Source organism: Streptomyces sp. NPDC049627 (assembly GCF_044465645.1).
GTDB lineage: Bacteria > Actinomycetota > Actinomycetes > Streptomycetales > Streptomycetaceae > Streptomyces.
In genome coordinates this window covers 1-56927 of the sequence record NZ_JBITLW010000026.1, presented here as the reverse complement: position 1 = coordinate 56927, position 56927 = coordinate 1, and the positions used below count along the sequence as shown (strand labels likewise).

The following is a 56927-nucleotide window of genomic DNA, read 5'->3' as shown; positions in this document are numbered from 1 at the left end:
GCCTTGGCACAGGCGTCGGTGGTCGGACCGATCACCGCGCGGACCCGGTCGTCGGCCGACAGCCGCCGGGCGATCTGCTGTGCCCGGGTGGTGCTGCCCGCGTCGTCGTGCACCTGGAGGGCGAGGTCGAAGCCGCGGTCGGCACGGGAGTTGAGGTGGTCGACGGCGAGCCGGACACCGTTCTCCTGCGCCAGGCCGGCCGTCTTCTGGTCCCCCGTCAGATCGGCGTGCAGGGCGACCACCTGCTGCGGAAGCCGTGTGCCGCTCCCTTGCGTCGGCGCACGGCGGGGGCGACCCACGGTCCACCAGGTGGCTGTGGCGCCCGCCGCCACGACCCCGGCGGACGAGCCCAGGATCAGCAGGCGGCGCCGCGTGGCGCCCTTCTGCCGTACCTGCGAATCCGGCACCGTGTCGGCACCTGCCGGTGCGCCGGACACCTCGGTCGCCTCGACCGCGGGCAGCGCGAGGACGGCGGCCGAACGGCGTGCGATCAGCCGGGTGAGCGACTCCGGCAACCAGCCCCCGGCCTCGCCCGCCCCACCGTGCCCGAGGTCCAGAGCCGCCAGGACCTCGGGCACGGTGGGGCGGGCTGTGGGTTCCTTCGCCAGACAGTCCCGCAGCAGCGGCAGCAACGGCGCCGGTACGGCGTCCAGGTCCGCCTCGTCGTGGACCGTACGCACCAGCACCTCGGCCGCCAAGCCCCACCCGAAGGGGCGCTCGCCCGTCACCGCGTACGCCAGGAGACAGCCGAGTGAGAAGACGTCGCTGGCCGGCCCGATCTCCCGGCCCCGCCCCTGGGCCTGTTCGGGGGAGAGGAACCCGGGGGAGCCGACCACCATCCCGCTCGCGGTGAGCGCGGTGTCCTCCGGCGGCCGCGCGATCCCGAAGTCGATCATCCGCGGCCCGTCGACCGCGAGCAGCACATTGGCGGGCTTGACGTCCCGGTGCACCAGACCCGCTGCGTGCACCGCCTCCAGCGCCTCGGCCAGCCGCGCCCCCAGGACGTTGGCACTTCGGTACGGCAGAGGGCCGCATTCCTCCACGGCCTCCGCAAGGGAGGGCCCCGGCACGAACTCCGTGGCCAGCCACGGCGACTCCGCGTCCGGGTCCGCGTCGAGAAGAGGTACGACCCAGGGGCTCGCCACCCGGCTCCCCGTCTCCACCTCACGGCGGAAGCGGGCCCGAAAGCCCGGGTCGTCGGCGTGCGCGGCGCGGATGACCTTCACCGCGGCGAGCGAGCCCCCACCGGAGCGGGCCAGGTAGACCACGCCCATGCCGCCCGCGCCGAGGCGGCGCAGCAGCCGGTAGCCCGCGATCCTGGCCGGGTCGGCTCCGCGCAACGGCTCCATCAATGCCCCATCAGGTGGCCACCCGGTACGGCGCCGGGCCCTGGTACGCGAATCTGCCGCCCTCGACCTTCCACAGGTAGACCCCGCTGCCGTCGGCCACCAGCGCCCCGGTCTCCTTGGTGAACGCGAGGTTCCGGGCGATGCCCTTGTGCGACCCCGAGCGCAGTGCCGTCGTCAGCGTCTGCCGGGTGCGGCGCCCGACGCTCAGCGACCGCAGCGTCTTCACGGCGAACTGCGCCACGTCGTACGTCTCCACGGCGTACCGCTCCGGCTCCGCGCCGAAGAGCCCCCGGTGGGCGGCCCTGAACGCCTTCGCCTCAGGCGCCACGGTTGCGTCCATGGCCGGGGCGACGATCACCCAGCCGTCGGCCGCGTCCCCCGCGGCGGACAGGAACCGGGCGTCGAGCACCCCTTGGGCCGCGGCCCTGGCGCCCGGGAAGTCACGGCGGTGCAGTTCCCGGGCCAGCAGCGCGGCCCGGTCGTGGTAACCGGCGAAGACCACCGAGTCGGCGCCCCCGTCCAGCAGGGCGTCCAGGGTCGGCCCGAAGTCGGTGCGCAGTGCGCTGACCACCTTGGGCACGGCCGGCAGCGGCACCTTGCGCAGGACGGTGGCGAGGGTGCTGCTGATCTCCCAGGCGTAGGCGTCCGCCGCCCGGTCGTCGACGATCCCGACCGTGCGCGACTTCGCCGTACCGCGCAGATACACGTCCAGATAGAGGGGCAGCAGCGTGTCCGTCACCCGGGCGTGCAGGAAGGACCGGCTGCCCATCACCTGCAGCACGGTGGCGCCGGGCGTCACTGCGATCAGCGGCAGTGACGCGGCGTCGTACGTCGCCAGCGAGGCCAGGGCGGTGGCGTCCGTGGTGGGACCGATCACCGCCAGCACGGAACGGTCGGCGACGAGTTTCTTGGCCGCCTCGGGTGCCCGGGCCGGATCGCCTCCGTCGTCCACCGTCTTCACCGCGAGGGTGAAGGGCTTGCCCGCACGGGAGTTGAACTCGTGGACCGCGAGCCGCAGCCCTCGTTCCTGCGCCCGGCCGACCGCCTTCTGGTCACCCGTCAGGTCGGCGTGCAGGCCGAGGGTGTACACCGGGTCGGTGGAGTTCGGCGTGGCGTCGCCCTCCCCGCCGCCGTCACCGTCGAGCGCCGCCCACGCAGCCAGTCCACCCCCGGCCGCGACGACCACCGCGCCTGCGGTCAGGAGCAGGAACCGGCGTCTGCCGACGGCGCGGGCTCCCGGCTGCGCGGCCGTGGTGTCCGACGGCTTGGTGTCGGCGGACGCGGGGTCGACCTCGGTCTCGTCGACGGCGGGCAGGGCGAGCCCGGCCGCCGAGCGTTCCGCGATCAGTCGGACCAACGGCTCGGACAACCAGGCCTCGTCCGCGGGGAACCGCCCCCCGGCCGCCTGCTCGACCTCGCTTTCGGCGACCGCATCCGGCGCGTCGGTGTCCTGCGGGGGCGCGGGAGGCACCGCCCGCAATGCCTCCCGTGGGTCGGGCGGCGCTTCGGACGCGGCGACCGTGAGCGTCTCCGACAGCGCTTCCGCCGTAGGCCGCAGCTGCGGGTCCTTCTCCAGGCAGCCGCGCACCACCTCGGCGAGAGGTCGGGGTACGCCCTCCAGGTCCGGGGCGTCGTGCACCGTGCGGTACAGCAGGGCGTCCAGCGAGCCGGTGCCGAACGGAGGACGGCCGGTGGCCGCGAAGGCCAGCACGCAGCCGAGCGAGAAGATGTCGCCGGACGCGTCCAACTCCCGTATGCCCTGGGCCTGTTCGGGTGGCAGGAAGCCGGGGGTGCCGACCACCACACCGGTCGAGGTGAGCGCGGTGTCCTGCGGATCGCGGGCCACACCGAAATCGATCAGCCGGGGCCCGTCGAGCGCCAGCAGCACGTTGCCCGGCTTGACATCCCGGTGCACGAGGCCGACGCCGTGCAGGTCCCGCAACGCCTGGGCGAGCCGCGCCCCCAGGACGCGCAGGCTCCGCACGGGCAACGGCCCGTGGGCCGCGACGGCCTCACCGAGCGAGGGTCCCGGCACGAAGGCGGTGGCCAGCCAGGGCTGCGTCGCATCCGGGTCCGCGTCGACGAGGGACGCCACCCAGGGACTGGTCATCCGGCGGGCCGTCTCCACCTCCCTGCGGAAGCGTTCCCGGAAGCCGGCGTCCTCGGCGTACTCGGCCTGGATCACCTTCAGTGCGACCAGCGAACCGCCCGCCGAGCGGGCCAGGTAGACCACACCCATCCCGCCCGCGCCGAGCCGCCCGAGCAGCCGATGACCCGCCAGCCTGGACGGATCGGAGGTACGCAACGGCTCCATCACTTCCCCTTCAACCGCTGCTGGACGCGCACCAGCATCTGCCCCAGGGCGTCGGCGCCCAGTTGTTGGAGTTCCTGCTCGGTGTGCCCCTTCGCGCCCGTCACGGAGACGGCCACGACGACCGTGCCCAGCCGGGCGACCATCCACCGGTACGGCTGGGCGGCGCCACCCTTCTCGACGTACTGGCCGGCCTCCAGCACGGAGTCGTCGGCGTACTCCTGCTCGCGGGCGCCGAAGGGGGTGCCGAGCGAGTTCAGTCCCGTGATCCGGGCGTCGGCCCGGGGGCGCTGCTCCGGGCAGCGCAGGACTTCCTCCAGGGTGGTGCTCAGTTGTTCGTCGGCGCCCAGGGCGGAGGAGTGCGCGGTGGCCGCGGCGGTCACCTTGACGGCACCCTTGGAGCCGCCGGCGGGCAGCAGGCTGTAGCGGGACAGGCTGGCCAGCACTCCCCGAGGGGCCTTCTCCCGTTCCCAGCGGCAGCCGTCGTCCAGCACGGCCCAGGTGCCCGCCCGGCTCACGGCCGGATCCTGGGCCACAAAGCCCCGCCCCCAGTCACCCGGAGCGAACACCACCGACTCCACCAGCCCCTGTCCGTCCTTCGAGGTCCTCGGAACGAGGGACGCGTCGGGTGTGAAGACAGGGGCGGCGGTCGACCCGCCAGACGGGGACGCCGTGGCTTGCGGCGAGGCGGTGTGCGCGGACGACCCGGTCCGCCGCGAGGACCCACCGTCCGCCCCCTGGGCCGAACACCCGGCCAGCAGACTCCCCGTCACCAGGAGCGTCACCCAACTACCGCGTACACCACGGACGTTGCCTCTCACACAATCCCCTCTGCACCGCTCGAGTTGTCCGACTGGTCGAACATAGACGGCGGCTGGGGCAGCGACCTCAGTGGAAACACGTAAACGACTACGGGTTTCGCCATGTCGCAGGGCGTTCGGTGCGGAGCCGGCGTGGAGTACGTGGTTTCACGGATGCGCCAGTCCTCACGGCACTGCCACACTGCGGTTGCCGCACCGGGGCAGGGCGTGTTGTGGAGGGCGGTGCCGGTCCTGCTGATGGGGCTGTCGCCGACGGGGGCCCCGCAGCCGGCGCGGTGGGACGTACGGGCTCACGACCCGGCTCCCAGTCCGACGCGGGTCATGAGTCCGGCCAGGGCCGCGCGGGACGGCACCGACGCCTTGCGGTAGATCGAGGACAGGTGGGTCTCGACGGTGCGTCGGCTGAGGTGGAGCCGGGCGGCGATGTCGTGGTTGCTCAGCCCCTGCGCCACCAGCTCGGCCACCTCCAGCTCACGAGCGGTCAGTTCCGCGAGCTGCGCCGGGAGCGCCGGTGTCTGCGCCATCACCTGGGGGCGGATCAGTTCGGCGAGGTCCACCAGCAGGCGTGCGCCGCCGCCGACGGCGATGCGGTGGGCCCGGTGCCACATCGCGGCGGCGCGCGCTCCCTGCCCGGTGCGCTGCACCAAGGGCGCCGCCCGGAGCAAGGAGTACGCCTCCCACAGGGTCTGGCCGCAGCGGACGTATTCCTGTGCCGCCGCGTCGAGGAGCCGTACGGCCTTGCCCGTTTCGCCGTGGTGATCGGCCAGCGTGGCCTGGGCGCGCAGGGCGGCCGCGCGCTGGCCGTCGAGGCCGAGCCGTTCGGCCTCGCGTGTGGCCTGGGCGGCCCAGCGGCCGGCCGCCTCGACGTCCCCGGCGGTGAGGGCCGCGGCCGCGAGGGTGTCGAGCTGGCCCGGACGGATCGACGGCTGCAGCAGGGGCAGTTCGGGGCCGCCGCCTGCCGTCGTGATGGCTTCCTGGGCGCGATGAGGATCACCGCTGACGAAGGTCGCGTGCCCGAGCATGCACCAGGCCAGCGACGACCACCAGCCCCTGCTGCGGCCGGCCGCCGCAGTGGCCTCCTCACCGGTGGCCAGGGCGCTTCCGTCGCCCAGAGGTCGGGCCAGCAACAGCACCAGCGTCTTGATGGCCAGGGTGAAGCCCAGAAGCTCGTCGCTGCCCGCGGCCCGGGCGATGGACTCCGCCTCCTCGGCGGCCTCCAGCGCGGACGGCAGACGGCACGTGGTGAGGTGGACGAAGGCCCGGCTCGTCAACAGGTGGGGCAGGACGTGGAGTTGTCCGGTGCGACGGGCGATGCCCAGCCCCCGGGTGATGTGCCGCTCGGCGTCGGCGTAGCGCTCCAGCAGGGTTTCCGCCCAGGCCAGCCAGACCAGCGCCTCGCACAGACCGGCGAGGCCGGGATCGGTCAGCGCGTCCGCGAGTGACGCCGCGGAGTCGGCGAACCCGGCCGCCCGCTCCGTCTCTCCCTCGTACGCCTCGCCCAGGGCCGCAAGCGCGAGCGCCGCCGCCTCACCGGTGGGATCGTCGTCGGCGCGGGCGACGGCGACGGCCTGCGCGACGTCCGCGCGTGCCTGCGGATAGGACGCGGTCAGCAGGGCGGACATGCCGAGGGCCAGGCGCAGGGAGACCGCCTGGGCGGGGGACGGGCCGGGCTCGCGGGACAGCTCCCGGCGCAGCAGGGCGGTGGCCTCGGGGGAGTGGCCGAGGTGGCGCTCCATCACGGCGCACTGGGCGACGGCCCGCGTCCGCAGTTCGGGATGGTCCTTGCCGGCGGTCTCGATCAGGGTGTGCAGCAGGTCCCGGCTCTCACGGAGGTGACCGCTGACGCCGAGCGCGCGGGCGCGCGCCAGCACCAGTTCGCCGCGTCGCGTGAAGCGGTCCGGAGCGTCCGGCATATGGGTCAGGACGACATCCAGCAGATGGGCGGCGGTCGCCGGCGCGGTCGACGCGAACCGTGCGGCCGCCTCGATGAGCACCTCCGCCGCCTGGGCATCCCAGCCGGTCAATGACCGTGCGACGTGGCCTGCCCGCTCGGTGACGGGAGCGCCGCGGCGGGACAGTTCCCGCGCCGCGCGGCGGTGGAACTCGGCTCGCCGCCCTGGCGCGGTCCTCTCGTGGACCAGGGCCCGGACCAGGGGATGACGCAGCATCCACCGGCCGCCCGGTCCGGCCCGCAGCACATCGCGCGCCACCAGGGCTTCGGTCTCCTGCTCCACGTCCTGCACGGAACGCCCGCTCACCACGGCCAGCAGGGCGGACGAGGCGTGGTCGCCGAGCACCGCCACCGCCTCGACGAGCCGGCGCTGCGACCCGGTGAGCGTGCCCAACTCGTCGAGCAGCAGCGCGGCGAGCCCGCCGGGTACGCCGGCCGCGTACCCGGCGTCCGTGGCGTCGGCGTGGGTGTCCGGGGTGAGGCCCGGCAGCCACGGCCCGGTGCGGTGGGCGTGTCCCAGCGCCAGCAGATACAAGGGGTTGCCCTCGCTGGCGGCGTGCAGCCGCTTGGCCTCGTTCTCCGCGATGTCGGGCGCCAGCGCCAGGACGGACTCCTGCTCGGAGAACGGCTCCAGGGCGAGGCGGAGCACGGTCCCGCTGTCCACGCCACGCGTCAGCGCGGCGGTGAGGGATGTCGGCGTCTGCCGGATCCGCCGGGTCACCACCAGCAGGACGCGTCCGCGCGCGGGGTGCCGGATCAGATGGTCCACGAGCTCGCGTGACGCGGGATCAGCCCAGTGCACGTCGTCCAGAGCCAGCACCAGACCGCGCTCACCCAGCTGCGTCAGGAACGCTGCGATCGCACGATGCAGCCCGAACCGGGCGGCGGCGCTCTCGACGGAACCGTCGCCCGGGGCCTGCCGGATGCCCTGCAGCACCGAGTGCACCTCGGCGAAGGCGGGGTCGGCGAAGGCGGCCTGTGCGCCGGGATCGGAATCGGCGAACGCGTCCGTGAACAGCTGGAAGGGAACATGCTGTTCATACTCGGTGGCCCGTCCGCGCAGTACGGTGACCCCGGCCCGGCGGGCCCGCGCGCACACCTCGTCGAGCAACCTGCTTTTGCCGATGCCGGGTTCACCGACGACGTCGACGATCTCCGGCACTCCGGAACGGCCCAGGCCCGCGAGCACGGCATCCAGCCGCTCGAGCTCCGCCGATCTGCCTACCAGTCCGGTCATGTTCTCGCCCCCCATGGTGATCTCTCACCTGCGTTGATCTTTGCTTCCCCACAGGTCACCCTAAGAGGTCATCTCATTGAGACGTCCGCTTGGAGGTCCTGACAGAAGCTGTTGATCATGCGACTCTCCGCTCGGGGTGGTCGCTGGTCTGGCCGTGGGAACATGTCAGTCGCGGCCGTGGTACGTGTCGGATGAACTGTGGTCGCCAATCGAGCCGTTGCTACCCAAGCGGGCCCGAAGCTGGTCGAGGGGCGGCCCGGGTGCCCGGACCGGCAGGCGTTGTGCGGGATCTTGTTCGCCCTGCACACCGGCATCCCATGGGAGTACCTGCCCCAGAGACTGGGCTTCGGCTCGGGCATGACCTGCTGGCGGCGCCTGGCCGCCAGGAACGAGGCCGGCGTATGGGACCAACTGCATGTGCTGCGGTTGAAGAAGCTACGGTCGGCGAAGATCCTCACCAACGCCCAGGGCATCCCGCTCGCGGCATCGCTGACCGGCGGCAACCGCAACGACGTCACCCAACTCCTGCCCCAGCTCGACAAGATCCCGCCGTGACCGGGACCGTTGGCCGGCCACGGCACCGGCCGGACGCCCTGCTCGCCGACCGCGGCTACCACCACGACAAGTACCGGCGCCTGCTGTGGCAGCGCGGCATCCGCCCGGTCATCGCCGAGCATGGCCATCCCCACGGCTCCGGCCTGGGCATCTTCCGGTACGTCGTCGACAGAATGATCGCCTGGCTGCACGGCTTCCGCCGCCTGCGCATCCGCTGGGAACGACGCGACGACATCCACGAAGCCTTCCCCGGCCTCGCCCCCTGCCTCATCACCCGCAGACACGTCCGACGCCTCTGTCAGGACCTCTTGGCCTCCGGAGTGTGCCGTAGGCGTGACGCACTTCGTGTCTCAATCGCTGCAGGCATCAACGCCGCGATCCGGTCCCGAATCGCATCGCTGCACCACCAACCGGACGGCCACGTCCGATCAACTGCTCAGCCCAGCAAAGAGACGCGCCTCAGGAGCGCGACCGGGCGAGCCGGGTCTGCCAGGCGAGGAGAGCGGGCGGGAGGAGCAGTTCCACGCCGATGAACGCCGTGTGCAGCGGGTGCGGTGCTCCGACCGCGAGGAAGGAGACCAGCCGCGCCACCCCGCCGAGGAACACCGCGCCGAACACCACCCGCAGCGCGGCGCCGTTGCGCTCGACGTGTGGCACGAGCCGCAGGAGGACCAGACCGAGAGTCGTCCAGACGCCGGCGAAGAAGCGGTAGTTGCTGTCCACGGTCGTGCTCACCTCCGGATGACCCGGCAGCGCGGCCGGCCCGGCGACGATGTCGAGACCGCCGGTACCGAGCACGATGAGAGCGAGCAGGACAAGAACGGTCTGCAGAGTACGACGGAAGGGCACGGTGGCAGCCTTTCTCACGATCGGTGGCGGAATTGGGCAGTCGTGGCGCCCGGTTGCGGTCGTACGGCGTGCTGCTTCGTCCGGCTAGACGCGATCAGCGCCACCACGCCGATGACGGGCGGCCCCCAACTGGCGGTGGCCGGGAAGTAGATGACGCACAGCGGCACCCCGACCGCCATCAGAAACCAGCTGACCTGGGGGGCGGGCAGGCGTCCCGTGGCGCGGAGCGTGTGGCGTGTGGCGTGTGAGCGAGCCGAAAGCCAGCAGCACCACGCCTGCCGTCATGAACCACACGGTGGCCTCACGCGGGTAGTACTCCTCCGCATCCTGGTCCACGACGCTGGCGAGGAACCGTCCCGAGCGATAGCGGACCATTTGTTGGGTTGGGCGAACGCCCAGGCGCAGTGGAGCACCGCCGTGGCGATCACGAGCCGCGGCACCCAGCGGGCGAGGCCGTTCATTCGTTTCCCTTCCGGCCGTTTCGATGCCAAGGGGCAGGTTCAGACTGCGTCCGGACTGCGTCTGGACTGCGGACGGGAGTCGTTGCCCCTGATCTCCTGCAATTCAGTCTGGTTGCGCGGCACGGGGTCAGGGAAGATCAGATCAATGTGACGGCACGGGCGATTGATAACCTGCGCTGCATGGGGATGGGTGGGGCAGGTCAAGCGAAACCGCATGACCTGGGGATGCGTGGCCTTGCCTCCGATCCGAGCGTGCACCGGTTACGACTGCTGCTCGTGCTGGCCGAGGAACTGCATTTCGGGCGGGCGGCACGACGGATGTTCATCAGTCAGCCCGCGTTCAGCCGGCAGATCCGGGCCCTCGAGGAACACCTCGGCGTGTCTCTGGTCGAGCGGTCCACGCGACGGGTGGAACTGACGGCGGCCGGGGAGGCTCTGCTGCCCCGGGTGCGAGCGGTGGTGGAGGCCGCAGACAGCCTCCGCCACGCGGCTGAAGTGGAGGCCCACTCGCTCTCGGGCCGACTGGTGCTCGGCTCGTACATCACCGCGCTGCCCGTGATCCGGCTGGTCGTCGAGCGCATGCGCGAGCACCACCCGCGCCTGGAGATCGAGCTCCGGGAGATCGACTTCGTCGAACAGGCCGGTGTCCTCCTGGAGGGGCATGCCGACGCCGTCTTGTGCTACGAACCCATGCCCGCCGGAATCCAGACCCTCCCGCTGGCCGCCGAGCCACAGGTCGTCTGCCTCCCTGAGAGCCATCCACTCGCCGACCGCAACACGCTGACCCTGGCGGAACTCGCGGACGTGCCCGTCATCGGCCTTTCGGAGCGTGTGCCCCGGCAGTGGCGCGATTTCTGGGCGGCGGACCCGCGCCCCGGGGGAACTCCGGTGCGCTACACCGATCATGGGGCGGCCACGTTCGAGTCCAGTATTGCCGCCGTCAGCCTGGGGCACGGCATGCGCTTCGTCTCCGCCAGTTGCCGGGTGCTCTTCCCCCGTCCCGGCATCCGCTACGTCGACGTCGTCGACCTGCCTCCCTGTTCGGCCGTGCTCGCCTGGTCGGCCACGCACCGCGACTCCCCGGCGGTCGCCGCACTCCGGCGCGTCGTCCACAGGTTGGCGAGCGCCGCCGGTGCACAGGGTGCCCAAGCAGCGCACGCGTGCTGGTGGGATGTTCGCAACGGATGATGACCGGCCCATGAGGGCCGTCCAACCCACCTGACGGGTGTCGGGAGTCGGTCAGTGCGCGCTGCGTCAGGCGGCGTTCGCTTGCCACTCGCGGCCGATGGAGCGCATCAACGCGGGGTAGACCCCGATGTAGCGGAAGGGCTTGATGGCGGCCATGTACAGAGTGCCGAACAGCCCGTTCGGCTTCACCAGGACGGCCATCTGGCCGCGGTAGCCGCCGGAGCCGTCTTGGACCCAGCCGATATGCATGACCGCGTGCACGGTCTTGTTGCCCATCTCGGCGGCCCACTCGTCGTCCGTCTGATAGAGGGAGGTGAACGGCGACGAGCCGAGGTCGGGACCTTGAGGACCCTCGCGAAGGTCCGCCGGAAGCCGGTCATGCAGGGACGGCAGCCGGGTGCCGACGCCGGTATCGGGCTGGTCCCAGCCGAGCAGCGCTCCGAGCTTCCAGCGGATGGCGAAGAGCATGCGGGAGACGGTGCCTTCGCCGTTCACCCCGCTGCTGATCCCATCGGCGATCTGGCGCACAAGCCATACAAGGTCGCTGGGTCCGCCGGGGGTGGGCAGTGCCCAAACGTCCTCGACCGCGAAGTCGTCGGCGATTTCGTGGATCCGCCAGGGACGGTCGGTGTGGGCGGTTCGGGGAAGGCGCATGAGCGGGCCCCTATCTATACGGCAGCGTATATATCGAGCGTAGGCCCGTCTATACGCCCCCGTATACTCGGCAGGGACGTGAGGAGGAACACGCCATGGGCGCGACCCGCACGCCACGCGGCAAGTGGATCGAGGAAGGCTTGAGGGCACTGGTCGACGGCGGCCCCGAAGCCGTCCGGATCGAGGCACTGGCGCAGGCACTCGGTGTCAGCAAGGGCGGCTTCTACGGGTACTTCCGCAACCGCGGCGCGCTGCTCGCCGAAATGCTCGACACCTGGGAGTACGAAGTCACCGAGAGCGTGATCGAGCAGGTGGAAACCGGTGGGGGAGACGCCAGGGCCAAACTGGAGCGGCTGTTCGCCATCGTCGCCGCCGCCACCGACGGCCCCGTGCGGGGTACCACCGCCGACATAGCGATCCGCGACTGGGCCCGACGGGACCCGGCCGTCGCCGAGCGCCTGCGCCGTGTCGACAACCGCCGTATGGACTACCTGCGTTCCCTGTTCTCCTCCTTCTGCCCCGACGAGGACGAGGTCGAGGTGCGCTGCCTGCTCGCCGTCTCGGTGCGCATCGGCAACCACTTCAACGCGGCCGACAACGGCAAGCGCAGCCGCGCGGAAGTGATGGAGCTGATCAGGCAGCGGCTGCTGGAGTAGCCGTCCCCGCGCGCCCGTCCCGAAGTGCGGCAGCAGAGCCGGGTCGGACACAGGGGCGGCGAGTGTCGGTCCCGGCAGCGCCCGCGTCACAGCCCCATGCCTTCCACCCGGCCCGCCCGTCGGCAAAGAGCGGACGCCCCCGACCATCGGCCCGACCAGGGCAGGTCAGCGCACTACAACCCCTCGCCGGGGTCTGTGTGTTGATCTCCTGGCGCACGTCCAGGTAGCAGTGCAGCCGGACACCGGGCTGTCCCAGATCCCTGGCGTAGGGTCTGATGTCGCGGTCGCCCTCCGTCCGCAACGGATCTCACCGAACCCGGCGGTGCCGCCGGTAACGGCCGGAAGATCTGAACCAATCCCGGGAATCAGGCCGCGACGAGCTCCTGCTCGCGGGCCGGCGTTTTGATCTCGGACTTCTTGTTCGGCAGCGAGAGCCGGAAGACCTTGCGCCACGCGGAGAACACCTGCTTGGGCAGCGGCCCGGTGACGTACTCCAGCTCGTACTTTTCGAACAACGCGCGCACCTTCACCGCGACCTCGGCGTACCGGTTGCTCGGCAGGTCCGGGAACAGGTGGTGCTCGATCTGGTGCGACAGGTTGCCGGTCATGAAGTGCATGGCCTTGCTGCCGCTGATGTTCGCCGAGCCCATCATCTGGCGCAGGTACCACTGGCCGCGCGTCTCGCCCTCGATCGACCGGCGCTCGAAGACCTGTACACCCTCGGGGAAGTGCCCGCACATGATGACCGAGTGGGACCAGATGTTGCGGACCAGGTTCGCGGTGAACGTGGCGGCGAGCGTGGGGAGGAACGACGGGCCCGACAGCAGCGGGTGGACCACGTAGTCCTTGAGCACCTGCTTGCGGATCTTGCGGCCCACGGCCCTGGCCCGTGCGCGGAACTCCGGGTTCTTGCGGCGGCGCTTGTGCAGGTTCTTGCCGAGCTCCAGGTCGTACGCTGCGATGCCGTACTCGAAGAAGCAGGCGTTGATGAAGTTCCACAGCGGCTGACCGAGGTGGAACGGGTGCCACTTCTGGTCCTCGTCGACGCGCATGATGCCGTATCCGAGGTCGTTGTCCTTGCCGATGACGTTGGTGTACGTGTGGTGCAGCTCGTTGTGCGAGTGCTTCCACTGGTCGGCCGGCGAGACGTGATCCCATTCCCAGGTGGTGGAGTGGATCTTCGGGTCCCGCATCCAGTCCCACTGGCCGTGCAGGATGTTGTGGCCGATCTCCATGTTGTCCATGATCTTCGCCACGGACAGACCGACGGTACCGATCAGCCACGCGGGCGGGAAGATCGAGAACAGCAGTACGCCCCTGCTGACCAGCTCGAGCTTGCGCTGCGCCGAGATGACCTTGCGGATGTAGGCGGCGTCCTTCTCGCCGCGGCCGGCGATCACCTCGTCGCGGATCGCGTCCAGCTCGCGGCCGAGCTCCTCGATCTGCTCCGCGGTCAGGTGGGCGGTGGGGTCGATGGCGGTCAAGGTGCTCCTACCGGTCGATGTCGCAGGGGCCCGCCGCGGCGGACACGCAGGTCTGGATGAGGACGCCCGGCTCGGCCTCGGTGATCTCGCCGGTGCGCAGGTCGCGGACGGCGCCCGCCTTGAGCGGCGTGACGCAGCCGAAGCAGATGCCCATGCGGCACCCGGAGGGCATGAGCACGCCGGCCTCCTCGCCGACGTCCAGCAACGCCGTGGCGCCGTCCGCGTCGACGGTCTTGCCGGTGGCGCTGAACGTGACCTCGCCGCCCTCACCGGCGACGACGATGCCGGGGCGGAAGCGTTCGGTGTGCAGGCGCTCTGGGACGCCGTGCTCGCTCCAGTGCTTTTCGGCGGCGTCGAGCAGGCCCGCGGGCCCGCAGGCCCAGGTCTCGCGCTCGGCCCAGTCGGGCACGAGTTCGTCGAGACGGGCGATGTCGAGCATGCCGTCAATGTCGGTGTGCACCTCGGTGAGCCGCAGCTTCTTGGCCGCGACCAGGTCGTGCAGTTCGTCACGGAAGATCACGTCTTGCGGCTGCGGCGCGCAGTGGACCATGACGACGTCGTCGAGCTCGGTGTCGCGCAGCATGCCCATCACCGGCGTGATGCCGCTGCCGGCCGTCAGATAGAGCACCTTGGCGGGCCTGGCCCTCGGCAGCACGAAGTCACCGGTCGCCTGGTCGAGCTGGATCAGCGTGCCCGGTTTCACCCTGCGGACCAGGTGGTTGCTGACCTTGCCGTCCGGGATCGCCTTCACGGTGATCGTGACCCGGCCGTCCTGACGGTCTGTCGGCGAGGTGACGGAGTAGGCACGCCACAGTCGTACCCCGTCGACGTCGACCCCGATCCGCACGTACTGACCGGCCGTGTGGCCGCGCCAGCCCCGTCCCGGCCTGATCACGATGGTCGCGGCGTCACGCGTCTCGGGGTGCACGGCCTCGATGCGCCCCCGCAGGTCAGCTCCCGCACGCAGTGGGCTGACCAGGTCGAGATAGTCCGACGGCAGCAGTGGCGTCGTGACCATCTCCAGCAGTTTCCACGCCCTGCTGCGGAGGGCTGTACTCGTCATGACTCCAGCTTGCTGTGTCTCAAGGCGTAAAGTCCTGACCGCAGGATGTGAATCTGGGCGGTTGAATTGTTCGCAGGGAATAAAAAGTGAGCCATGCACTCCGGAGGGCCAGCGAACTGGCCCTGGATGAGAGAACGGTCACCGCACTTCGGGCCGCGCTGAAGACCACCGCCGACGAGGTCGTTCAGGCGATCATCGACGAGGTCCCTCCCTACGCCAACGCCCTTTCGGGCCGGATGGGCGGCACCATCCGCCGAGCCGTCCGCACCGCCCTGGGGCACTACCTGGACCTCGCGAGCGGGAACGCCACAGGCGGCGACGCCGGTGACGCGGCCTACGAGCTGGGCCGCGGCGAGGTTCGTGACGGCCGTTCGATGGACGCCCTGCTCAGCGCCTACCGCGTGGGCGCCCGCGTGGCCTGGCGTTGCCTGGCGGCGGGCGCTGTACCCGCAGGTCTGCCCGCCGCCGAGGTTGCGAAGTTCGCCGAGCTGACCTTCGCCTACATCGACGAGCTCTCCGCCGCGAGCGCCGCGGGCCACGCCGACGAACTGGCCGCCCAGGGCCGGGCCCACGAGCGCCACCTGGAACACCTGGCCCGCGACCTCCTCGCCGGCGCGAGCCCGGAGGTGCTGCTGGCCTCTGCTCAACGGGCCGGGTGGCAGCCTCCGGTTTCACTGACCGCGGTCCTGCTGCCCGCCGCCCAGGCCCGGCCTGCCTACCGTGCGCTCGACCCGAGCACCCTCGTCCTCGACGATCTGCCGGACGCCACTGGCTTGCTGCTCGTCCCCGATGCCGACCGAGCACATCTCTTGCGGCAGCTGACCGACCGCACCGCTGTGGTCGGTCCGGCCCGGCCATGGACTCGTGCGTCCGCCTCGTACGCACGAGCCGTACGCGCGCGCTCCCTCTCCTCCGACATCCGCGACACCGAGGACCACCTGCCCGAGCTGGTGCTGAGCGCCGACGCGGACGCCTTCGCAGACCTGCGTGCCCGAGCCCTCGCACCGTTGCAGACCTTGCCTGTCGCAACCGCGCGGCGGCTGGAGGAGACGTTGCGGGCGTGGCTGCTGCACCAGGGCAGGCGGGATGAGGTGGCGGCGGCGTTGTTCGTCCATCCCCAAACCGTCCGGTACCGGATGTCGCAGCTGCGGGAGCTGTTTCCGGATCTCGCATCGCCGCACCGGGTCCTTGAATTGACGCTGGCGGTCGGTCTTCGGGTCAGCTGACGCGTTCTTCGACCGTCCAGGACCGCGTCCGCGAGCGGTCCAGGAATCGTGCCTCGCCCTCGGTGCCCCCACGCTGTTACTACCTTTAGGTGCCCTACACGGAGACGCTGCTCCGGCACGCACGGAACCGATGCCGAGTACCTGAAGCCCGTCACCGAGCATCACCCCCAAGGGCAATCGAGCCCTGCCGGGTGATGGACCTCGTTGTGGGTGGCATCGCCGACGAGCTTGGTTGCCAGGGTGTATTTCGTCCGGCGGGCGCCGACCACGGGGGTTTCGGCCGCCTGTCCGCTCATCGGCGGTTGGTGGCGCTCATGGCATCTGTTCTCCGTTGCTGGCAGTGGTGGCGCCGCGGGCGCGGCGGCCAAGGACTGGTGGTAGGGGGCTGGTGAGGGCAGCGGCCGGGTGTCGGGCGGGAGATGGGCCGGCCGCCGCGCGGTCAGGAAGGCGACGGTCGGTTCCCGCCGCCAAGACTCGGGCACGGGCCATGCCGTGTCGGCGTCGTCGGCGTCCTGGGCCTTGCGGGCATCCAGGGCGATGGCGTCCCGGTGAGCGCGCCCACCCGCAGGGTGGCGGCGAGCCCGGCGACCAGGTGCCCGTGCGGGATGCGCCGGGCCAGCAGGAGCACATCGATCAGGGCCCGGGTGCCGTCGCGGTCGCCGCGGGCTTTGCAGGCCGCAGCCCACCACGCGTCGTGGACCCGGGCGAACTTCCCTGCGGCTTCTGCCTGTTCGAGGGCGGTTGCCCCGGGCAGGGCGCCGGGCTTGCGCACCAGCGCTTCCACATAGTGGTCCAGGACCTCGCCCGGCACGAACACGGCGGCCGATGAAGCGGACCGGCACTGAGTAGCAGTTGGTGCGGACCGAGATTCGGCTGTGCCGGTCCTCCCACAGGGCGAAGGTGCGGCTGGTATCGAACGGTTCGTCCGGCAGCGGCTTCAGGAGGGGCTGTTCGACGGCGAAGTACTCGATGATGGTGCGGGGCCGCAGGCGGATGCGCGGGCGTCGTCGTGTTCGTCCCATTGATCGACGAGCAGGTTCAGCTCGGCTAAGGAGCCCACTTCGGGGACCGAAACCAGGTGGTTGGGGCGGAAGTAGCCGACGTCCCCTTCAACTCCGCCCCGGCCGAGCGGGCATCGCTTCGGTGACATCCCTAGGGTACGTCCGGGTTGTGGGGTACATCCCAGGTCCGCCGGCTGGGTACGCTCGTTGGCCGTTTCCGCGTGCCGAACACTCGGGCGGAGTCGAGAGCGGCCGAATCCCATGGGCGATTTGCCAGAGCTGACCGCCGCGGGCGCCTCAGCGAGTACGACGTCGCCGGAGCGGAGGATGGATTCGAGGTAGGCGACAGCGGTGGCGTTGTCGCCCACCAGCGCGACGTCCGAAAAGCCCTGCCGCGCCTGTGGCGAGGGCAAGTTGCTTGGCGAGGTCTCCGCCGACTGCCACGACCAGATCGACGCCGTTCTCGGCTCCAGGTGGGCGAACCGTCCCACTATGCACCTATCAGAGCCTCGAGCATGTCCTACCAGTGCGCGGGATCCATGCTGTGGCCTGCGGCCGCCGCTCGATCTCCTGTCTTCACACACCGAAGCAACAACGAGTCCGCAACGGGTGGGTGGCGCGGCTACGGCCCGAGGCCGCTCGCTCTCTACCATTCGGGGACAGGGGGTTCACGCGCGCCTCCGGGCAGGGGGCTGGACATGTGGTCGATCACCTCACGGTCGGTGTTCCGGCGCTACGTCGCCGCCCTAGCGGTCGGAGTTGCCCTAGCCGCAACCTCGGGATGCACCGTTCCCGTCGATGCCGTAACCGGCATCTCTGTAACCGGAGAGGGCCATCTGCTCGGCGTCATGATGGTCTGCGGCCACAGGATCGATGGTGCGACCCTCTACGTTGACAGTGACGACGTCGACAAGCAGGTGACGGTGGGTGAATGGACCGCCAACCGTCCCCTAAGTACCGGTCTCGCCACCTGGACTCTCGACGCGCCTACTGCCGGCTGGAAGGCGACCAGAGCTCTCACTCCGCTCAGCACCAGCACCGCCTACACCTTGTACGGCTGGACCAAGGACAACTCGTGGTCATCGAGCAGCGTCTCCTTCAACCTGGCCGACCGGGACCGGCTCACCCCGGGACAGGTCCGCTACCACCACACCTCGGACAATGGCGATGAATCCGTACTCACCGTCTCCATGGCGGAGTTCCAAGCCAAGGCCTGCCAGAACGTGTGACGTCACCACGCCTCCAGCCAGGCCGAGGCACTCCTGTTGTCGGGAGGCACGCACTCAACCTTCACCGTCACAAGACGCGAGATCACGAACGCATCTCCACGACATGGGCCAGGTCACTGCGGCTGTATCCGCGCCCCGTAGCGGCAGCATGCTCCTGGTGCCTGCTCTCAGTGAGAGCACGGCGTGGGAGCTGGCCGGTTCCGGAGTTCTGTTGACCCGGAAGTCCACCTCGTTCGGTTCCAAGCCGGTGGCCGGTCTGGCTATGCGCGTGCTTGGTGCGTGACCTGCGCCACCGGGTGGCGGCCTGAGTGGACGCGCTGCCGGACGATGCCGGGCGCGTGCTGGCCGTGGTCGACCAGGTAGTGGTCCGTGCTGCGGCGCCTTCCGTTCTGGCGGCGCCTGCGGAGCTCTTCTTACGCGTCGAAGTTCCTCCGCTGGCCGCGGTTGGCTAGTGCTGTGACCGCATAGCTTCGCCGGGTTGAACGATCACGGCCATGAGGACGAGCGGTTGGTCTTCCCGCCGGACGCCTTGCCGCTTTGGACCTTGACGCGTTGCGTCGCCGGCACGCCAGTAGGGTTAAACGGTGACCTCCTTACCGGAAGACTCGCCGCCGCAGATGAGCGAAGACGACCGCGATACGGCTGTGCAGCGCCTGCAGGAGGCGTACGCCGAAGGGCTCATCTCGCACGAGGAGTTTGACGAACGCCTCCACCAGGTGCTCACCGCCGAGGCGCGCAGCGAGCTCGTGTCGGCTCTGGCCTCACTCCCGGAGAAGCACCCGGGCACCACGTCAACTATCGGCGCCGCCGGCGGACGGATCCAGCGGCACGGCGTATGGCGGGTACCGCGGTTCCTCAAGGTCGAGTCCGCGTTCGGAAGGGTGCGCCTGGATCTGTCTCGGGCGATCATTGAGCATCCGGTTATCGACATCGAGCTGCAGCTCGGAACCGGCAGGGCCGAGATTACGGTGCCTCGCGACGCGGTCGTCGACGTCGAGGGTTTACGCACTGGGTGGAAGGACCTGCGCTACAACGCCCCGCGGCGTTCCGGCCCCGGCGAGCCGAAGATCCAAATCTCTGGGACCATGGGATTCGGACGATTGAAGATCCGCCACGCCCGGCGTTGAGGCCCATCGGAGCTAGTGCTGTGACCGGCATGGTTCGCCGGGCTGATGGGCGGGGAAGTGGCGGTGCTAATCGGGAGGCGTTTCGAGCAGCCGCTGCGTAGGGTCTGCCGGATGACGCTCTCTCATGATGTGGCCGGAGACGGCCCGGTGCTGGTGCTGTTGCATTCCGGGGTGTGTGACCGGCGGATGTGGGATGCCCAGTGGCCGGCCTTGATCAACGCCGGTTATCGGCTGGTGCGCTGTGATCTTCGGGGCTTTGGTGAGACTCCGGCGCCGGACCGGCCTCACAGCGACGCCGAGGATGTCCTGGCCCTCCTGAACAGTCTGGGCATCGCGCACGCGGCACTGGTGGGATCCTCGTACGGCGGGCAGGTCGCCTTGGAGATCGCCGCGCGCTGGCCGGATCGGGTGAGCGCCATTGGGTTGATCTGTTCCGCCCTGCCCGGTCATGAACCTTCTGCCGAGCTGAGTGCGCTTGGGGAGCGCGAGGAAGCGCTGATCGAGGCGGGGGACATCGTCGGCGCGACGGAACTGATGGTCGAAACCTGGCTCGGCCCGGACGCCGACGAGACCGCCCGCGAGGCGGTACGCCAGATGCAGCGGCACGCCTTCGAGCTGCAGCTGGCCGCCGCTGAGGAGTTCGAGCCAGTCGAGGCCGTGGTTGATCTGGCGGCAATTCAAGCGCCCTGCCTTGTCCTGTCGGGCGCGCATGATCTGGCGGACTTCCGACAGATCGCTGCCCGACTGCCGCATCTACTCGCGAACGCCGACCACGTCGAACTGCCATGGGCAGGTCACCTTCCCAGCCTGGAGCGGCCATCGGCCGTTACCGATCTGCTGATCGGCTTTCTCAGGGAGAGAGTCCCTGTCGGTTGAGCCTGCTCGCGGCCCGTCCTGTCATGCGGCGTTGAGGAGGGGGCGTCTGCCCCAGCGGATGCCTTTCTCGCTGCGGATGCGGGCACGCTCCTTGCGCTGGGCGGCCAGCACGTCGGGATGGCGGGTGTTGGCGTTGCGCCAGCGCAAGTAGGCGTGCAGTGCACGGGTCTGGACGGTGTGGTTCGGATGGTTGGAGTTGGCCAGGGTGAACTGCCGCAGCGGGCCGAAGTGCGCCTCGATCGGGTTGGCCCAGGAGGCGTTGGTCGGGGTGAAGCACAGCTCGACCTTGTTCTTCCGAGCCCATTGGCGGATCTTGCTGCCCTTGTGAGCGGAGAGGTTGTCCAGGATCACGTAGATCGGGGCGCCGTCCGGACGCGCGGTCCGGATCGTTTTCAGCGCAGCTAAGGACGGGGCCGCGCCCTTGTGGCGGCGGTTGACGCCCCACAGGGTGTCATCGCCGACCGAGTAGCAGCCGTGGAAGCAGGTGACTCCGTGGGTGCGATGGTAGGTCGCCGGATGACGGTTGGGCCTTCCCTGCTCGGCCCAGCAGGACCCGCCGGTCGGCCGGATACCCAGCGGTCCGAACTCGTCGAAGGCGAAGACCCGGTCGGGGAAATGGGCCAAGACGTGTTCGATCCGGTCGAGTTTGGTGTCGCGGTCGGGGTCGGTGGAATCCTTCCACGTCTTCGTGCGCTGAAAGGTGATCTTGCGGCGGGCCAGCAGACAGCGCAGGGCCTCGCGGCCGATCCGTATCGGGCAGGCGACGTTGCGCCGCAGGTGGTCGGCGAGTTTCCTGATCGAGCAGCGCGTGAAGGGCTTGCCGAACTTGGTGGGGCGGGTCGTGGCCGTCTGGATGACGAAGTCCTCGTCGTCATCGCTGAGCAGGCGGGGACGGCCTCCCGCCCACCGAGGGTCCAGGCAGTCGAGGCCGATCTCGTTGAATCGGTGGATCACGTCGCGAACGGTGTCCTCGTCCGCCTGGACGAGTTGGGCGATCACCGGCACTCGGTTCCCGCCAGCTGAGGCCAGGAGCATCATCGCCCGCCGGTAGCGCACCGTACTGGTACTGCCCCGCCTCACGATTCGCTGCAGCTGCTGCCCCTCCTGATCGGTCAGTCTGCGTACTCGGACGGGCTCTGCCACCGCGCCTCCATCTGCCAGGCCGGATGTGGCCTTACATCCAACCGGCTCAGCCAGCACTCCGGCGAACCTTCCCGGTCACAGCACCAGGGCGGCGTTCAGCGGACCCACCAGGGCGACTCCAACTGGCCCCAGCTCGCGGATGATTCGTGAAGATCAGACGTCGTGATGTGGCCCCGGAGGGCGGCTTGATCTGGGACCACCAGAGGTGACGGAGGGGCAGTCGGCCTTACTCAGGCTGTCGGCAGTTGTTAAGCCGGGGGTGCTGTGCGTCATCGTGTGATGTTCAGGATCTCCCGGATGCGCGTGGCGTAGGCCCGTGGATGAGTGGTATTTCCGTTGTGGCCGCCGGGCAGCTCCTGGACTTTGCGGTCGAGTTGCGCTGCGAGGGCGGTCGCGCACGTGTAGTCGAAGACAGTCCGGGGTGTGGCGCGTCCGGCGGCGGGGACGATGTATGTGCTGACGCCCTTCAGCGCGGTGATGTCGAGTGTGTCGTGGATGATCGCGGTGAAGTCGTGCCGGATGAAGTAGTCGAAGTTGGCGATGCGCAGGGCGTTCATCGGCTGGGGCGTCAGATCGGGTTCAAGATCCCTGGTGTTGGGGTCGATGCCGAGGGTTCTGGCGATCTCCGGGAGGGCTGCGCTGAGGCCCTTTCGCAGGTAGAGGTCCTGCAGGGCGGCGAGTTCGCGCTCGTGGCGGGCGCGCTCGGCGTCGGGCAGCAGGCGCGGAGCGACGGGCTCGTGGGCGATGAGGGTGCGGATCTGCCCGGGGTGCCGCGCGGCGGTGTGCATGCCGATGACGGCTCCGAGGCTGCAGCCGAGCATGTGAGCGGGGCTGTCCGTGAGCGAGGCCAGGAGGCGGTGGACATCATCGCCGTGCTCGGCGAGGGTTGCGCCCTGCTCGGGGGTGTCGAGTCGGCTGCGGGACAGACCGCGGCGGTCGTAGGTGACCACCGTGTAGGAATCGGTGAGCTGGGCGACGAGGTCGGTGGTGCGGTCGGCGTCGCCCTCTCCACTCTGCGAGATCAGTAGCAGCGGGCCGGTGCCCTGGAGTTGGTAGTGCAGGACGGCGCCGGGAACGGTGAGTGTGCCGGTGGTCTTGGGCATGGTGGTCCCCCTTGTGTGCGGCGGTCCGTCCGCCGCATCCCGCACGATAATCCATCGAACTAGATGCATCAATCTGGATGTATCCAATACGATGTATGTTGGTGGGGTGAACGGAGTCGAGCTGTTCCTGCTGGGACGCACCCTGATGAAGATCGGTGAGGAAGCCCTGCCCGAGCCCCCGGGCGGGGCGGCGCGGTATGCGGGCAGCGCCCGGCTGGTGCTGATCGTGGCCAGCGACATCGCCGCCCATCCCGACACCGCCGTCGGTGAGATCGCCGCCCGCACCGGCCTGCCACAGAGCCAGGTGTCCTCGGCCGTCGCCCGGCTGAAGGAGGCCGGATCGGTGCAGACGTCCCCGGATCCCGTCGACCGGCGCCGCGTGCTGGTGCGCCAGAGCCCCGAGGTGTCCGCGCGGGTGGCGCAGGTGCGCGCCGCCGGCATCGAGGGCGCCCTTGCCGTGGCGATGGGATCCGATGACCCTCAGCGGCTGACGGAGGTCGTGGAAGCGTTGGAGGTACTCGCCCGCAACCTTATGCCGCAGTCAGCGACGTGAGGACGGCGAACTCCGGGCTTCCGGCCGTCGGGGTGTCGGTTACTTCGTCCCGTTGTTCTTGTTCGCTTTGGTGCGGGCCAGTCGGTAGGACTCGGTGCCGGTCTCGATGAGGGTGGCGTTGAAGGTGAGCCGGTCCACGATCGCCGCACAGAGCCGGGGATCGGTGAAGGTCTTGCTCCAGCCGGTGAACGCTTCGTTGGAGGCGATCGCGATGCTGTTCTTCTCCTCCCGCTCGGTCAGGACCTGGAAGAGCATCTCGGCACCTCGGCGGTCGGGTTCGAGGTAGCCGAGTTCGTCGATTTCGAGGAGGTCGACGCGTCCGTAGCGGGCGATGGTCTTGCCGAGCTGCTTGTCGTCGGCGGCCTCGACGAGCTCGTTCACCAGGCTGGCGGCGGTGGTGTAGCGGACGCGGTAGCCGGCCACGGCGGCCTGAGTGCCCAGCGCGATCAGCAGATGGGATTTGCCGGTGCCGGAGTCCCCGATCAAGCACAGTGGGTAGCCCTTGGTGATCCAGTCGCAAGTGGCGAGGTTGTGGATGACGGCCGGGTCGACACTGGGTTGGCGGTGTAGTCGAAGTCGCGCAGGGACTTCTCGCGGGGGAAGCGGGCGGCCCGGATACGGCGTTCGGCCCGGCGCCGGTCGCGGTCCTCGCACTCGGCCATCAGGAGTTCGGCGAGGAATCCGGCGTAGGAGAGCCCTTCGCGTTCGGCGCGGGCGATGGTGTCGGCGGCCTGGGCCCGCATGGTGGGCAGCCGCAGCATGCGGCAGGCGGTGTCGATCGCGGCGTCAGATGCCTGTGCGGTGAGCGTGTGATGGGCAGCGGTCATGACCGGCGCCGGAAGTAGCCGACTTGGCCCTCCACTCCACCCTTCTCATGGGCGCCACGAAGTCCTGGCTCGCAGTAGAAGGGGGTGAACCCGTAGAACTCGTGCAGCGCGGTCCACTTCGGGTTCTCCTCCCGCAGTCGGCTGCGGAAGATGACCTTGCGGACGGCCGGGGTGAGGTTGTCGTAGCGCACCTGCCCGGCCGGCACTCCGCCCAGCACGGACAGGGCGTGCACGTGTCCTTCGAAGAACGCCTGCTGCCCGCAGGAACGGGAGATCCGGTGCACCGCCCGGCCTGAGTAGGCCAGCCGGAAGGCGAACAGATAGCACGTCACCCGCTCTCCGGCCAGGTCGACCCAGACCTCCCCGAAGTCGACCTCGGCGTCCGCGCCCGGCGCGTTATGGCGGATCAGGTAGCCCTCAGCTGGTACCCCGCCCTCCTCGGCGATCGCCCTACGGCGGGCCGTGACGAAGTCCCGCACCGTGGTGTAGGGGAGCGTGACCCCGAATTCCTCTTCCAGCCGCGTCCCGATCCGCTTGGCAGTGTGCCGCTGCTTGCGCGGCGCCTCCAGATCCGCCCGCAGCCACTCATCGACCGTCTTCTCGTACGGCTCCATCCGCGGCGAGGTCCGCACCGGCGGCTTGCGCGGCTTCGGCACCGGCGAGGCCAGCGCCTCCCGCACCAGACGCCGGTGCACGCCGTACTTCTTCGACAACGCCCGGATCGACAGCTGTTGTTGCCAGCTGTCCCTGCGGATCCGGTCGAACAACTCCTGCTTGGACAAGGACATCCGCAGCACCCACCCTCGGCGGACCACATCCACCGTGGCACCGCAAGGCCCGAGGTGGGGCCACTTCGCCTCGCCACCACACCTCAGTTCCCCCGAACGCCCTTCCGCTGGGGCCAGTTGGAGTCGCCCTGGTGGGTCCGGTAAACGCCGCTCTAGCCACGCGGTCGCGTTCACGGGCCGGGCGAGACGGTGAAATCTGCGGATGGGAAGCGCCGCGCAGGCGATTGGCTAGCGGCGGGCGGATTTGTAGGCGCACGACGTGCAAAGCCTCGTCATCGCACTCGCGGCTCTACTCCGGACTCTATGCGACCTGTCGCAGGCCGTGCGTCACGTGCTTGATCCGTGCAACCTGGCGGCGCAGGACGGGTGCGCTGTGCGGTGATGGCTGCTGTGGATCAGAGCTCGCTGCGAAAGTTCGTTGAAGGCCAGCTCATCCGCCTGGAGGGCAACGCCTTTCAGGGCTGCATGGATCGGCTCGGGCTGGGGCTGTACCCGGCGCCTACGAACCAGTGCCGGGGGGGGGGGGCCTCCAAGAGCACCGTGACGTGAAGGTATTGCGCTCCCTCACCAACGACACCCTGCCGGGCGAGGTCGAGCAGTTCATCGACAACGAGCTTCGCTCCTTGCACCCCGGCGTCACCATCGAGGTGTCAGGGCTCAAGGCGCTTGCCCTGGAGATCTGCAAGCTCAGGCGGGAGCAGGTCGACCGGATCATCGACGTCATCTCGGCAGACGAGCCGGAGTTTGAAGTCGTGCCGCTCAACTGCGTGAAGACGGGGCGCGACCTCTGGCCGATCCTCTCCGGGTGCCTTGCGTCTTCGTCGGCACCGCCACCGCGGCGGCCGTAGCCCTCTGGCTCCGAACATGAACTCCTACGCGACCCAGCAGTAGACGTTCTGGCTCTGGCGTCGGGCGTTGCTGACGAGAGCAGCGAGATCACCCACGATCGCTTCGGCGATCTCCGCGTCGATGACCTCGCCGTCCTCCGCACGCAGCTGAACCCACGAGGCAGCGACGTCACGCAACCTGGAGTGCTCGGCGTCCGCGAGTGCAGTGGACAGGCGCGGCGAGATCGCGAAGACGACGCACCCTTCATTGTCCTGGCCGGCGACGACACGAGGTTCACCGGCTTCGACGAGTTCCTCGAAGCTGCCGCCCGCCAGAAGGCATTCCCACTCGAGCACGGCCTCCTCGGGATCGAAGCTGCCGAAGGAGAGCGACTCGAATGTCCGTCCCGGCCCGGTCTGGAGAGTCAGAGCCGCTGACGTGTCGTCCGGCGCCACGAAAAACTTGACGATGATGCTCACCTGGGCATCATGCCTGACTGCCCATGACCATGATCGGCCGGACAAGTCCTAGTAGCCCTTGTCGCCATGGAGCTTGCTGAGCCGGCGTCGCCGTCGACCGCGCCGGAGATGCCGACGGACAGGGGCAGACCGGTTCGCTCAGTGATCAAGTGGGAGGAAAGCAACCGTTGTCAGCGAGTTATGGGGAAGCGGCACGAGGGCTACTGTCATGATCGTATCGTTGGCCGGTGAGCACCCCGTGGGACCGACATGTGGCCAATTACCAGCAGTTTCATGCCTTGGTCACGCTGCTTTTGCTGCGACTGCACCCCCGTGCCCGAGCGTCTTCGGGCGGCATCGGCGGGCCGGATGCGGGCGACGGCGATGTCGTGGAGGAGACAGAAGCCGGCGAACGCATTGTCTATGAGATCAAGGCTTTCGCCGGGCCCATGACGTCGAGCCGCCGTCGCCAAGTCCGCCAGACTCTGGAAAAGGCGGCAAGGAACCCTCCGGACCAGTGGTACCTGGTCTGCGCCGCAGACCCCACGCCAGGTGATCTGCGATGGTTTGACGAGCTGCGGGAACGTTTCCCGTTTGTCAGCGGCTGGTTCGGTGCGAGCTGGCTCGACCAGCAGCTTGCCGCACAGCCCGATTTCCAGCGCTACGTCCTGCTTGACCCTTCCGCTGATGTACTGGCCCGCTTCGAACGAGAGCGCCTGGAGCGTGAGGCGGCTCTGGGGGCCTCCTCGAGCGGACCGGCCTCACGCAAGGGTGCCGTCTACTTCAGGGGCTTCTCCGACCGGCCGGCCGGCAGCGACTTGCTGGACCGTATGGCGCTGGTGCACGCGGTGGCCGACCTGCTCACGCCAGCCGAGGCCAACCCTCAGACGGCGGGTGGTTCACTTGCTGAGGACGGCACCGGCCCATCGGTCGTGGCGATCGAAGGCCCGTGGGGATCAGGCAAATCCACGATCATGCAACTGATCGAGAAAGAGGTCCATGCCCGACAGCAGGATGTGATCCCTCCCGGTGTCGGCCGTTGGCAACGATGGAAGAAACGGGCACGCAAGCGGATGCCACGGCTGCGGCGCCACAACCTGCCCGTCCGCTCCGCCATCAAACTGCTCCTCGCCCAACGCCGACCTGGGCCCCAAAGCAGACGCAGCCTGTGGCCGCTGCTGCGCCGCACGCCCGCCCGTCCAGCATCCCCCCGCACGGTGGTGACGGTTCGCTTCAACCCATGGGCATATCAGACCAGCGACCAGATCTGGGCCGGGCTCTCCCGCGAGATCGTAGAAGCCTCACGCCCCGCACAAGGCGCTGCCGGGCGAGCCCGTGAGGCGTATTGGCTACGACGTAACGCGCAGCGTCTCGACCGGCATCTCCTGCGCCGCACCGTAAGCCGCCGCCTCCTTTCCCCGTTTCTGCGGCTGGGTGTTTTTGCCCTGCTCGTTCCCGTCGTGGCGCAACTGGCCAAGGCAGATGCCGACTACAGGTGGTCGGGTCACACAGTGAACGCCGCCTCCCTGGCCATCGGGCTTCCGGTCCTCCTGCTGGCTCTGGGGCTCATGCACACAGCCCTTCGATTCCTTCTGGGCCGGGCACGCTCTTTCCTGCCGGGAGAGATTCTCGACGGGCCCGTTCTCAGCGGAGCCTTCGCCACCACCACCGGGTCGGCACCGGACAGCGCCCTGCGCGACCCCTACTACAACGCCCGCTCCGGCTATCTCTACCTCATCCAGCACGACATCAGCGACCTCCTGGAGACGATCTCGTCCAGCGGCCGAGAACTCATCGTGTTCATCGACGATCTGGACCGCTGTTCGGCACGCGCCACCGCCGAAGTGTTCGAAGCCATCAACCTGTTCCTGTCCGGCGCACTCCACTTCCAGGACCGCAGCGCCCCATCGCGTGTTGCGCCCTGCCGCTTCGTACTCGGCCTGGACTCCTCGGTCGTCGCGGCACACCTCGACCGCGCGTACACCGATTTCGGCTCAGCGCAGGGCCAAGCAGGCCACCAGGACCCCTCATGGGGATGGACCTTCCTGCGCAAACTCATCCAGCTGCCCATCACCTTGCCGCCTATCGCTCATCACAGCCTCGCCGCCGCGGTGAGCAGCCTGCTGGGACCCGTTGCTCCATCGACTGATCCCCACACCTCCTTCGCCGCACCGGCCGCTTCCCCAACCCCAGCAACCGGCAGCGCGATAGCGAGCCCCGCTCCAACTGACATCGCATCTCACCAGCCCGAGCTGGAAGCCCAAGTGCTCGCCCTGGAAACACACCCAGCCATCCGTGACCGCCTGCAGGACCGACTGACTGCACAGCGCCACCTGTCCATGCGGGAGACCAAGAGGCTTTTGACGGTGTGGCAGTTCTACCTGCGAGTCCTCGCCTACAAAGAAGGCACCGCACAAGCCCTCTCCGTCGAGGACGCCACCCACCTCATCAGCCTCGCCGAGATCACCGCTCGCTGGCCCTCCCTGCAAGCTGCACTCTCCACCCGCGTCGAGGGACAGACCGGTCTGGCCGTCCTCACGCCCCACACCGACGACGATGTGCGCTGGTCCAAGGCACTGAGAAGGCTTGGTCTGGAGTCCGCCGCCCATCGCGACGCCTGCGCAGACCTCCGTGTGCTGCTCGATGCCGGTGAGGGCCCCGCACTCGCCGACCTTGCTCAACGACTGTTCTGAGGCTTCTCCGACCTGTTGGAGTGAGCGTCCAAAGACTGGTGGTGGGTCCTTCGCCGACCCGGCACAAGACCCGCACCCCTGCCCACCCCTCAGGACCCTGCAAGAGGGCAGTCTGCGCGGTCCCGGACGGGGTGTTGGTGGGCCAACGGCGGGGGCCGGAGCCAAGCGTCCTCGCGGACGTGACGTGCCCATCACGTCTCGACGCGGCTGCGCCCCCTCGGCCGGAGCCGACTGGATCTCGGTCCCGTCGACACGGACAGCTACGTCCTGATCACGGGCACGGGCGGACGGAAAACGACATCGATTACGCGCCCACTGAGCATCACGGCTGGTACGCGGCCTACTACTCCGACGCCGGTGACATCCCCGATCCGATCGTGCTGCACGACGCCACTGGCTGCCGCGACGTCCGAGCGGACACAGCCGCCGTCGTAGAGACGATCCGCCGCTTCCTCCCCAGCGCCCGGCGCGCCCGAAGGGGACGAACCCATATACCTGGTGACCACTGACACCCAGCTCGGCGCCGTCGTCGTCGCCCCAGCCTGCGCCGAAGCGCTCGACGACAAGGCCCGCACCGCGATCAATGGCGCCGGCTTCGCCTGGGACGCCGACGAGTGAGGCGTACGCGAAGCCGGGCCAGGACCAGGCCGCAGCCCTCCAGATTGCTGGACTGGTGTTCGCCCTCGGCTACGCCGTCCAGACCCGCTGACCACAGGCCAGCAGCAATCCCCGGCGGCGGGGGAGTGGCACCCCCGCCGACGGGACCGAACGAAGACACATGCGGCGAAGTCCCAAGGAGTACACCGTGACCATCACCGATGTGAACGCCGCTTTCGCCGACGAGAAGGCCCGCCGGATAGACGCCGCGCAACGTGAGCGCACCTTCCAGGCCCGCGTCGACCGGGGCGAAATCCGCCTGCTCGGCGGGACCGGTATGAGGTGCTGAGCGGCTGGGACCGGGGTGAAGTGTTCACCGTCTCCCGCAGCGGTCGGAAGGCTTGGAACTGCTCGCCACGATCACCCCGCGCAGCCTTCCACCCCACGGCCGCCGCCGACGCCGACCCGCACCATGCCCCCGCCGACCCCGAAGGCCGGCTGCGCGGCGTCCACGGCGTACTGATCACCGGCGCCTCGCTGCTGCCCAGTTGCCCCGGGCGCAACCCCCAGCTCAGCGTCATGGCGGTCGCTCTGGCTGTCGCCGTGACCTTCCTGGGCCGATCACTGATGAAAGGGGCGTGGCGGGGAGCGCGTACCGCTGGTCAAAGGTGTCGTCCCGCAGTAAAGGGGAAGAGTCTATTCCATTAGTGGTATTTACGGCACTTCGGAGCGGCGCGCCGCGTCCGGTCCGGCGCCACCCCCAGGCGCACCCCCCGATCCTGCCGGTCCGAGGAGCGGCGGCGCAGGTATGAGCCAGGGGGACAGTGAACGAACCGGGACAGCGGTCGCCGCTTGGCGTGAGCAAGTACGCACGGCGAGGCGGACTCGGCAGCGCGCCCGGCGGATGCGCAGGGCGGCACGCCGGGCGATGCCCTGGTGGCGCAGGATGTTCCCCACCTGGCGCATGGTGGTCAGCGGTCTGCTCAGCGTGCTCCTGATCGCCGTCACGGCCTTCTTCGTCCTGTACGTGACCGTGCAGGTCCCCGACGCCAACGCCGCCGCCGTGAGTCAGAGCAACGTCTACTACTACGCCGACGGCACGGAGATCGGTCGTACCGGCGCCGTCAACCGCGAATCGGTGCCGCTCTCGGAGATCTCCCTCCACGTGCAGCACGCGGTGGTCGCCGCGGAGGACCGGACGTTCTACTCCAACAAGGGTGTGGATGTCCGTGGCACACTGCGCGCGGCCTGGAGAACCGTCACCGGCAAGGGCCTGCAGGGCGGCTCCACGATCACCCAGCAGTATGTGCGGAACTACTACCTCGATCGCGAGCGAACCCTTGACCGCAAGGTCAGAGAGGCCATCATCGCGATCAAGGTCAATCAGACGCAGAGCAAAGACTCGATCATGGCCGGGTACCTGAACACCAGCTACTTCGGCCGCAACGCCTACGGCATCAAGGCCGCCGCACAGGCCTACTACGGCATCCGCGCCTCGCAGCTGAACGCCGCGCAGAGCGCCTACCTCGCCGCCGTGCTCAAGGCTCCCAGCAGCTACGACGTCTCCACGGCGACCCCGGCGAATCGAGCCGCGGTCGTCGCCCGCTGGAACTACGTCCTGGACGGCATGGTCGAGCTCGGCTACCTGGACAAGGGCGAGCGCGCCAGGACGGCGTTCCCCGCACCCAGGGCGCCCCGGCCCACCCCCGGGGTCGGCGGTCAGGCCGGGTATCTGATCGACATCGCCCGCCGGTACCTGATCGACCATCAGGTCATCGAGGAAGCCGTGCTCGGCTCCGGCGGCTGGCAGATCACCACCACCTTCGTGAAGAAGGACCAGGACGCGCTGGTCGCCGCGGTGAAGAAGGTGCTGCGGCAACTGCCGGACACCCGCAGGGCCAAGTACATCCGTGTCGGTGCGGCGTCCGTGGACCCGTCCACCGGACGGATCGTCGCCGCCTACGGCGGGCCCGACTACGCCGAGCGGCCCTACAACGACGCCACCCGACACGACCTGCAGGTCGGTTCCACCTTCAAGCCGTTCGACCTCGCCGCCGCCTTGCAGCACAGCGCCACCGCTCAGGACGGTCACGCCATCACCCCCCGAACCCGCTACGACGGCACCAGCCGCCGCTGCGTCCAGGGCCTGCCCCGCGGTCTGCACTACTGCCCGCCCAACGAGGACGACCGCGACTACGGCCGGATCACCCTGCGCACGGCGATGATGAAGTCCGTCAACGCGGTGTACGCCCAGGTCGGCGCCGACGCCGGTCTTGCCCGGGTGCGCAGGACCGCCATCGCCGCCGGGCTCCCCGCCGACACACCCGACATGGGCGCCACCCCTGCCCTGACCCTCGGAGTGGCCACCCCCAGCCCGCTCGACATGGCCGGCGCCTACGCGACCTTCGACAACCACGGCCGGCACATCGCCCCGTGGCCGGTGCAGCAGCTCACGCGGGACAACAAGGCGCACGACCTGCCCGTCCATGACGCGGCGCGGGCGTTCTCGCGGTCCACCGCCGATCAGGTCACCTCGGTCCTGAAGGGCGTCGTCAGCCCCGAGGGCACCGGCTACCTGGCCACCGCGCTGGGCCGGCCCGCCGCGGGCAAGACCGGCACCACGGATGACAACCTCTCCGCATGGTTCGTCGGCTACACCCCCCAACTGACCACCTCGGTCGCCATGTTCGCCGAGAACCCCACCAGCCACACCCGGATCTCCCTCGGCAGCGCGGCCGGCATCAGCCGGGTCAACGGCGGCTCGTATCCGACGCGGATCTGGACCACGTACATGACCGCCGCTCTGAAAGGCCGCACGGTGGAGAACTTCCATCTGAAGCTGCCCGCGGCAGCCGACATCCCCCGCACCGAGGCCGGGGCCCACCCCTCGGCCACGCCGAGCCGCCCCACGGCCCGTCCCCACCGGCCGACGACTCCCGCGCCCTCCACGACCACGCCGGCCACGCGGCCTCCCGCGACGTCGCCCACCCCGACCATGCCCACGCCTACGCCCACGCCTAGGCCAACGCCCTCCCCGACAGAGACCGCGCCGCCCCCACCCCCGCCAACCACCGCCCCTCCCTCCACTGTCGCCCCGTCCACCCCGGCACCGAGCACGATCGAGCAGCCGAGCACGACCGGCACCAGCCCGTAGTTCCCTGACACCGGCATTCGGCACAGGCGCTGTGGAGTCTGCGACCCCGGGCGCGTCATCGCCCCCGCAGGACGCTCGCCGTCTCTCCGGTGCGCTCGCGAAGGACGATACGGAGCGTGTTGGCGTGCTCGTAGCCGACCTTGCGGGCGATGACGTCCAGGGGCAGATCCGTCGTCCGCAGCAGGTGTGAGGCGCGTTCGACGCGCAGGTCCTGGACGAAGCGTACGGGCGAGGTGCCGAGCGTGCGGCGCACCGTTCGCTGGAGCGTGCGTTCGCTGACGCCGATGGCCCGCGCCGCGTCGGCGATCGAGAGCGGCTGCTCCAGGTGGGAGCGAGCCCAGCGCTCGAAGGCCTCGAGCGTCGGGTCGCTCTGCGCGAGCGCCGAGGAAATCGTGTACGCCGACTGAGACGGGCGCTCGTCGACGACCAGGTAGCGAGCGACCAGCTCTGCGAGGGCCGGACTTCTCATCCGTACGATCGCGAGCGCGAGATCGACGTGCCCGAACGCCGCGCCCGCCGTCGTCACCCCCTCGGACGTGGTGACCATCCGGGTCTCGTCGAGCGTCACCGCCGGGTAGCGCTTGCGGAAGTACGGGGCGAGCCACCAACTCGTCGTGGCCCTGCGCCCGTCGAGGACCCCCGACTCGGCCAGTAGGAACGTGCCCGTACAGGCGGACGCGACGGGGGTGCCGCGTTCACGCGTCGCGGCCACCAGACGGCGTACGGGCGCGGAATCCGTACCCGAGACATGCGCGATCAGGGCGTCGGGCCGCCGCTCGGCCAGTGCGGGCACCAGCAGCAGGTCCGCGCCTTGCGCCTTGCCGACGGGGAGAGTCTCGACCACGTGTCCCGCTCCGGTACGGACCCGTCGGCGAAAACCGATCGTGGACACCCTCCAGGCGGGCGGGGGTTCCGGGAGTTCTGCCCGCATGCTGTTCGCCCCGTCGAGGACGTCGAGCAGGGCGGAGAGCCCGGAGTCGAACACGCCGTCGTACGCCAGCACAGCCACATCCATGTCGGAAACGATATCGGACGCGTCGTTTCCGACACTGGGCGAGGCGAGGGTGGCGGCCTAGGTTTTCCTGTGTCCGGACGACAGCGGGTGCTCGGTACCAGCACCGCACATTTCCCACGACGATCAGCAACAGGAGTGCACCATGACGAAGCTGGGACTGCTGGCCCGTATCGAGGCCAAGCCGGAGTACGCCGAGAAGGTGGAGGCCCTGCTGCGGGACGCGTTGCAGCTGGCGCAGCAGGAGGACCACACCGTCACCTGGTTCGCGTTCCGGCAGGGCGCCACCTCCTTCGGAGTCTTCGACACCTTCAAGGACGAGCAGGGGCGCCAGGGGCACCTGAACGGACAGATCGCCGCCGCGCTGACGGAGGCCGCCGGGACCATGCTCAGCGAGGCACCGGACATCCGGCCGGTCGACCTCCTGGCGGTCAAGCTCCCCTGATCCCACCGTCGGGCGGCAGCGCGCTCACCGCGCTGCCGCCATCGGCGACAGGACCCTCCCTCCGCCTCAGCTCCCGTCAGGACATGCGGATCTCCAGAGTGACGGCACCGGCCCATTCCCGAGCCAGTGCTCAGCCAGGCCCCGCCGCTGCCGGACGGCTTGCGGCAGATCGCGAGGCCGCTGATCCCAGAGCAACGAGCACGGCGACAGGGCGGCAGAACATCGAGCACGCCTGATGAGACGTTGTTCGCGGCCATCATTTACATCCTGGTCAGCGGCTGCGCATGGCGCCAACTTCCGCGGTGCTTCGGCATATCGAAGTCGACTGCCCACCGCAGATTTCTGATCTGGTCGAGAGCCGGCGTCTGGGGCCGCCTCCGCGAAGCCGTGCTGCACCGTCTCGAAGACGCCGGCCTCAGCGACGTCACCCGCGTCGTCCTCAACACCGCGCATGCCAGGGCCAAAGGGGCGAACACACAGGTCCGAGTCCCGTGGACCGGGGCAAGACGGGTTCCAAGATGCACGTCCTGTCGGACGCGAACGGACTGCCCCTTCTCGTCGGTATCTCGGCCTGCAACACCCACGACAGCGAAGGGTTGAAGCCCACGATCGAGGGCCACCAAACGAGACACGCCCCTACCGCCGCCGGTACGTCAAGCCTCAACGCCTGCACGCGGACGGAGCCTACGACCATGCCGACCTGTGCAGATGGCTGCGGTGGAAGCGGATCGGAGTGCGCGTCGCCCGCAGAGGGATCGAGTCCAGCGACCGATCAGGACGCCGCCGCTGGGTCATCGAGCGAACCATGTCCCGGCTGTCCGGCTACCGAAGACTCAGCCACCGCTACGAACGCTATCCCCGCAACTACCTGGCATTTCTCGGCCTCGCCGCCGCCCGGTGCTGCTACAAGCGCCTCGCCCGTCTCACCTTGTAGGACACGGTCTTAAAGGTTGAGCTCAGTGGGCGGCGCGCTCCCGGGTAGTGCGGCGGAGCCCGATGAGTTCGGCTACCGCCTCCAGCCAGCGGGCCACGACCTCGTCGCCGTCCACGGGCCGGGCCACCGACGCGGCCGTATCCAGCCAGCCCCGCACCAGGTCCGAGGCCGTCGGCTCGGGCAGCAGCTCCGGCAGCCGGGCGGTGTAGCCGGTGCCACCGCTGCGGACGGTCCTGCCGAGGAACGCCACCGAGCGGGGCTGGACCCCGAGGCGGTCGAGCGTGACCGCGGCGCCCACGGCTCCATCGCCGAAGAGGGCGCTGCGGCGTGGGCCCCGGGCACCGATGCCGTAGCGCAGGAGCATGGCGACGTCGGCCTGCGCCGACTCTTCGTCGGTCGTGGTGGGGTTCATCGGTACGTCCGTTCCGGTCATCGCACGGTGACCGTGTAGATGAAGTACGCCGGGTCGTTGCCGGGGCTGCCCGTCGCGGTGCGGTCGTCGCCGTCGGGGCAGACGCCCAGGACGCAGTAGCTCATTTTGATCTTCGCGGTGCCCGCGGCGACGGCCTCGAAGGTGAAGGTCTGCGTGCCGTCACCAGCCCCGTCGACACCGCTGTCGCCCCCGAAGTCCTCCTCGCGGCGGCCCTCCTGGCGCACCGTGGCCCGGTCGGGACCGGGGTCTACGATGCTCCAGTCCTGGCCCATCGAGGGGCTGGCCGGGAGCGTCAGCTCGAACGTGTCGCCCGCGTCCACTTCGATGGACCGGTCGTCGGCCTCGAACGTCTCGGGGCCGAAGAGGCCGCACCCGGACAGCATCACGGCCGTCAGTGGCAGGGCCAGGGCGGTGGACAGGCGGTGGCTCGACTTCACGGGGATCGGCCTTCCGTTCACTGGGCGGGCAGGTGGACGCCGTAGGCGTCGGGCAGGTCCTTGTCGGAGGCCTTGCCCATGTTGCCGTTGACGAAGTCGTCCTCGCTGACCCATGTTGTCGTTCCCCAGGGGTTGTAGACCTGCAGCATGTCGCCCTCCTGACCGATGATCATCATGGAGTGGCCGACCCGGTCGCCGTCCTCGTCCTCGCCCTCGACGCCGATCGGTACCGGTCTGCCCTCGGCGACGGCCCGCTGGATGTCGGGCAGCGCATCCCGGCGGTCGTCCGCGCTCCGGATCTCCTGGAACTCGTACTCGCCGCCCGTGTGCGGACTGATCTCCTTGTTGGAGATCTCGGTCTTGCCGTCGTTGTCCATGCCGTCGGGTGTCGAGCCGAAGGGGAAGTCGTACTCGTTGTTGCCGTCGCCTTCGTCGTGCATCCGCAGCTGCTCGTCGCGAAGCCGCTCCCGGAAGGCGCCAGGGTCGTCCTCCTGCCCGGACGGGCCGCCGGTGAGTTCGAGGGCGTACACCGGATCGACCATGGCGCGCCCGGTGACGACGGTCGACGGCACGCAGGTGTTGCCTTCCTGCGACCACCTCTCGCCGTTGAACGTCTGCTGGTCCGTGTTGTGGTTGGAACCCTCGTGGGGGCCGCTGGTGTTGATCCCCTCGTCCTTCATGCTGTCCCCGGCCGTGGTGACCGGCGTCAAGTGCCGCTGCAGCCAGTCCGGGTCCTTGCCGTGGATCTTGTCGCGGAACTCGCCGACCTCCTTGACGTCGTACCCGGCGGCCAGCGCCTTGACCAGGTAGGCGCGTTCCTGCGGGGTCTTGGCCTCGGCGAGCATCCGCTCGAACTCGGCCTCCTCGCGGGCGTCGAGGCGCTCCATCGCACGGCCCGAGCGCTCCAGGTCGTTCGCGGTCAGCAGTTCGTTCATCTCCGCCGGGCCGCCGGGGCCCGCGACGTCGGCGAGCACGAGGCGGTCCGCGGCGGAGATGTTGTCGGTCTTCATCTGGCCCGCCCGCGCCTCGGACGCCAGCTTGTTGAGGTCGCGTGCCGCGGCCCGCGCGGCGTCGTCGGCCACCTCCGCCGCGGTGTGCATCGCCTTGGCGCCCGCGGCCGCGATGCTGCGGGCCCGCAGCCGCTCCTCCTCCTCGGCGTCCTTCTCCACCATGTCGTCGAAGAAGCCGTCCTCACCGCCGAGGATGCCGAGCGCCTCGCGCAACTGCTCGCGGCCGCCTTTGTCCTGGGCCTTGGCGTTGGTCAGCGCGTCGGCCAGGCGGTACAGGGCGCCGGCCGCGCCGCTGAACGCCTGCTCCATCTGCTCGGCGGAGCGGGCCGCCGCATTCACCACCTCGGACGCCCGCGCCCCGGTGCTGCCCACCCAGGCGTCGGGCAGGCCCTCGTTGGCGACCTTCTGCACCCGCCGCTGCACGTCGGCGGCGTCGTCGATCTGCTTGCGGTAGGTCTTGGCGAGACCCTCGAGGATCCCGGGTTCACCGACCGGCGCCGAGACACCCAGGGCGTTGTTGATGGCCCCGATCAGATCGTTCTTGCTGTCGGCCGAGGAGATGGAGTCGTGGTATTCGGCGAGTTTCTGGCGGCGGTCGGTGGTGGATTCGCCTGCGTCGGGCATGACGGTGCGGCCTTCTGTCGTGGTGAGGGCAGGAGTGTGGACTCGTACGCGCTGCGAAGGACGCTCAGTCGAAGTCGGACAGGCCGCGCGGCGCCGTCCCGGGCGCGGGCATGGTGCGGTAGCCCGGCGCGGGAACATTCCCCGCGGGCGCGGGCATCGTCGTCACGCCCTCGCCGCCGGCCGCGCTCATGCCCCGGATGGAGGCGTGCTCGGCGCCCTGGTAGTTCGCCTTGGACACCCGCACCTTGTCGGCCAGTTCGTGCAGGGCACTCTCCAGGACCTTGGCCTCTGCCTGCCAGTCGCCGGCGAAGTTGTTGTAGGCGGGGCCCGCGTCGGAGCCGCCGAGTGCGTCCGAGGTGTAGCAGGCGGTGTCCTTGACCGCCCTGGCTATGGCACCGACGTCGTCACCCGCCGTGTCGAGTGTCTGAGCCTCGCTGTCCATCGCGCTCGTCTGAAGGCGATAGCCCCCGGCGTGCCCTTGCACGGTCATTTCCGGCCCCCGATTTCATGATCTTGAGGGCGCAATCTAGCAGGGGACGGTGGCATGAACGCAACGACCTTCACAGCCCCCGTGCACAACAGCTGGTTCAGGCCCACGACCGACTGGCCTACACCGTGACGCACGCGGCCTGGAGACGTAGCAACCGGCACAGACGGTGACACTGCCTACAACGCTGTGACGCCTACTCGCCCCGTCTCTGGCCGGCGTCACAACCCTGGCGGGTGGTCCACAAGTTCAAGGGACGGGGCTGGCCTGTCTGGACCCCCGGCGGGCGGGAGGCCGTCCCCGACTGCTCGACCGTGACGCCGAGGATTTCGTCATCCAGAAGGCCTCCAGCCGCCACAGCCTGCTCGGCCTGCCCTTCACACGCTGGTCGATCGTCGCCTGAACGTGTGGCTGGACGGTATCCCGGCCGATCGGCGGCCATGCGCGTGCTGGGCTGGTCGTCGTGAGCGAGCGCAAGCCCTACAAGACTGACCTGTCCGATGAGCAGTGGTCGCTGGTGGAGCCTGTGATCACGGCCTGGAAGGCTGCGCATCCCTCGGTCAGCAGCCATCAGGGCCGGTATGCGATGAGGGAGATCGTCAACGCGCTGCTCTACCAGGGCCGCACCGGCTGCCAGTGGGATCTGCTCCCGCACGACTTCCCGCCGCCCGGGGCGGTGAAGTACTACTTCTACACGTGGCGTGACGACGGGACCGACCAGACCATTCACGACCTGCTGCGCTGGCAGGTGCGGGAGAAGGCGCGGCACGTCGAGACTCCATGCGTCGTCAACCACGGTCGGGGGTCGGGCTCAGCCGCACGACAGGGATGTCCCGGTCGGTCTTGCGCTGCGTGGCGGCGCTGCGGTAGGAGGCGACCAGCTTCGGCCATACCTCCTTCTTCTTCTCCGAGGAACAAGATGGCGGCCCGCATGGGGACGTCCTCGCCGCCGAGGTTCAGACACACTTCAGGGTTGGCGGCGACGTTGCGCAGCCATGACGGGTGGTTTGCCGCATCGCCGATCGTGCGGGTCAGCGGCCGGTCGACGGCTGCGGGGCCTGGGCGGGCGGTTCCGGGGCTCGGTGGCACGGATTCGTCTCGGCGAGTCAGAGCCAGTGGGTGTCGTGGCGCAGGAAGAACTCGGCCTTCTCGTCCTCCGTCAACTCGCCGAGGCCGGCGAGGCCCTCGAAGTACGCCTCGCGCGGCGCTCCAGGCGCGAACAGCAGAAGCATGGAGGCGGGCTGACCGGAATCATTGCGGAAGGCGTGCACGCCGCCCTCGGATACGTAGAGGAAGTCGCCCGGTGTCGCGTCGATCCAGTGGTTGCCGTCGAACAGCCGTACTGTGCCGGCGAGTATGAAGAACGACTCCGAGATGGATCGGTGGTAGTGGGGTGCCGGGCCGCTGGGGGCGCCGGTGAAGTCCCATCGGTACAGGCCGAATTGGCCATGGGTGCCGGCAGCGGTGGCGAGGTAACTCGCGGCGCCGGCCTTCATCGGCAGCTCAGGCGGTAGCCGGGCGACTCGGTAGGCGGCGCTGATCCTGCCACCGGTGCCGTGATATTGAGCGGGCGGGTACGACATCGACTGCTCCTCTTGTTCGATGCGGCCTGCGTTCGGCCGGTCAACTCGGCTCGCCTGTTGTCTGTGGGATTCTCCTGGGGAAGTTGTGGGCTGGGCGGGGGCTACCGCGTCCGGTCCAGGCCGTTGAGGAAGGCGATGAGCTGATCGTTCACCTCGTGGGGCCGCTCTTGTTGGGTCCAGTGGCCGCAGCCGGGCAGGATGACGATCGCGCGTAGCTCCGTGAGCTGGGCCTTCATCGGTTCCAGCGTGCCGAGACGGTAGGCGGAGTCCATGTCGCCGGTGATGTAGACGGCGGGCTGGGTGATGGTGCCGGTGCCGAGCTCGGGCAGGTCCGACCAGTCGGCGTCGATGCTGCGGTAGCGGTTGAGGGTGCCGGTGAAGCCGGAGCGCTCGTACTCCGCCGTGTAATGGCTCAAGTCGTCCTCGCTCAGCCAGTACGGCAGCCGGTCCGGCTTCGGAAGCGCGTCGAGGAATCCGGCTCCCTCCGGGGTGCCCATGAGCCATGTCGGCACCAGATCCGGGTCGGCGTCGCCGGACTGTGCGGCGAACACTCGCAGCAGCGTGTCGCGTACGTCCGCCTCCAGCTCGCGTTCCGGGATGTGCGGCTGCTGGAAGTAGGTCACGACGTTGAATTTGCCCTGGCGGTAGGCGGCCAGCGCCTGCGTGAGCGGCATCGGCGGCCTGGGGTGGTACGGCACACCGAGCGCGGCGATGGCTCTCACTCGTTCCGGGTGCGCCTCGGCCAGCGCCCATGCCAGCAGTGCGCCTTGATCGTGACCGGCGACTACTGCTTCGGCCACCTCCAGTGCGTCCATCAGGCCGGTGATGTCGGCCATCATCGTGCGCATGCCGTACGCCTCCGCCTCCGCGGGGGCGTCGGTGCGTCCGTGACCGCGGATATCGGGGGCGATGGCCCGATATCCGGCTGCCGCCAGGGCAGTCAGCTGATGCCGCCAGGAGTACGCGAGCTCCGGAAAGCCGTGCAGCAGTACGACCGCAGGTCCCTCCCCAGCCTCCGCCAGATGCATGCTGATGCCGTTGACCATGAGTGTGCGCTGAGCGATTTCTGACATATCGAGCTTCCTGGTTCGTCGAACGCAATTGCATGTGTGGGCCTGCCGTTGCCCGAGGTGTCCTCATCACGTCCGGCCGGTCTGCGGTCACGGGGAGGGCGAGGAGTCGACACCCAGGTGGAACGTCTCCGTCGGTGGCAACCGGCTGCCTCGTAGGTGGCGAGCGTGGTCCCGGCCTTCTCCCAGAGGCGGCGCGGCCTCTCCCGTGCCCCTCCCTCGTGGTTCAGTCGGTTCCGCTTTGGTCCGAGGTGGGTGATTCCTCGGGGGTGAGCGGTTCGCGAGGGCGGTGTACGCGGTCGGGCCTGATCCACCGGTAGCCGGGGTGGATTCCGGGGCTGAGTCCCTGCTGCGCCGCCATGCGATGGAGCAGCGCGCGCAACTGCTCGTGCTCGTCGGGGGTCAGTGCCTGGCAGATCTGCTGCTCGTGAGCTGCGGCGACCTCTCTGAGCTCGGACAACAGCGTGACGCCCTCGTCGGTCAGGTGCAGTGCGTACAAGCGTCGGTCGCTGGGATTCCTGCGGCGCTCGATCAACCCGCGTTCCTCCAGCCTGTCGGCGAACGGGACGAAGCGGCTCGGCGGCATCCCGAGTTCGTCGGCGAGTTCGCGCTGGCTGCGCCCTGGAGTGCTGGCCAGCAGGCGCAAGACCCCTGCCTGTGCGGGGGTCAGATCGAGCCCGGCGATCCGTTCCGCGAACCGGGCGGCCGCGTGCGCTCCGAGCTGGGCCAGCAGGAAGGCCGCGCCTCCCTGGGGCCTGGACCCGCCATCCTCACGATTCGTACTCATGGTGACACTGTAGCGCCTTGACAATCGTTTCGCTTTGTAATCATTATCGTGAGTATAGAAACGACCGAGGAGCAACCCATGACCACCGCCCCCGCCCGGCAGCCCCCCGAAACCGCCGCCCGCCGCCGGCAGTCAGGCCCGCCCCTGCTGGCCCCCGTCCTGGCCTTCGCCGTGCTGACCGTCGCGTACGTCGTCGCCAACCGCTCCACCCCGCACCCCGACGCCTCGGGCCTCGCGGTCCTGGACTACGCCCAGGCACACGGCACCACGATCAAGGTCGGCGCCTTCCTGCTGTTCTCCTCCGCGGTGCCCCTGGCGATCTCGGCGGCGGTGCTCTACCGCCGGCTGCGCGCGCTGGGCATCGCCGCGCCAGGTTCGGCGATCACCCTGGTCGGAGGGGTACTGGCCGCAGGCGCACTGACGGTCAGCGCCATGTTCGCCTGGACCGGGGGCCGACTGCCCGAGGACGCGAGTTCCGGTCTCGCACGCGCCCTGGCCGACCTATCGTTCCTGTCCGGCGGCCCCGCGTACGTGGTGATGTTCGCCTTGCTCATCGCCGGAGTCTCCGTGCCGGGCCTGCTGGCCGGCCTGCTGCCGCGTGCCGTGGCGTGGAGCGGACTCGTGCTCGCCGCCGCCGGGATGGTCTCCACGCTCACCCTGCTGGCGTTCGGCTTCAGCTATCTCCTTCCCGTCGTGCGCTTCGGCGGCACCGTGTGGCTGGTGGTCGTCGCAGTCCTGATACCGCACACCCGCCACCGCACGCCGCACCGGTAGGACCCGCACGGGCCCTGCCGCCGCCCGCCTCCAAGGAGCCCCTCACATGCTCAGCGACTACCCGGACCTGCAGGGCAAGACCGCCGTCGTCACCGGCGGATCACGCGGCATCGGCGCGCGTACGGCGCGGGCCTTCGCTGCCCAGGGCGCCGCGGTCTGCGCGGTCGGACGAGACCAAGAGGCCCTGGACGCGGTCATCGCCGACATCACCGACCGAGGTGGAACGGCCGTCGCCGCCGTCGCCGACGTCACCGACTCCGCAGCGCTCAACCGGGTGCGCCGGCAGGCCGAGTCCCAACTCGGCCCAGTCGACATCCTCGCCGCCTTCGCCGGAGGCCAGGGACACCCCACCCCCTCCACGGAACTGACCGAACAGCGCTGGCACGAGGTCCTCGACTCCGACCTGACCTCCGCCTTCCTGACCATCCAGGCGTTCCTACCGGGCATGCTCGAACGCGGCCGCGGCTCGATCATCACCATGTCCTCAGCCGCCGGCCGCCAGCCCAGCCGGGCCAACCTCGCCTACGGCGTCGCCAATGCCGGACTGGTCATGCTCACCCGGCACCTGGCCGCCGAGATCGGCCCCCGCGGAGTCCGCGTCAACTCCATCGCGCCGTCGTCCATCCGCACCGAGAAGGTCGAAGCCAATATGCCGGCCGACATCCAGCAGAAAGTCGCGGCCATGCATCCGCTCGGCCGCATGGGTACGACCGAAGACGTCGCCCAGACAGCCCTGTTCCTCGCATCCGACGCCGCCGCCTGGCTGACCGGCCTCACCGTGGACGTCACCGGCGGCCGCATCACCAACTGAGGCATGCCGACGCACGCCGCCGGCAGCCAGGAAGCAGTGCCCGGCGCCGCAGCCGGCACGCCTGCCTCAAGCATCACTTGGAAACGGACATCAACCCACGAACCGCCCTCTGAGTGAGTACGGGGGCTCTCCTGTTCAGGGTGAGCCATCAGTTTCCCGGAGTGTTAATCACCGCCCGCCATCGCAGGGGCAAGGCGTCTCTGACAGAGGTCGATACGCCCTCTACGCTGCCGCGCATGGCACGCACATGGACAAGACTCCATGAACACCTCGGATGCCCGCCCGGTCCTCTCACCTTCGACATGGTCCGCCAGGCCGCGGCGGACAACCTGGAGGAGTCCGACGACCTCGACTGGAAGGAGATGCTTCCCCAGCCGCCCCGGGACGGCCGGTGGAACGAATTCGCCAAGGACGTCGCCGCCATGGCCAACACCCGTGGCGGGCTGATCATCTTTGGCGTTCAGGGCAAGGCGACGGTGCTGACGGGCATCGACCCCGATGAGGTCAACCGGCAGCAGTACGCCCAGTGGATCCGCAACCATGTCCAGCCCAACCTGCCGGACCTTGACATATTCGAGCTGAGCGACGGGACGGAGACTGTCCTATCGTCGATCTGCCGGCCAGCGAGATGCCCCCTCACATCGTGTACGGCGGCGCAGCACGCGACAAGGACCAGCAGGCCGCAGTCGTCCCCTACCGGGACAACGACCACACCGCCTGGATGACAGAGCACCAGATCGAGCGCGCCTACCGCGACCGCTTCGCCCGCGTCGGCCGGGCAAGGAAGAAATCCAGCACATCGACTTCACCACCCAGACCATCACCGCCCACGCCTACGCGCCCTCGGCATGGTTCCTCGCGGTCTCCCGGCCCCAGCAGCCCCTGCCTCGCGGGGGCCTACACGATGAGCCGTGATGAGGCACGGGAGGTCTGGGAGGCCGCCAAGACGCGAGCCCGCGTTCTGCACGCGAGAGAGTCGGTGCCAGGTTCCCTGGTAGGGATGGGACCAGACACTCGACTCAACCCGCGCCCCGGTCTGTGCCGCTGGGTGTGCCACAACCCCCAATCACCCATCAACCGGGAGATCATCACCGAGTTGCACTACGACGGCACCGTGCTCATGGCCGCCAACCTGTCCTTCATCCGCGAGGCGGGCGAGGAGCTCCCAGGAGAAGACGACGTCCTCCGCCTATCCGAGCGCCTGGTCACGGCATGCTGCTACGACTTCATCGCCACCGCGCAAGAGCACCAGCGAAAGCTGCGCCTGGACAGCCCCCTGCAACTGACCGCGTCGATCACCTCCCCGGACAAACCCAGAGCCATGACGCCGCTCACCTCTACCTGGGGAGACGGGCCGGAGACGGAGCCGCCGTACGCCCGCAAGTCCCACCATCTCCAACCCGCGCACACCGTGCTCTCCCCAGCGGCGGCGGATGACGAAGGACGCAGCAGCGCTGACGAACTGCGCACGGACCTGATGAGCCAGTTCGGGCTGTAGCCGAAGACGACGCTCCGCGTTTCTGGCTTTGTTCACGAGAACGAACAGCAGATGTTCACCGCTTCGGGAGGCGCGCGAGTCAACCGCCGGAATCGAACGCCGAGCCCCCAACCTGGACTGCCGAGTCGCCGACTCAGGGTCGGCCTCGCGCACCTTCTCGTCCTCGGCTCGCGGATCGCCGTCGTCCTTGAGCAGACTGATGATCACTTGCCCCTTACGCTTTTCACCATCCAAGTGACTGGACCAGGGGTGGGGATCCGTATGGCGGAGCGAACGAACAGCGACCGAAGATACGGCACAGCAGCGCCGAGCACATTGCGGACCGTACTCGGCGGCCTGACCGCCATCGGTATCCTGCTCGCGATCGTCGTCGGCGTCGCCTGGACGTTCCTGAGCAACACGGGCTATTGGCCGGGGTCGTCCATGACGACAGCCTGGGAGACCCAAAGCGACAACCAGGCACCCGGGGACAGCATCCACCAGGCCTGGCTCGTCGATGACACCCTCGTTCGCGCCCGTTACGACGCCGTTACCGGCTTCGACGCCGGCTCTGGCAAGAAGCGCTGGGAGTTCGTCCCGCCCCGGCGCACCGACATCTGTGCCACCAGCATCACCGCCGACGGCACCCGCGTGCTCATTGCGTACGACGAGAACGTCAGGAACGCCGAGGAGGGCTGCGCCACCGTCGCCGCGCTCGACCTCGCCGACGGCAGCGAACTGTGGCACACCGCTCTCGCGGCGAACGGGGACACCGCCGACAGGGTTGGTGCCCTCGCCGTCGGCAGCGGGCTCGGTGTGCTCCTCGACGCCGGAACCGGAAAGGGCGCCCCCGTTCTGCGCGCCGTCGATCTGCGTACCGGCTCCCCGCGCTGGACGGCCGCGGTGCCGAAGGGCTGCGTTCCGGGCCGGATGGCCACCGCGCCGAAGCAGGTCCTCGCCGTCCTGGCCTGCGGCGAGGAGATGAAGCTGGCCGTTTTCGACCCGGCCGACGGCAGGGAACGGTGGACCACGCCCCTCGACACCCGCAACGGTGTCCCCACCGACGCGAGCGTGACGATCACGGCCACCGAGCCGATCGTGCTGCGAGTCGACGGAGGCGACCGGGGCATCGACGCCTTTCTCACTTTCGGGCCGGACGGCCGCCCTGGGGCGCGCGTTCAGGCCACCGGCGACAGCTACGGCTCGATCGGCACGGACGTGGTCGTATCCGACCGGCGGCTCTTCGCGCTCACCGATGGCGGCAAGTGGGGGCTCCTCGCTGCCTTCGACCCGACGACCGGCGACGAGCTGTGGCAGGAGGACATCGGCGGCGCCGGTTACGTCATCAAGGGACTGCACGCGGAGGCCGGCCGGGTGATGGCTGTGAAGGGATCCGCCAAGTACGGGGACGTCCTGTACGTCTTCGACGCGGCGACCGGCAACGAGGAGGAGGACCGCGCCTTCCGCGACGGTACAGGCTCCGTCGACGACCTGCTGCCGTACAAGGACCTGATCATCGCCGTCCGCTCGGGCAGCTACAACAAGCCCTTCACCGCGTACGAACGCTGGTGACGGCCGCCGCCATGAGCGACACCGCCATCTGCTCACATGTCCACAAATGACATCGAACATCCGCCGACCAGGCTGCCTCCCGAAGTAGTGAACCTGAGCTGTCCGTTCTCGTGAACAATGCCAGCGTTTCATACGCTCAGGCGGCGAGGACGTCCCGCAACTCGCGTACGGCACGCTCCCGGTGGTGCTGGGTGGGACCGCTTCGTACAGGTCCTGTGTGCGGTGGCGTCCGTGTCCGGTGCGGCAGCAGACCCGAGCCGGGCACGCCCTGGCCGCGGCCGCGGTGGCGCCTGCCGGGACAGCTCCCGAAGTCGCCGCGCCGCCCGGCGGGATGACGAGGGCCAGGGCGCGCACCGAGCCTGGCTACGGCGTACTCAGGTCTTGGGCCCTCACGAACGCGGGGTCGGTCAGCAGGCGGTGCGGCACTTGGGCGGATTACAGCGGGCAAGTCGTCCACAAGTCCCCCTGAAGACCCGTGTAATGACAGTGCGTCAGCCTCACGACCATACCCATCGTGGGGCCCCCATGGAGGGGTTACAACGGCTAACACAATGAGGCGGATCGGTCCTGCGCGCCGTGGCTCGGCGGCGGGTTGAGCGTTGTCGGATGCGTGGGGGCATCGCCGTGATTGTGTCGGATGAGCTGTGGGAGCGGATCGAGCCGCTGTTGCCGAGGAGGGAGCGCAGGTTCCTGTATCCGGGCCGTAAGCCCTTGCCGGACCGGCAGGTGCTGTGCGGGATCCTGTACGTGCTGCACAGGGACATCCAGGGGGAGTACCTGCCCAAGCAGCTGGGGTTCGGTTCGGGGATGACGTGCTGGCGGCGGCTGCGGGACTGGAACGAGGCCGGTCTGGCAGCGGCTTCACGAGGCTCTCCTCGCTGAGCTAGACGCAGATCGGAAGCTGGACTGCTCCCGCTGTGTGGTCGATTCCTCGCGCGTCAGGGCGTCAAAGGGGGAGCCGCACGGGCCCGTCGCCGGTCGACCGGGGCCGGGCCGGCTCCAAGCACCACCTGATCACCGACGGACACGGAACCCCGCTAGCCGTCACCCTCACCGGCGGCAACCGCAACGACGTCACCCAGTTGCTGCCGCTGCTGGACGCCGCCCCGCCCGTCCGCGGCAGGGTCGGTCGGCCGACCGACCTCGGCTACGACCACGACTGCTACCGCAAGGATGTCCGCGCCCGCGGCATCGTACCGCCATCGCGCGGCGCGGCACCGAGCACGGTTCCGACCTGGGTGTCTACCTGTGGGTGGTCGAGCGGACCTTTGCCCGGCTGCACGGCTTCCGCCGGTTGCGCGTGCGCTGGGAACGACGAGCGGACATGCACGAGGCGTTCCTGAAACTTGCCTGCTGCTTGATCACTTATCGATAACTCAAGTCATTCTGTCAGCCGTTGTTAGGGTGTAGGGGTCGCGCCGTCCGACCCGTGCCCGGTGCAGATAACCGGCCTGTTCGAGGTCGGCGATGATGACCTGGACCGCTCGTGCCGTGATCAGGCAGGCGGTGGCGATGGAACGCAGCCGTGTATCGGGATCTCGCGCGATGGCAAGCAGCACCCGCGCATGATTGGTCAGGACGTCCACCGGCGGGCCGGGCGATCTGCGGCGTCATCTGCCATCCCGCCCCGCCTCCGGCCACGAATCGAGATGCGTGGTCTGCGAGCCCCGGCACTCCCCGGACGGCGTGGTCACCGTCGCCGCCCTCCTCGAGGCCGCCGGGATCGATCCTCATGACCACCGCGGTGATGCTCCCCGCCGAACGGCCGCCAGCTCACTGTTGACCGTTGATCAGCTGCCGCAACAGTTGCGCCACCCCACCTGCGTCCGGAGGAGTCCCACCCCCAGGACCAGAGGCAATGACCTGAACCAACTGCCCGACCACTTCCGCCCTCCGGTCTTCGCTCAATCCCGAATCCGCCAACAGCCGCTCGGCAGCGAGATAGCGGGAGAACTCAAGCGGCTGATCGAAATACGCCTTCAGGTGCTCGGCCGCAGTTTCCTGAGACTTCACGAACGTCTTGCTCACGAAACCGGCGAGTGCCGCGGACACGGTGCCGAGGCCCCCGGCAACGACCGCTCCGGCGGTAGTACTTGCCCGAAGTGCCACGCCGACGAACAGCACGAGCAAGATGAAACCGATCACGATCGCGATCTGTGCGCTGGCGAAAGACCACTTCGCCTGATTCGTTGCGATCTTGTGGTACAGGTCCAACCGTCGATGAGTCAGCTTCCACAGAGGAGCTAGCGCCAGGTCGCGGCCGTCGCTGGCCGCTTCCCCCTCGTGCTTGACGTCATCCTTTGGTACAGGTTCATCCTCCGCCGCTGCCCGGCTACGCGGCACGCCCACGGCCTCACCTATGACCGAGAGGGCGCCTTCCAACCCCTGCTCCGCCTCGCGCACCTGTTCACGACCCTGCTCAATGCTCCGGCCGTCCTTGCGCAGATGGAGCGTGAAGAACACCAGGGCCAAGGCAAGCATGAATACAGTGGCGCCCATCGCGATCAACAAGCCAGGGTCGAGGAGCGAATCGCTGCCCGAACCGCCGCCCGAATGCACAGACCTGGCGTAGTCCTCCTCGGCCCGCTGCTCCGCTTCCTCCGACCTCGTGAAGTCGAACAGGCTGCTGACTCCTACTGCCAAAACAGCACTGAGCAGGCATGCCACCGCCCACGGCACAACACGCGGCTTGGTCTCCGATGCCTCGCTGGGCTCCGTCGAGGTCCCGCGCGACGATGACGAATTGTTCGACATAGTTGATCAGCATGTCGATCCGCCAGGCACGCCGCCACCCACTCCACGCAATCCAGCCACTCCCAAGTGGAAACTCTCGCGTATCCGCCCCGGGGCCCTGCCCACCCAGAACAGCGGGTTCGCCCCATCGCCCCCGAAAGTGATCACGACGGGCGCTCATCCGCTTCGTCCCATTGCTCGACGAGCGAGTTCAGCTCGGATAAGGAGTCCACCTCGGGGACCGGGACCAGGTGGTTGCGGCGGAAGTAGCCGACATCCCCTTCCACTCCGCTCTTCTCATGGGCGCCGGCCAGGCCGGGGCGGCAGTAGAAGCTGTCCAGGCCGTAGTGGCTTCCCGGTCTCAGACGGGTCGCCGGACGCGCCGAGCAGGTCGTCGCGCAGCTGGAACGCCTCGCCCAGCGGCTGGCCGAACGTGCTCAGCGCCGCGCAGACGCCCGCGTCCGCTCCGGCCAGCACCGCCCCGAGCTGCAAAAGGACGCTCCACGGTGTACTTCGCGCTCTTGAATCGGGCGGTGCGCAGCGCCGCGTCCAGGTCGGTGCTCGGTCGGCCGGTGGAGAGCAGCGAGGTACTGCCCGTACATCAGCTCCGTGCGCATCCCGTCCAGCACCACCGTCGCTGCGGCGAACCGGTCCGCGCTCAGTCCGGCCGTGTGCAGCAGCTCGTCGGACCACGCCAGGGCCAGATCACCAAGCAGCACAGCCGCACACGCGCCCAGCCGCGCCGCATCGAGGCGCCCCGCATGGCGGGCGGCGATGGCCTCGTGAGCGCTCGGCTGGCCCCGGCGGGTGGCGCTGCGGTCCATGACGTCGTCGCGCATGAGGGCGAAGGTGTGGAACATCTCCAGCGACGCGGCCACCCGCAGCACCGGGTCCTCATCACCACACCCCTCGGCCGCGCGCCAGCCGGCCACGCACAACACCGGGCGGATCCGCTTGCCGCCGCCCAGGACCAGATCGCGCAGAACGTCGGTGACCTCTGGTGGGAAGCTCTGCGCGGCCGCCAGACGCGCCTTGGCGTCCAGGAAGGTCGCCAGGCGCTCATCGACGGCGCTTCGCACACAGGCAGGGTCGAGTCCGGAGGCGGGGAGCGGGACGGCGGTCTCGGACAAGGGATCCTCCTTCAACCAGCAGCCGGCGGGCACACTCCCAGACCCGCTCAGCCTGTTCCTCCCCTCGAAGACGACACGACTCGCCAGACCTCACAGGGCGCACAGAAGCGCGCCACCGCCCCAGAGGGCGCCGGAAACGTCACCACTGCGCCAGCCTATGGAGTGGAGAACCTTCGATACCAAGACGATGACGGCCCCGCATGGTCCCCACTGGTACCGCTAGTCAGCTTTCTGAGAACGAGTACGGGTTCGGCGGGGGTCTGGCGACTTGTAGTTGATTTTGCTCGCGTAAAGGATCTCTACCGGATGGCCTTCCACCTTTCCCGGGCAATCGGACGATGACGGTGAGAGCGCGGGTGCTGAGGAGTCGTGCAGACCCCGGGCATGCGTGACATCCACGGAAGCGCTGCTCCCTGAACCCCTGCGGCTCGACGCACTTGCTTCAGCAATGCACGCCCTGCAAGGCCCCGATAGCCGCCACAGAGGCAACGACTGCACCCCACGCCTCTGGAGTCTGGTAGCCCGTCAGCAGCTTCAGCGGGCCCGTGTTGGTCACGTCCAGGGCCCGCTCCAGAGCCGGGAACATGCCCAGCAGGGCTCCGCGCAGGCGGTTGACAGATCGGGTGAGGCCCTCGACCAGGTCAGTTCGGCGGCCGGTCAGAAGCTTGCGCTCGATGGCGGCTTCGTCGCCGGGGTGGATGGGCCGCAAGTCGCGGCGCATTCTGGCCGGTCGGCGATGACGTAGGCGTCGCGAGCGTCGGCCGTTCCGCATCGCACGAGCTGGGGCGTGGTTCCAGTGGGAGACCTCGCAGGCGTGCAGCGGCTCGTTCGGCTCGCAGAAGCTGCAGACGCAGACGTGGCGCAGCTCGTGGAGCGGTCCGCGCGGCTACAACAGCTGGCACGGTACGGGGCTGACCTCCAACAGCTTCATCGACTACAGGTGGTCGACGGACTGTAACGACGGGGGCGGTACCTACACGTACTACCCTGTGATGCAGGGCTATGCCAGCGGGATCGGCTGGGGCCCGAAGACCCGCTCCGACAACGATCTGCGCAAGGGATGCGGGACCAGGTCTCCGAATCCGTAGGAGAGACGCATGGTCGAACAACCTCCCACGCGGTACTCGCCCGAGGGGACGCCCCTTGGGCGCACCGCGGACGACATCAGGTTCAGCACCAGCTACTCCACTGAGACCCCACGGGCCCGCAAGCTGCGGTGGCGAATCAGGGACATGCTCCGTCGGCAGGTGAAGAACAGCGGGTAGAGCCGCCGGATCATGCGAGTGCCGAGCGCGGCTGGGTCCTCTCCAGAGGGCTGGCTCATGGGGAGGGCCCACTTCTCTCCCCCAGCGTGGCTCCGGCCAGGGTTCAGGAATGGGTTCTTTGCCCAAAAGCTCAACGGTTGATTTCGAGGTTCGTCAGGACGAGCAGGGCGCGCAGGTGTCCTCGGTGTGCTCTTTGGCTTTGGTCACACATTTCCAACAGCCGCCGAGGGCACCCCGGTTACGCCCGCTTAAAGCGCGTTGCAGAACACCGTGAACAGGCAGGCTGAACTGGGCGTTTGGCGCCTCTGGTCACGCGGCGAGGGCGAGGTTGTGCATGCGGGCGATGGCCTGGACGGCGTGGTGGAGGCCGTCGCTGCGCTACCGGCAGTCACGCAGAATCTTGTAGTTCTTCATCCGTCCGATCACATGCTCCACGCGGGCGCGGACCTTTCGGTGCGCGGCGTTGTCCTCCTCTTCGCCCTTCAGCAGAGGCCGTCCGGGGCGTTTGCGGTGCGGGACAATCACTCCGGTGTTGAGACAAGCGCCGTCGCCGAGCACCGTCACGCCTTCGCAGTGCTCGGCCAGGCCGGAGCGCCGCCAGGCGTGCGCGTCCGCGGTGGTGCCCGGTACAGGGCGCGCTGCGGCCACCACGAGACGGGTGTCTGCGTCCACAATGACCTGCACGTTTGCTGAGAAACGGTAGTTACGCGCGGAGGCACCCACACCTCGCTCACGGACCGGGATCAGGGTGCCGTCCACGATCCACAACCGCTCGACGGCCTCCTGCGAGGGCACGTACCGGCTGGCCGGCTCTCGAGCGCGAGCAGCGGCCCCAACCGCTGGATCACCCGGCACACGGTCGCCGGGGAGATACCGAACAGCGGGGCGAGCTGCCGCATCGTGAGGTTCGTGCGGTAGTACACGGCCACCAGCAGCACCCGCTCGGCCAGCGGAAGGCGCCACGGACGACCCCACCCGCACCCCTCACCACCGCGTTCCCGAACCGCCCTCAGCAGCCGCCCGAACTGCTCAAACCCGCAGACCGGTTCACCCGGCTGGTGTGGGCGGTGCGGGAGTGGGTGGTGAGCATCCGCGGATGGGCCGGCCGTGGCGGCTGCCGCTGGCCGAGCGGGTGCTGTTGGTGGCGGTCTACTACCGGACCAATGTGACCATGCGGCAGTTGGCCGTGCTGTTCGGGGTGTGCCCGGCCACGGTCTGCCGGACCGTCCAGCAGGTGGGCCCGCTGCTCGCGCTGGAGCCGGCACCGCGGGCCGAGGGCGTGGTGGACCGGTTGTGGATCGTGGACGGCACGCTCGTCCCGGTGCGCGACGGAAGCGTAGCCACCTCCAGCCGCACCTACCGCTTCTCGGTGAACGCGCAGGGCATCATCGATGCCGACACCCGCCTGATGGTGGCGACCGGCCGCCCGGTGGCGGGCAACACCGCTGACGCCCATGCCTTTCGGGACACCGGCCTGGCCCACGCCTGGGCGGGAGTGACGGTCCTCGCCGACGGCGCCTACTGGGGCACCGGCCTGGTGGTGCCGCACCGCCGCCGCGGCAAACGGCCCCTGCCGCCCCTGCGGGAGGCCGACAATGCCGCCCACCGCACAGTCCGCGCCCGCGTCGAGCACACCTTCGCCCGGATGAAGAACTACAAGATCTTGCGGGACTGCCGGCAGCGCGGCGACGGCCTCCATCACGCCGTCCAGGTCGTCGCCCGCATGCACAACCTCGCCCTCACCGCATGATCCACACATCTGCAACGGCCCGCCAGAGTGCCCACCCACGGACTTCTGGAACAGGCTTTAGCTGACTTTGAGTCAACTTTCGAACGCATTAGCGGATCGAGGCGCTGTGCCGGTCGTCGTGGATCGGCCCTCAATGGCTGCCCAGAGCCGCCTGTGGCGGCAAGGGGGCCTCGCCGGCCAGGCGCCGATCCTTTCGGGGGTGGGATTGGCTGCCAACTCCTTTTACGCCAACGCCAGTTAAACCGTGGCCTTGGTCATACGGTCTAGGCGGGGTGTCTGCTGGGATCGCTTTCGAACATCCGTACGCCAAGGGGGGAGCGATCTTGAGCTGCAGACACGCGCTCAGTCATCTGCGCAGCATCCTGGCAGCAACGGCCGCCGCGTTACTCATAGGCGCCGGCACTGCCACGGCCGCCGATTTCACGCCCAGCCCTTCCCCGACTGGTGCACCATCAGCCCGCCCTGCAGCCGGTCCGGAGAACGCCGCCGCCGCAGGTTCCCGGCCCGTTTCGGGTAGATCCCCATCCGCTGGGCCGCCTTTCGTCAAGGGCGGCAGCACCTGGAACGTCATCGGCCCGAAAGTGGTGCTGCGCAACACCGTTACCGACGCCGACGGCGACACGGCCAACCTGACTTTCGAGGTCTGGACGACGGACTCCGCCGGCAAACCCAAGACCCAGGTAAAACTCACCGACGACAACCCGTACGGGGTCCTCGTCTCCGGATTCGTGGCCTCCGGCAAGACCGCTCAGGTCACCGTGCCGGACAAGAAGCTGAAGCCGGGCGTGACTTACACGTTCCACACCTCTGCCTACGACGGCAGCCTGTATGAGACCGAGTGGTCACCGTGGGCCAACTTCAAGATCAACCCGTATGTGAGCTTCCCGGCCCCGCAGGCGTCGTCCACGATCGATTCACTGGCCCAGAAGAACATCGAGTTCACCCGGACCGACCCGGGGCCGGTCGCTGGTGTGACAGTCAAGGGGACGAGGCCCAAGGGACTCGTCCCCAGCCAGTCCGGCGGCAGGCAGTCCTGTTCCCAGCCTGACGACAAGGGCCGCAGGCTGTGCATCGAACTGTCCCCACCCACCAAGGAGAGCAAGCAGCGTGTCGCCGCGGCGAACGCCGTTGCCGCGGACGGGAACGACCCGAACCTGGTCTCCTGGTGTGGGGGGAGTACGGCGGGCAAGGACTTCATGAACCGCACCGAGGCCTGCATGAAGTCCATCGGTAGTGCAACGCTTACCTTCGTGGACAGTGACCCGGATTCTCCCAAGTTCGGGATCGCCGTCTTCGATATCCAGCAGCAGATCAAGACGTACACGAAGAAGGCGACAGCGGCAGCGACTTCGCGGAGTTCGATCAGCAGTTCGTCGCCATGCCCGCCCAGATCGACCCGGCTCTTGAAGGCGTCACCCTCAACTGGAACGTCGGCCACACATGCAGGAACTGCGTCCAGTCGCAGACGAAGTGGGCCGACATCAACAACAAGCCGTCCACCGGTCACTGGGGTATCACCGAAAGCGGCCCGCTGAACGCCCGCTGGGGCACCGTCCAGACCACCTGGAACGGCACCGGCAAGGAGGTCATCGACCTGGGCTGGTCCGTGACCGCCAGTGTCGACGCCGGCGACTTCCTGACGGCCACGGCCGACTTCGGCACCAGCGGCGACACCAGCGTGCGTGAACTCGCCCCCCCGCTGCGACGACATCCTGAAGTCCATAGCGCCCGGCTGCGTCCTGCCGTTCTTCAAGCCGACCTACACCGTCGACACCAACCTCTACCCGGCTGCCGGCGCCTACTACTGGCTCATGCAGGAGAAGCTGCCCACCCACCCCGGGTCCAAGAAGTGGGACTCCCTGCTGAGCTACCTCGGCCCCGACACCCCTGTGAAGAACGCCAACGGCCAGCCGTGGACATCGGCGGACAGCCGCGGAAAGGTCTGTCCCTCCAGTTGGACGGCGCACCCGGCCGACGCGTCCGTGGGCACGACGAGCTGTGACGAGTACGCCATGGCCTCCACCCATGAAAGCGGAGGTTTTCCCGGCGGCCCGAACCAGGTCGGCGACGGCAAGGAGTGCGCCCAGCTGTTCACCGACAAGATCACCAGCACCGACTTCGGACTGCTCGCCGACATCCGCACCGCCAAGAACGGCCCCACCTGGAAGGAGAAGTGCGGCCGGGCCGCTATCCCGAACACACAGAACGAGACGGCCTTCAAAAAGCTCCAGCCCACCGTCTGGCGCCTGCTGGACAATGACGGCTTCTTCGTCAGCAACCCCGGCTTCGAACACTGCGCAAACGCCACCAACACCTGCGCCTGGCGCAAGGTCGGCTGACAGCCCCTGAGGCACGCGCGTGGGGGCAGGCGGCCCCCACGTGTTTCAGCCGGAAAACGGCTGCCAGCCAGGTACGTCGCTCACCGGCCCCCATACCAAGGCCCCGTCAACCAGCCCCGGCTTCTGCTTCCCGGCCAGCACCGGCGCCTCCAACGCGTCAGCCATCTCCTCCAGATAGACAGACAACGACGCACACTCCTCCCAACGCTCCCCATACCGCGACGCATATCCCACCGTGCCGGCCGTGGCATCGACGTACAGCACGAAGGACCGGTCATGCACGCCGGAGGAACAAAACGGGATCCATGCGCGCTGCCACACTTCGTCGTCGCCCACCATCATCTGGCTGCCGTGGTACTCGGCCACTGAGGCAAGATCCATCAGAGCCCAGTTCCGAACCATGAACCCAGCGCCGCGCACGTCATGGACGCCCCCGCGCAGCCCCCACAGTGTCTTCAGTTCCGCCGGGAGCCGGGTGCCGAGTACGCCCTCGAGCGCGGCAAGCTCCTGGCCGGACACGCCCGGCCGCAGGGCGCCGTACGAAGCGGTGGCGTGGGCACGCAGCCAGGCCTCGATCCGCAGCCAGGCATCCCTCACCTGGCGACCAGCAACCTCCTCCTGCGCCGCGTCATCCCGAATGTCCCCCGCCGCCTCAAGCCGTTCCTGTTCAGCGCGCTCACCGCGCTTCTCGGCCGCACTGATCGGGGCCGTCACCTGCGCAACCGATCCGATCTGCAGAACCCCTTCCGCCGCATACGGGGGCCCGTACAGGTAGTGCACGCTCAGCCGCACGCCCTCACTTGTGGTGACATACGAGCGGTACAGGTTCGTGAACGTGTCGAACTCGCCCACCAACGGGGTGCCTTCCAGCGTCCGGGACAGCTCCGCCACTGCAGCCTCGGCCGCCGGACCCAGCTGCCTGCACTGCTCACTCGCACCGTCCGAGATCTCCACGGCCACCTCAGACTCCTGATCGCTCACGGGTCCTCCCACGTCGTTATCCGGGGCGTGCCCTCGATCCTTCCATCCTGGTGTCCGTCACCGGGTAACACCATGGTGGCGTGGTCAGGTCACACGGGGTTTGGGGCCCTTCCGCCAGGCCGGGGGGACGGACACGCCGTCGCCGGTGTTCGGTGGGCACCGCTCCCTGAGCCCCGCAGTGTGAGCGGCGTCGGGCGCCCCCTGCAACGGCTTCACTGATGCCAGCGAACCCCGCCCCTCAGGAGTGAATGTCGGCTTCCGGTGGGACCGTAGGGGGCAGCTCGGCCCGTCGCTTCCCCTCGTGGCGACGGGCCGAATTCTTCTTCAGCGCGCGAGGGTCTACTCGGTGTGCCTTCGGATCGACTCTGTACGCGACGCCGACGTCGAGGACCTCGGCCACCACGTCATCAACGCCCGCATCAAGGGCGGCACGCGGAAGAAGAAGGCGATCCCGCCGCAGACCTGGAACGCCCTGCACGACTACCTCGACGGCCGCACCACCGGACCGCCGTTTCCCCACCGCCCCCGGCGGCCGCCTCGACGAGCCCGCCGTGTGGCGGACGATCCGCTCGCTCGCGAAGCGGGCCGTGCTGCCGTAGGCCGGCTCGATCCACCCGCACGTGATGAAACAAAACGCCATCACCCACGCCCTCGCCCGGCCCGACGCCCGGATCGACCGAGCGCAGTAATGGGCCGACCACAAGGATGCCCGCACCACCGGCCCGTACAACCGCCGCCGCGGGCTGCTTGACAACAGCCCCGGCTACGGCCTGGCCGAGGCGCTGGCATACGGTCTGGACCCGGCGGCGGATACGGAATCGGACGGGCGTCCCTGAGACAGTCAGCGGAATCCGCCATCCTCGGCCGGCTGTTCGCGCGGCGACAAGCAGCCCACGTCCTACCCGGGTGTGGCACCGTGGGATCGTCAAGCCCGTCGCCGTCCCCCGTGGCGACGGATCCCACATGCACCAAGGCGGTAGCGCCCACGCGTCGCTCGCGGCCCCGGTACGTGTCCTGCTGCTCACTCGAGGGCGGGGCGCATCGGCGCGGGCACCCTTGACGCGCCTCGACGAGGACGCCCCGGCCGCGCT

At 69.0% G+C, this 56927-nt stretch carries 47 protein-coding genes and 12 pseudogenes (1 of these 59 running past the window's edge); 26 read left to right on the top strand and 33 right to left on the bottom strand.

Translation table 11 applies throughout. From position 1 onward, the window contains the following. The 4 genes from ACIBU0_RS44060 to ACIBU0_RS44045 all read right to left on the bottom strand — a co-directional run. A protein-coding gene (locus ACIBU0_RS44060; RefSeq protein ID WP_398830466.1) for a bifunctional serine/threonine-protein kinase/ABC transporter substrate-binding protein crosses the window boundary here: on the bottom strand, positions 1-1349 show its 5' portion. The gene continues 832 nt to the left of window position 1, outside the view; 1349 of the gene's 2181 nt are visible here — the first part of the coding sequence; its start codon is at positions 1347-1349; the stop codon falls past the left edge of the window. Between the two features lie 10 nt (positions 1350-1359). Next, positions 1360-3663 carry a bifunctional serine/threonine-protein kinase/ABC transporter substrate-binding protein gene (locus ACIBU0_RS44055; RefSeq protein ID WP_398830463.1) on the bottom strand — a complete coding sequence of 768 codons (2304 nt, stop codon included), beginning with the start codon at positions 3661-3663 and terminating at the stop codon, positions 1360-1362. Beyond that, the gene (locus tag ACIBU0_RS44050; protein ID WP_398830461.1) at positions 3663-4178 is read right to left on the bottom strand and encodes a hypothetical protein; all 516 of its coding nucleotides are present in this window, start codon (positions 4176-4178) and stop codon (positions 3663-3665) included. Before ACIBU0_RS44050 ends, ACIBU0_RS44055 begins: the two co-directional genes overlap by 1 nt. A gap of 593 nt (positions 4179-4771) precedes the next feature. Then, on the bottom strand, positions 4772-7669 hold the full coding sequence (locus ACIBU0_RS44045; protein ID WP_398830459.1) for a helix-turn-helix transcriptional regulator: 2898 nt from the start codon (positions 7667-7669) through the stop codon (positions 4772-4774). Positions 7670-7853: 184 nt separating this feature from the next. On the opposite strand from ACIBU0_RS44045, the pseudogene ACIBU0_RS44040 reads away from it, so the two are divergent. Then, a pseudogene (locus ACIBU0_RS44040) lies at positions 7854-8517 on the top strand (transposase); the annotation flags it as partial. Between the two features lie 166 nt (positions 8518-8683). Here the strand turns inward: ACIBU0_RS44040 and ACIBU0_RS44035 are convergent. Beyond that, positions 8684-9073 (bottom strand): DUF4345 domain-containing protein, encoded by a 390-nt coding sequence (locus ACIBU0_RS44035; protein ID WP_398830456.1) that lies wholly within the window; start codon positions 9071-9073, stop codon positions 8684-8686. A gap of 713 nt (positions 9074-9786) precedes the next feature. On the opposite strand from ACIBU0_RS44035, the gene ACIBU0_RS44030 reads away from it, so the two are divergent. Next, on the top strand, positions 9787-10722 hold the full coding sequence (locus ACIBU0_RS44030) for a LysR family transcriptional regulator (protein WP_398830454.1): 936 nt from the start codon (positions 9787-9789) through the stop codon (positions 10720-10722). 66 nt (positions 10723-10788) lie between these two features. Here ACIBU0_RS44030 and ACIBU0_RS44025 read toward each other — a convergent pair whose 3' ends face one another. Further along, the gene (locus tag ACIBU0_RS44025; protein WP_398830451.1) at positions 10789-11376 is read right to left on the bottom strand and encodes a DUF2867 domain-containing protein; all 588 of its coding nucleotides are present in this window, start codon (positions 11374-11376) and stop codon (positions 10789-10791) included. 95 nt (positions 11377-11471) lie between these two features. Between ACIBU0_RS44025 and ACIBU0_RS44020 the strand changes: the two genes are divergently transcribed. Then, the gene (locus ACIBU0_RS44020) at positions 11472-12032 is read left to right on the top strand and encodes a TetR/AcrR family transcriptional regulator (protein ID WP_398830448.1); all 561 of its coding nucleotides are present in this window, start codon (positions 11472-11474) and stop codon (positions 12030-12032) included. On the opposite strand, the gene ACIBU0_RS44015 is transcribed toward ACIBU0_RS44020, so the two are convergent. From ACIBU0_RS44015 to ACIBU0_RS44005, 3 genes are all read right to left on the bottom strand, one after another. Beyond that, positions 12010-12333, bottom strand: a complete 324-nt coding sequence (locus tag ACIBU0_RS44015) for a DUF6207 family protein (protein ID WP_398830446.1) — start codon at positions 12331-12333, stop codon at positions 12010-12012. The two genes, ACIBU0_RS44020 and ACIBU0_RS44015, sit on opposite strands and share 23 nt — an antisense overlap. A gap of 64 nt (positions 12334-12397) precedes the next feature. Beyond that, complete coding sequence (locus ACIBU0_RS44010; RefSeq protein ID WP_398830444.1) at positions 12398-13516, bottom strand: fatty acid desaturase family protein; 1119 nt, start codon at positions 13514-13516, stop codon at positions 12398-12400. A 7-nt stretch (positions 13517-13523) separates the two neighbouring features. Further along, a complete protein-coding gene (locus ACIBU0_RS44005) occupies positions 13524-14579 on the bottom strand; it encodes a ferredoxin reductase (protein WP_398830441.1) in 1056 nt (351 codons plus the stop codon). Positions 14580-14665: 86 nt separating this feature from the next. On the opposite strand from ACIBU0_RS44005, the gene ACIBU0_RS44000 reads away from it, so the two are divergent. After that, positions 14666-15805 (top strand): PucR family transcriptional regulator, encoded by a 1140-nt coding sequence (locus ACIBU0_RS44000; protein ID WP_398830439.1) that lies wholly within the window; start codon positions 14666-14668, stop codon positions 15803-15805. Positions 15806-16244: 439 nt separating this feature from the next. Here ACIBU0_RS44000 and ACIBU0_RS43995 read toward each other — a convergent pair whose 3' ends face one another. Then, on the bottom strand, positions 16245-16622 hold the full coding sequence (locus ACIBU0_RS43995; protein WP_398830525.1) for a hypothetical protein: 378 nt from the start codon (positions 16620-16622) through the stop codon (positions 16245-16247). Positions 16623-16671: 49 nt separating this feature from the next. Further along, positions 16672-16827 (bottom strand): annotated as a pseudogene (locus tag ACIBU0_RS43990) (hypothetical protein); the annotation flags it as partial. A 677-nt stretch (positions 16828-17504) separates the two neighbouring features. On the opposite strand from ACIBU0_RS43990, the gene ACIBU0_RS43985 reads away from it, so the two are divergent. From ACIBU0_RS43985 to ACIBU0_RS43975, 3 genes are all read left to right on the top strand, one after another. Next, positions 17505-18035, top strand: coding sequence for a hypothetical protein (locus ACIBU0_RS43985; RefSeq protein ID WP_398830436.1), 531 nt, complete (start codon positions 17505-17507; stop codon positions 18033-18035). Between the two features lie 584 nt (positions 18036-18619). Further along, entirely contained in the window at positions 18620-19162 is a 543-nt protein-coding gene (locus ACIBU0_RS43980) for a DUF1707 domain-containing protein (RefSeq protein ID WP_398830434.1), read from the top strand. 111 nt (positions 19163-19273) lie between these two features. Beyond that, on the top strand, positions 19274-20038 hold the full coding sequence (locus tag ACIBU0_RS43975; protein WP_398830431.1) for an alpha/beta fold hydrolase: 765 nt from the start codon (positions 19274-19276) through the stop codon (positions 20036-20038). Positions 20039-20059: 21 nt separating this feature from the next. Here ACIBU0_RS43975 and ACIBU0_RS43970 read toward each other — a convergent pair whose 3' ends face one another. Beyond that, the gene (locus ACIBU0_RS43970) at positions 20060-21181 is read right to left on the bottom strand and encodes an IS630 family transposase (RefSeq protein WP_398830429.1); all 1122 of its coding nucleotides are present in this window, start codon (positions 21179-21181) and stop codon (positions 20060-20062) included. Positions 21182-21450: 269 nt separating this feature from the next. Continuing rightward, complete coding sequence (locus tag ACIBU0_RS43965) at positions 21451-22284, bottom strand: alpha/beta fold hydrolase (RefSeq protein ID WP_398830427.1); 834 nt, start codon at positions 22282-22284, stop codon at positions 21451-21453. A 106-nt stretch (positions 22285-22390) separates the two neighbouring features. On the opposite strand from ACIBU0_RS43965, the gene ACIBU0_RS43960 reads away from it, so the two are divergent. Beyond that, the gene (locus ACIBU0_RS43960; protein WP_398830425.1) at positions 22391-22837 is read left to right on the top strand and encodes a MarR family winged helix-turn-helix transcriptional regulator; all 447 of its coding nucleotides are present in this window, start codon (positions 22391-22393) and stop codon (positions 22835-22837) included. 39 nt (positions 22838-22876) lie between these two features. On the opposite strand, the pseudogene istB reads toward ACIBU0_RS43960, so the two are convergent. Both istB and istA read right to left on the bottom strand, forming a co-directional pair. Further along, positions 22877-23580 (bottom strand): annotated as a pseudogene (gene istB / locus ACIBU0_RS43955) (IS21-like element helper ATPase IstB). Between the two features lie 80 nt (positions 23581-23660). After that, positions 23661-24452, bottom strand: coding sequence for an IS21 family transposase (gene istA / locus ACIBU0_RS43950; RefSeq protein WP_398830422.1), 792 nt, complete (start codon positions 24450-24452; stop codon positions 23661-23663). Between the two features lie 545 nt (positions 24453-24997). Between istA and ACIBU0_RS43945 the strand changes: the two genes are divergently transcribed. Further along, a complete protein-coding gene (locus tag ACIBU0_RS43945; RefSeq protein ID WP_398830420.1) occupies positions 24998-25300 on the top strand; it encodes a hypothetical protein in 303 nt (100 codons plus the stop codon). Positions 25301-25324: 24 nt separating this feature from the next. Here ACIBU0_RS43945 and ACIBU0_RS43940 read toward each other — a convergent pair whose 3' ends face one another. Next, complete coding sequence (locus ACIBU0_RS43940) at positions 25325-25759, bottom strand: hypothetical protein (RefSeq protein ID WP_398830418.1); 435 nt, start codon at positions 25757-25759, stop codon at positions 25325-25327. Between the two features lie 227 nt (positions 25760-25986). Between ACIBU0_RS43940 and ACIBU0_RS43935 the strand changes: the two genes are divergently transcribed. From ACIBU0_RS43935 to ACIBU0_RS43920, 4 genes are all read left to right on the top strand, one after another. Continuing rightward, positions 25987-28431, top strand: coding sequence for a P-loop NTPase fold protein (locus ACIBU0_RS43935; RefSeq protein WP_398830416.1), 2445 nt, complete (start codon positions 25987-25989; stop codon positions 28429-28431). Positions 28432-29236: 805 nt separating this feature from the next. Beyond that, a complete protein-coding gene (locus tag ACIBU0_RS43930) occupies positions 29237-29377 on the top strand; it encodes a hypothetical protein (protein ID WP_398830413.1) in 141 nt (46 codons plus the stop codon). Beyond that, positions 29371-29736 (top strand): GMC oxidoreductase, encoded by a 366-nt coding sequence (locus ACIBU0_RS43925; RefSeq protein ID WP_398830411.1) that lies wholly within the window; start codon positions 29371-29373, stop codon positions 29734-29736. The genes ACIBU0_RS43930 and ACIBU0_RS43925 overlap by 7 nt, the downstream gene beginning before the upstream one ends. Before the next feature lie 238 nt (positions 29737-29974). After that, positions 29975-32182, top strand: a complete 2208-nt coding sequence (locus ACIBU0_RS43920; protein ID WP_398830409.1) for a transglycosylase domain-containing protein — start codon at positions 29975-29977, stop codon at positions 32180-32182. Between the two features lie 55 nt (positions 32183-32237). Here ACIBU0_RS43920 and ACIBU0_RS43915 read toward each other — a convergent pair whose 3' ends face one another. Beyond that, positions 32238-33197 carry a GlxA family transcriptional regulator gene (locus ACIBU0_RS43915; RefSeq protein WP_398830407.1) on the bottom strand — a complete coding sequence of 320 codons (960 nt, stop codon included), beginning with the start codon at positions 33195-33197 and terminating at the stop codon, positions 32238-32240. Positions 33198-33339: 142 nt separating this feature from the next. Between ACIBU0_RS43915 and ACIBU0_RS43910 the strand changes: the two genes are divergently transcribed. Together ACIBU0_RS43910 and ACIBU0_RS43905 are read left to right on the top strand one after the other, a co-directional pair. Beyond that, complete coding sequence (locus tag ACIBU0_RS43910; protein ID WP_398830406.1) at positions 33340-33639, top strand: putative quinol monooxygenase; 300 nt, start codon at positions 33340-33342, stop codon at positions 33637-33639. A gap of 126 nt (positions 33640-33765) precedes the next feature. Then, positions 33766-34573, top strand: a pseudogene (locus tag ACIBU0_RS43905) (IS5 family transposase). A gap of 22 nt (positions 34574-34595) precedes the next feature. On the opposite strand, the gene ACIBU0_RS43900 reads toward ACIBU0_RS43905, so the two are convergent. From ACIBU0_RS43900 to ACIBU0_RS43885, 4 genes are all read right to left on the bottom strand, one after another. Then, on the bottom strand, positions 34596-34985 hold the full coding sequence (locus tag ACIBU0_RS43900) for a hypothetical protein (protein WP_398830404.1): 390 nt from the start codon (positions 34983-34985) through the stop codon (positions 34596-34598). Between the two features lie 17 nt (positions 34986-35002). Then, positions 35003-35443, bottom strand: a complete 441-nt coding sequence (locus ACIBU0_RS43895) for a protease inhibitor I42 family protein (RefSeq protein ID WP_398830402.1) — start codon at positions 35441-35443, stop codon at positions 35003-35005. A gap of 17 nt (positions 35444-35460) precedes the next feature. Then, a complete protein-coding gene (locus ACIBU0_RS43890; protein ID WP_398830400.1) occupies positions 35461-37077 on the bottom strand; it encodes a WXG100 family type VII secretion target in 1617 nt (538 codons plus the stop codon). A 64-nt stretch (positions 37078-37141) separates the two neighbouring features. Next, entirely contained in the window at positions 37142-37519 is a 378-nt protein-coding gene (locus ACIBU0_RS43885; RefSeq protein WP_398830398.1) for a hypothetical protein, read from the bottom strand. Positions 37520-37823: 304 nt separating this feature from the next. Here ACIBU0_RS43885 and ACIBU0_RS43880 point away from each other — a divergent pair. Then, positions 37824-37958 (top strand): annotated as a pseudogene (locus tag ACIBU0_RS43880) (IS630 family transposase); the annotation flags it as partial. A gap of 69 nt (positions 37959-38027) precedes the next feature. Beyond that, positions 38028-38354, top strand: a pseudogene (locus ACIBU0_RS43875) (transposase); the annotation flags it as partial. Here ACIBU0_RS43875 and ACIBU0_RS43870 read toward each other — a convergent pair. From ACIBU0_RS43870 to ACIBU0_RS43855, 4 genes are all read right to left on the bottom strand, one after another. After that, positions 38291-38653: a nitroreductase/quinone reductase family protein gene (locus ACIBU0_RS43870; protein ID WP_398830396.1), complete on the bottom strand. Its 363-nt coding sequence runs from the start codon at positions 38651-38653 to the stop codon at positions 38291-38293. The pseudogene ACIBU0_RS43875 and the gene ACIBU0_RS43870 overlap by 64 nt on opposite strands. Positions 38654-38670: 17 nt before the next feature. Then, entirely contained in the window at positions 38671-39147 is a 477-nt protein-coding gene (locus tag ACIBU0_RS43865; RefSeq protein WP_398830393.1) for a cupin domain-containing protein, read from the bottom strand. 101 nt (positions 39148-39248) lie between these two features. After that, positions 39249-40220 carry an alpha/beta fold hydrolase gene (locus tag ACIBU0_RS43860; RefSeq protein ID WP_398830390.1) on the bottom strand — a complete coding sequence of 324 codons (972 nt, stop codon included), beginning with the start codon at positions 40218-40220 and terminating at the stop codon, positions 39249-39251. 223 nt (positions 40221-40443) lie between these two features. Further along, the gene (locus ACIBU0_RS43855; RefSeq protein WP_398830388.1) at positions 40444-41004 is read right to left on the bottom strand and encodes a MarR family winged helix-turn-helix transcriptional regulator; all 561 of its coding nucleotides are present in this window, start codon (positions 41002-41004) and stop codon (positions 40444-40446) included. Between the two features lie 78 nt (positions 41005-41082). Between ACIBU0_RS43855 and ACIBU0_RS43850 the strand changes: the two genes are divergently transcribed. The 6 genes and pseudogenes from ACIBU0_RS43850 to ACIBU0_RS43825 all read left to right on the top strand — a co-directional run bounded on the left by ACIBU0_RS43850 (position 41083) and on the right by ACIBU0_RS43825 (position 47013). After that, on the top strand, positions 41083-41778 hold the full coding sequence (locus tag ACIBU0_RS43850; protein WP_398830385.1) for a DUF4386 domain-containing protein: 696 nt from the start codon (positions 41083-41085) through the stop codon (positions 41776-41778). A 46-nt stretch (positions 41779-41824) separates the two neighbouring features. Then, positions 41825-42589 (top strand): SDR family NAD(P)-dependent oxidoreductase, encoded by a 765-nt coding sequence (locus tag ACIBU0_RS43845; RefSeq protein ID WP_398830382.1) that lies wholly within the window; start codon positions 41825-41827, stop codon positions 42587-42589. 236 nt (positions 42590-42825) lie between these two features. Further along, positions 42826-43314 (top strand): helix-turn-helix domain-containing protein, encoded by a 489-nt coding sequence (locus ACIBU0_RS43840; RefSeq protein ID WP_398830380.1) that lies wholly within the window; start codon positions 42826-42828, stop codon positions 43312-43314. 275 nt (positions 43315-43589) lie between these two features. Continuing rightward, positions 43590-44087 (top strand): hypothetical protein, encoded by a 498-nt coding sequence (locus ACIBU0_RS43835; protein WP_398830377.1) that lies wholly within the window; start codon positions 43590-43592, stop codon positions 44085-44087. Between the two features lie 261 nt (positions 44088-44348). Next, entirely contained in the window at positions 44349-45638 is a 1290-nt protein-coding gene (locus tag ACIBU0_RS43830) for a PQQ-binding-like beta-propeller repeat protein (protein WP_398830374.1), read from the top strand. 606 nt (positions 45639-46244) lie between these two features. Then, positions 46245-47013, top strand: a pseudogene (locus ACIBU0_RS43825) (IS5 family transposase). Between the two features lie 25 nt (positions 47014-47038). Here the strand turns inward: ACIBU0_RS43825 and ACIBU0_RS43820 are convergent. The 7 genes and pseudogenes from ACIBU0_RS43820 to ACIBU0_RS43790 form a co-directional block, all read right to left on the bottom strand. Continuing rightward, positions 47039-47224, bottom strand: a pseudogene (locus ACIBU0_RS43820) (MarR family transcriptional regulator); the annotation flags it as partial. 187 nt (positions 47225-47411) lie between these two features. Next, positions 47412-48392 carry a hypothetical protein gene (locus ACIBU0_RS43815; protein WP_398830371.1) on the bottom strand — a complete coding sequence of 327 codons (981 nt, stop codon included), beginning with the start codon at positions 48390-48392 and terminating at the stop codon, positions 47412-47414. Positions 48393-48547: 155 nt separating this feature from the next. After that, a pseudogene (locus tag ACIBU0_RS43810) lies at positions 48548-48724 on the bottom strand (IS21 family transposase); the annotation flags it as partial. After that, positions 48669-48848, bottom strand: a complete 180-nt coding sequence (locus ACIBU0_RS43805; RefSeq protein ID WP_398830368.1) for a polyprenyl synthetase family protein — start codon at positions 48846-48848, stop codon at positions 48669-48671. The gene ACIBU0_RS43805 and the pseudogene ACIBU0_RS43810, both read right to left, overlap by 56 nt. After that, complete coding sequence (locus tag ACIBU0_RS43800) at positions 48809-49501, bottom strand: polyprenyl synthetase family protein (protein WP_398830366.1); 693 nt, start codon at positions 49499-49501, stop codon at positions 48809-48811. Before ACIBU0_RS43800 ends, ACIBU0_RS43805 begins: the two co-directional genes overlap by 40 nt. 502 nt (positions 49502-50003) lie before the next feature. Next, positions 50004-50269 (bottom strand): annotated as a pseudogene (locus ACIBU0_RS43795) (transposase); the annotation flags it as partial. An 806-nt stretch (positions 50270-51075) separates the two neighbouring features. Next, positions 51076-51842 (bottom strand): annotated as a pseudogene (locus tag ACIBU0_RS43790) (transposase family protein); the annotation flags it as partial. On the opposite strand from ACIBU0_RS43790, the pseudogene ACIBU0_RS43785 reads away from it, so the two are divergent. The 3 genes and pseudogenes from ACIBU0_RS43785 (at position 51792) to ACIBU0_RS43775 (ending at position 54855) form a co-directional block, all read left to right on the top strand. Further along, positions 51792-52516, top strand: a pseudogene (locus ACIBU0_RS43785) (transposase). The pseudogenes ACIBU0_RS43790 and ACIBU0_RS43785 sit on opposite strands and share 51 nt — an antisense overlap. A 272-nt stretch (positions 52517-52788) precedes the next feature. Next, complete coding sequence (locus ACIBU0_RS43780; protein ID WP_398830364.1) at positions 52789-54051, top strand: hypothetical protein; 1263 nt, start codon at positions 52789-52791, stop codon at positions 54049-54051. 147 nt (positions 54052-54198) lie between these two features. Continuing rightward, a complete protein-coding gene (locus tag ACIBU0_RS43775; RefSeq protein WP_398830362.1) occupies positions 54199-54855 on the top strand; it encodes a hypothetical protein in 657 nt (218 codons plus the stop codon). Positions 54856-54900: 45 nt separating this feature from the next. Here the strand turns inward: ACIBU0_RS43775 and ACIBU0_RS43770 are convergent, their stop codons facing one another. Beyond that, complete coding sequence (locus ACIBU0_RS43770) at positions 54901-55836, bottom strand: SMI1/KNR4 family protein (RefSeq protein ID WP_398830359.1); 936 nt, start codon at positions 55834-55836, stop codon at positions 54901-54903. Positions 55837-56927 lie beyond the last annotated feature (1091 nt).

What these genes read in the sequence shown, in the direction of transcription:
- ACIBU0_RS43830 (WP_398830374.1), top strand. Translation starts at nt 44,349, where the DNA reads ATGGCGGAGCGAACGAACAGCGACCGAAGATACGGCACAGCAGCGCCG.
- ACIBU0_RS43910 (WP_398830406.1), top strand. Translation starts at nt 33,340, where the DNA reads ATGACGAAGCTGGGACTGCTGGCCCGTATCGAGGCCAAGCCGGAGTAC.
- ACIBU0_RS43890 (WP_398830400.1), bottom strand. Translation starts at nt 37,077, where the DNA reads ATGCCCGACGCAGGCGAATCCACCACCGACCGCCGCCAGAAACTCGCC.
- ACIBU0_RS43920 (WP_398830409.1), top strand. Translation starts at nt 29,975, where the DNA reads ATGTTCCCCACCTGGCGCATGGTGGTCAGCGGTCTGCTCAGCGTGCTC.
- ACIBU0_RS43815 (WP_398830371.1), bottom strand. Translation starts at nt 48,392, where the DNA reads ATGTCGAACAATTCGTCATCGTCGCGCGGGACCTCGACGGAGCCCAGC.
- ACIBU0_RS43985 (WP_398830436.1), top strand. Translation starts at nt 17,505, where the DNA reads ATGTGGTCGATCACCTCACGGTCGGTGTTCCGGCGCTACGTCGCCGCC.
- ACIBU0_RS44005 (WP_398830441.1), bottom strand. Translation starts at nt 14,579, where the DNA reads ATGACGAGTACAGCCCTCCGCAGCAGGGCGTGGAAACTGCTGGAGATG.
- ACIBU0_RS43860 (WP_398830390.1), bottom strand. Translation starts at nt 40,220, where the DNA reads ATGTCAGAAATCGCTCAGCGCACACTCATGGTCAACGGCATCAGCATG.
- ACIBU0_RS43835 (WP_398830377.1), top strand. Translation starts at nt 43,590, where the DNA reads ATGGGACCAGACACTCGACTCAACCCGCGCCCCGGTCTGTGCCGCTGG.
- istA (WP_398830422.1), bottom strand. Translation starts at nt 24,452, where the DNA reads ATGTCCTTGTCCAAGCAGGAGTTGTTCGACCGGATCCGCAGGGACAGC.
- ACIBU0_RS43885 (WP_398830398.1), bottom strand. Translation starts at nt 37,519, where the DNA reads ATGGACAGCGAGGCTCAGACACTCGACACGGCGGGTGACGACGTCGGT.
- ACIBU0_RS44020 (WP_398830448.1), top strand. Translation starts at nt 11,472, where the DNA reads ATGGGCGCGACCCGCACGCCACGCGGCAAGTGGATCGAGGAAGGCTTG.
- ACIBU0_RS43900 (WP_398830404.1), bottom strand. Translation starts at nt 34,985, where the DNA reads ATGAACCCCACCACGACCGACGAAGAGTCGGCGCAGGCCGACGTCGCC.
- ACIBU0_RS43965 (WP_398830427.1), bottom strand. Translation starts at nt 22,284, where the DNA reads ATGCCCAAGACCACCGGCACACTCACCGTTCCCGGCGCCGTCCTGCAC.
- ACIBU0_RS43865 (WP_398830393.1), bottom strand. Translation starts at nt 39,147, where the DNA reads ATGTCGTACCCGCCCGCTCAATATCACGGCACCGGTGGCAGGATCAGC.
- ACIBU0_RS43850 (WP_398830385.1), top strand. Translation starts at nt 41,083, where the DNA reads ATGACCACCGCCCCCGCCCGGCAGCCCCCCGAAACCGCCGCCCGCCGC.
- ACIBU0_RS43975 (WP_398830431.1), top strand. Translation starts at nt 19,274, where the DNA reads ATGACGCTCTCTCATGATGTGGCCGGAGACGGCCCGGTGCTGGTGCTG.
- ACIBU0_RS43855 (WP_398830388.1), bottom strand. Translation starts at nt 41,004, where the DNA reads ATGAGTACGAATCGTGAGGATGGCGGGTCCAGGCCCCAGGGAGGCGCG.
- ACIBU0_RS43840 (WP_398830380.1), top strand. Translation starts at nt 42,826, where the DNA reads ATGGCACGCACATGGACAAGACTCCATGAACACCTCGGATGCCCGCCC.
- ACIBU0_RS44025 (WP_398830451.1), bottom strand. Translation starts at nt 11,376, where the DNA reads ATGCGCCTTCCCCGAACCGCCCACACCGACCGTCCCTGGCGGATCCAC.
- ACIBU0_RS43915 (WP_398830407.1), bottom strand. Translation starts at nt 33,197, where the DNA reads ATGGATGTGGCTGTGCTGGCGTACGACGGCGTGTTCGACTCCGGGCTC.
- ACIBU0_RS44045 (WP_398830459.1), bottom strand. Translation starts at nt 7,669, where the DNA reads ATGACCGGACTGGTAGGCAGATCGGCGGAGCTCGAGCGGCTGGATGCC.
- ACIBU0_RS43845 (WP_398830382.1), top strand. Translation starts at nt 41,825, where the DNA reads ATGCTCAGCGACTACCCGGACCTGCAGGGCAAGACCGCCGTCGTCACC.
- ACIBU0_RS44055 (WP_398830463.1), bottom strand. Translation starts at nt 3,663, where the DNA reads ATGGAGCCGTTGCGTACCTCCGATCCGTCCAGGCTGGCGGGTCATCGG.